The sequence below is a fragment of the Marinomonas foliarum genome (assembly GCF_003337275.1).
GTDB classification, from domain to species: Bacteria; Pseudomonadota; Gammaproteobacteria; order Pseudomonadales; family Marinomonadaceae; genus Marinomonas; species Marinomonas foliarum.
On record NZ_QPJQ01000011.1, the window covers coordinates 57,672 to 100,039 of the forward strand.

Annotated in this window: 43 protein-coding genes; 26 read left to right on the forward strand and 17 right to left on the reverse strand. The window is 44.2% G+C overall.

Going from position 1 to position 42,368, the window contains the following annotated elements; genetic code table 11:
• Nucleotides 1-121: 121 nt before the first annotated feature.
• The 7 genes from DFP77_RS07885 to DFP77_RS07915 all read left to right on the forward strand — a co-directional run bounded on the left by DFP77_RS07885 (nt 122) and on the right by DFP77_RS07915 (nt 5,456).
• Entirely contained in the window at nt 122-541 is a 420-nt protein-coding gene (locus DFP77_RS07885) for a rhodanese-like domain-containing protein (protein WP_114411740.1), read from the forward strand.
• An 11-nt stretch (nt 542-552) separates the two neighbouring features.
• Nucleotides 553-804: a glutaredoxin 3 gene (grxC, locus tag DFP77_RS07890; protein ID WP_114411741.1), complete on the forward strand. Its 252-nt coding sequence runs from the start codon at nt 553-555 to the stop codon at nt 802-804.
• A gap of 101 nt (nt 805-905) precedes the next feature.
• Entirely contained in the window at nt 906-1,391 is a 486-nt protein-coding gene (secB, locus tag DFP77_RS07895; protein WP_114411742.1) for a protein-export chaperone SecB, read from the forward strand.
• Between the two features lie 235 nt (nt 1,392-1,626).
• Nucleotides 1,627-3,294: a COG3014 family protein gene (locus DFP77_RS07900; RefSeq protein WP_114411743.1), complete on the forward strand. Its 1,668-nt coding sequence runs from the start codon at nt 1,627-1,629 to the stop codon at nt 3,292-3,294.
• Between the two features lie 64 nt (nt 3,295-3,358).
• Nucleotides 3,359-3,985, forward strand: coding sequence for a penicillin-binding protein activator LpoB (locus DFP77_RS07905; protein WP_205116078.1), 627 nt, complete (start codon nt 3,359-3,361; stop codon nt 3,983-3,985).
• 2 nt (nt 3,986-3,987) lie between these two features.
• A complete protein-coding gene (locus tag DFP77_RS07910; RefSeq protein ID WP_114411744.1) occupies nt 3,988-5,016 on the forward strand; it encodes an LPP20 family lipoprotein in 1,029 nt (342 codons plus the stop codon).
• Between the two features lie 107 nt (nt 5,017-5,123).
• The gene (locus DFP77_RS07915) at nt 5,124-5,456 is read left to right on the forward strand and encodes a PBPRA1643 family SWIM/SEC-C metal-binding motif protein (RefSeq protein ID WP_114411745.1); all 333 of its coding nucleotides are present in this window, start codon (nt 5,124-5,126) and stop codon (nt 5,454-5,456) included.
• 99 nt (nt 5,457-5,555) lie between these two features.
• On the opposite strand, the gene pobA is transcribed toward DFP77_RS07915, so the two are convergent.
• Nucleotides 5,556-6,758 carry a 4-hydroxybenzoate 3-monooxygenase gene (pobA, locus tag DFP77_RS07920; protein WP_114411746.1) on the reverse strand — a complete coding sequence of 401 codons (1,203 nt, stop codon included), beginning with the start codon at nt 6,756-6,758 and terminating at the stop codon, nt 5,556-5,558.
• A gap of 290 nt (nt 6,759-7,048) precedes the next feature.
• On the opposite strand from pobA, the gene DFP77_RS07925 reads away from it, so the two are divergent.
• The 4 genes from DFP77_RS07925 to DFP77_RS07940 all read left to right on the forward strand — a co-directional run bounded on the left by DFP77_RS07925 (nt 7,049) and on the right by DFP77_RS07940 (nt 11,194).
• Nucleotides 7,049-7,945, forward strand: coding sequence for a helix-turn-helix domain-containing protein (locus DFP77_RS07925; RefSeq protein ID WP_114411747.1), 897 nt, complete (start codon nt 7,049-7,051; stop codon nt 7,943-7,945).
• A 106-nt stretch (nt 7,946-8,051) separates the two neighbouring features.
• The gene (locus DFP77_RS07930; RefSeq protein ID WP_114411748.1) at nt 8,052-8,234 is read left to right on the forward strand and encodes an RSP_7527 family protein; all 183 of its coding nucleotides are present in this window, start codon (nt 8,052-8,054) and stop codon (nt 8,232-8,234) included.
• Nucleotides 8,235-8,535: 301 nt separating this feature from the next.
• Complete coding sequence (locus tag DFP77_RS07935; protein WP_114411749.1) at nt 8,536-10,308, forward strand: GGDEF domain-containing protein; 1,773 nt, start codon at nt 8,536-8,538, stop codon at nt 10,306-10,308.
• Nucleotides 10,309-10,390: 82 nt separating this feature from the next.
• Nucleotides 10,391-11,194: a UDP-2,3-diacylglucosamine diphosphatase gene (locus DFP77_RS07940; RefSeq protein WP_114411750.1), complete on the forward strand. Its 804-nt coding sequence runs from the start codon at nt 10,391-10,393 to the stop codon at nt 11,192-11,194.
• A 77-nt stretch (nt 11,195-11,271) separates the two neighbouring features.
• Here the strand turns inward: DFP77_RS07940 and DFP77_RS07945 are convergent, their stop codons facing one another.
• The gene (locus DFP77_RS07945) at nt 11,272-11,694 is read right to left on the reverse strand and encodes an RrF2 family transcriptional regulator (RefSeq protein WP_114411751.1); all 423 of its coding nucleotides are present in this window, start codon (nt 11,692-11,694) and stop codon (nt 11,272-11,274) included.
• 113 nt (nt 11,695-11,807) lie between these two features.
• Here DFP77_RS07945 and DFP77_RS07950 point away from each other — a divergent pair, with 113 nt between their 5' ends.
• Nucleotides 11,808-12,557 carry an SDR family NAD(P)-dependent oxidoreductase gene (locus DFP77_RS07950; RefSeq protein WP_114411752.1) on the forward strand — a complete coding sequence of 250 codons (750 nt, stop codon included), beginning with the start codon at nt 11,808-11,810 and terminating at the stop codon, nt 12,555-12,557.
• A gap of 43 nt (nt 12,558-12,600) precedes the next feature.
• Here DFP77_RS07950 and DFP77_RS07955 read toward each other — a convergent pair whose 3' ends face one another.
• Both DFP77_RS07955 and DFP77_RS07960 read right to left on the reverse strand, forming a co-directional pair.
• A complete protein-coding gene (locus DFP77_RS07955) occupies nt 12,601-13,263 on the reverse strand; it encodes a 3'-5' exonuclease (protein ID WP_114411753.1) in 663 nt (220 codons plus the stop codon).
• Nucleotides 13,264-15,141, reverse strand: a complete 1,878-nt coding sequence (locus DFP77_RS07960) for a putative nucleotidyltransferase substrate binding domain-containing protein (RefSeq protein ID WP_114411754.1) — start codon at nt 15,139-15,141, stop codon at nt 13,264-13,266.
• Between the two features lie 328 nt (nt 15,142-15,469).
• Here DFP77_RS07960 and DFP77_RS07965 point away from each other — a divergent pair, with 328 nt between their 5' ends.
• The 12 genes from DFP77_RS07965 to DFP77_RS08020 all read left to right on the forward strand — a co-directional run bounded on the left by DFP77_RS07965 (nt 15,470) and on the right by DFP77_RS08020 (nt 28,055).
• Complete coding sequence (locus DFP77_RS07965) at nt 15,470-16,486, forward strand: TRAP transporter substrate-binding protein (RefSeq protein WP_110576719.1); 1,017 nt, start codon at nt 15,470-15,472, stop codon at nt 16,484-16,486.
• Between the two features lie 88 nt (nt 16,487-16,574).
• Nucleotides 16,575-17,132, forward strand: coding sequence for a TRAP transporter small permease subunit (locus DFP77_RS07970; protein WP_239544416.1), 558 nt, complete (start codon nt 16,575-16,577; stop codon nt 17,130-17,132).
• The gene (locus DFP77_RS07975) at nt 17,125-18,441 is read left to right on the forward strand and encodes a TRAP transporter large permease (protein WP_114411756.1); all 1,317 of its coding nucleotides are present in this window, start codon (nt 17,125-17,127) and stop codon (nt 18,439-18,441) included. Before DFP77_RS07970 ends, DFP77_RS07975 begins: the two co-directional genes overlap by 8 nt.
• A gap of 83 nt (nt 18,442-18,524) precedes the next feature.
• The gene (locus DFP77_RS07980) at nt 18,525-19,016 is read left to right on the forward strand and encodes a gluconokinase (protein WP_114411757.1); all 492 of its coding nucleotides are present in this window, start codon (nt 18,525-18,527) and stop codon (nt 19,014-19,016) included.
• Between the two features lie 203 nt (nt 19,017-19,219).
• Nucleotides 19,220-20,215: a gluconate operon transcriptional repressor GntR gene (gntR, locus tag DFP77_RS07985; RefSeq protein WP_205116106.1), complete on the forward strand. Its 996-nt coding sequence runs from the start codon at nt 19,220-19,222 to the stop codon at nt 20,213-20,215.
• A gap of 88 nt (nt 20,216-20,303) precedes the next feature.
• Nucleotides 20,304-21,197 (forward strand): Fe(3+) dicitrate ABC transporter substrate-binding protein, encoded by an 894-nt coding sequence (locus tag DFP77_RS07990; RefSeq protein WP_114411758.1) that lies wholly within the window; start codon nt 20,304-20,306, stop codon nt 21,195-21,197.
• The gene (locus DFP77_RS07995) at nt 21,194-22,195 is read left to right on the forward strand and encodes an iron chelate uptake ABC transporter family permease subunit (RefSeq protein WP_114411759.1); all 1,002 of its coding nucleotides are present in this window, start codon (nt 21,194-21,196) and stop codon (nt 22,193-22,195) included. Before DFP77_RS07990 ends, DFP77_RS07995 begins: the two co-directional genes overlap by 4 nt.
• Nucleotides 22,195-23,151 carry a Fe(3+) dicitrate ABC transporter permease subunit FecD gene (gene fecD, locus DFP77_RS08000; protein ID WP_114411760.1) on the forward strand — a complete coding sequence of 319 codons (957 nt, stop codon included), beginning with the start codon at nt 22,195-22,197 and terminating at the stop codon, nt 23,149-23,151. The genes DFP77_RS07995 and fecD overlap by 1 nt, the downstream gene beginning before the upstream one ends.
• A gap of 3 nt (nt 23,152-23,154) precedes the next feature.
• On the forward strand, nt 23,155-23,922 hold the full coding sequence (gene fecE, locus DFP77_RS08005) for a Fe(3+) dicitrate ABC transporter ATP-binding protein FecE (RefSeq protein WP_114411761.1): 768 nt from the start codon (nt 23,155-23,157) through the stop codon (nt 23,920-23,922).
• Between the two features lie 95 nt (nt 23,923-24,017).
• Nucleotides 24,018-24,545, forward strand: a complete 528-nt coding sequence (locus tag DFP77_RS08010; protein ID WP_114411762.1) for a sigma-70 family RNA polymerase sigma factor — start codon at nt 24,018-24,020, stop codon at nt 24,543-24,545.
• Nucleotides 24,538-25,509, forward strand: a complete 972-nt coding sequence (locus DFP77_RS08015; protein WP_114411763.1) for a FecR domain-containing protein — start codon at nt 24,538-24,540, stop codon at nt 25,507-25,509. Before DFP77_RS08010 ends, DFP77_RS08015 begins: the two co-directional genes overlap by 8 nt.
• Before the next feature lie 122 nt (nt 25,510-25,631).
• Complete coding sequence (locus DFP77_RS08020) at nt 25,632-28,055, forward strand: TonB-dependent receptor (protein WP_114411764.1); 2,424 nt, start codon at nt 25,632-25,634, stop codon at nt 28,053-28,055.
• A gap of 101 nt (nt 28,056-28,156) precedes the next feature.
• Here DFP77_RS08020 and DFP77_RS08025 read toward each other — a convergent pair whose 3' ends face one another.
• The 4 genes from DFP77_RS08025 to DFP77_RS08040 all read right to left on the reverse strand — a co-directional run bounded on the left by DFP77_RS08025 (nt 28,157) and on the right by DFP77_RS08040 (nt 32,160).
• Complete coding sequence (locus DFP77_RS08025) at nt 28,157-28,735, reverse strand: cysteine hydrolase family protein (protein WP_114411765.1); 579 nt, start codon at nt 28,733-28,735, stop codon at nt 28,157-28,159.
• 46 nt (nt 28,736-28,781) lie between these two features.
• The gene (locus DFP77_RS08030) at nt 28,782-29,117 is read right to left on the reverse strand and encodes a hypothetical protein (protein WP_114411766.1); all 336 of its coding nucleotides are present in this window, start codon (nt 29,115-29,117) and stop codon (nt 28,782-28,784) included.
• A gap of 110 nt (nt 29,118-29,227) precedes the next feature.
• Complete coding sequence (locus tag DFP77_RS08035; protein ID WP_114411767.1) at nt 29,228-31,090, reverse strand: methyl-accepting chemotaxis protein; 1,863 nt, start codon at nt 31,088-31,090, stop codon at nt 29,228-29,230.
• A gap of 176 nt (nt 31,091-31,266) precedes the next feature.
• Nucleotides 31,267-32,160, reverse strand: a complete 894-nt coding sequence (locus DFP77_RS08040) for a LysR family transcriptional regulator (RefSeq protein ID WP_114411768.1) — start codon at nt 32,158-32,160, stop codon at nt 31,267-31,269.
• A gap of 158 nt (nt 32,161-32,318) precedes the next feature.
• Between DFP77_RS08040 and DFP77_RS08045 the strand changes: the two genes are divergently transcribed.
• Nucleotides 32,319-33,008 (forward strand): type 1 glutamine amidotransferase domain-containing protein, encoded by a 690-nt coding sequence (locus DFP77_RS08045; RefSeq protein WP_114411769.1) that lies wholly within the window; start codon nt 32,319-32,321, stop codon nt 33,006-33,008.
• Nucleotides 33,009-33,102: 94 nt separating this feature from the next.
• Here DFP77_RS08045 and DFP77_RS08050 read toward each other — a convergent pair whose 3' ends face one another.
• On the reverse strand, nt 33,103-33,399 hold the full coding sequence (locus tag DFP77_RS08050) for a Dabb family protein (RefSeq protein ID WP_114411770.1): 297 nt from the start codon (nt 33,397-33,399) through the stop codon (nt 33,103-33,105).
• A gap of 164 nt (nt 33,400-33,563) precedes the next feature.
• Between DFP77_RS08050 and DFP77_RS08055 the strand changes: the two genes are divergently transcribed.
• Entirely contained in the window at nt 33,564-34,154 is a 591-nt protein-coding gene (locus DFP77_RS08055) for a LysE family translocator (RefSeq protein WP_114411771.1), read from the forward strand.
• Nucleotides 34,155-34,164: 10 nt separating this feature from the next.
• Here the strand turns inward: DFP77_RS08055 and DFP77_RS08060 are convergent, their stop codons facing one another.
• The 8 genes from DFP77_RS08060 to DFP77_RS08095 form a co-directional block, all read right to left on the reverse strand.
• Nucleotides 34,165-34,998: an AraC family transcriptional regulator gene (locus DFP77_RS08060; RefSeq protein WP_114411772.1), complete on the reverse strand. Its 834-nt coding sequence runs from the start codon at nt 34,996-34,998 to the stop codon at nt 34,165-34,167.
• A gap of 39 nt (nt 34,999-35,037) precedes the next feature.
• Complete coding sequence (locus tag DFP77_RS08065; protein ID WP_114411773.1) at nt 35,038-35,844, reverse strand: endo alpha-1,4 polygalactosaminidase; 807 nt, start codon at nt 35,842-35,844, stop codon at nt 35,038-35,040.
• A 135-nt stretch (nt 35,845-35,979) separates the two neighbouring features.
• A complete protein-coding gene (locus tag DFP77_RS08070) occupies nt 35,980-36,612 on the reverse strand; it encodes a response regulator transcription factor (RefSeq protein WP_114411774.1) in 633 nt (210 codons plus the stop codon).
• A 23-nt stretch (nt 36,613-36,635) separates the two neighbouring features.
• Nucleotides 36,636-37,991, reverse strand: coding sequence for a cache domain-containing protein (locus DFP77_RS08075; RefSeq protein WP_114411775.1), 1,356 nt, complete (start codon nt 37,989-37,991; stop codon nt 36,636-36,638).
• Between the two features lie 121 nt (nt 37,992-38,112).
• A complete protein-coding gene (locus DFP77_RS08080) occupies nt 38,113-39,402 on the reverse strand; it encodes a TRAP transporter large permease (RefSeq protein WP_114411776.1) in 1,290 nt (429 codons plus the stop codon).
• A gap of 33 nt (nt 39,403-39,435) precedes the next feature.
• The gene (locus DFP77_RS08085) at nt 39,436-39,975 is read right to left on the reverse strand and encodes a TRAP transporter small permease subunit (RefSeq protein WP_114411777.1); all 540 of its coding nucleotides are present in this window, start codon (nt 39,973-39,975) and stop codon (nt 39,436-39,438) included.
• Nucleotides 39,976-40,031: 56 nt separating this feature from the next.
• Complete coding sequence (locus tag DFP77_RS08090; RefSeq protein WP_114411785.1) at nt 40,032-41,117, reverse strand: TRAP transporter substrate-binding protein; 1,086 nt, start codon at nt 41,115-41,117, stop codon at nt 40,032-40,034.
• Nucleotides 41,118-41,294: 177 nt separating this feature from the next.
• Entirely contained in the window at nt 41,295-41,975 is a 681-nt protein-coding gene (locus DFP77_RS08095; RefSeq protein ID WP_114411778.1) for a GDSL-type esterase/lipase family protein, read from the reverse strand.
• Nucleotides 41,976-42,368: the final 393 nt, after the last annotated feature.

Below are 42,368 nucleotides of genomic sequence, written 5' to 3' on the forward strand. Positions count from 1 at the left end.
TTGTCATCTTTGTGTGATAAAAACCTTTATGTAATGTGACAAGCAAAAGTAGTTCTTGAGAGCCTGTACCGATCCATCAGGCCGTGTATAATGCTCGCAGTTTAAATATGAGCCTACTATTATGATTAACCAACTTATCGAATTTTCTATGAACCACTGGGAAATGGTCGCAGTCTTTTTTGCGATTCTTGCCACTTTACTTTTTGTTGAAAGCAAAGGCGGCGCTCAGGGGCTAACACCTTCTGCTGCAACGAACCTAATGAACAATGAAGATGCTGTCATTGTTGACATTCGTCCGGCTAAAGAATTCAGCACAGGCTATATCACTGGCGCAATGAATATTCCAGCTACTAAGATGAAAGAGAACCTAAGCCGTCTTGAGAAACACAAAGATGCCCCCATCATCATAGTTTGCAAATCTGGTGTAACGTCCGGCGCAAGCGCAAAAGACCTTAAAAAATCAGGCTTTAGCAAAGTATATAAACTTCAAGGTGGCATTGCAGAATGGCAATCATCTAACCTGCCACTGGTTAAAGGGTAAGAGTAACTATTATGACCACCGTAACTATCTATTCGAGTGATTACTGCCCGTTTTGCGTTAGAGCAAAACAATTGTTATCAGCAAAGAATATTGCTTTTAACGAAATCCGCGTTGACGGAGAGCGTGAATTAAGACAAGAAATGATGGAAAAAAGTGGTCGTCACACCGTCCCACAAATTTGGATTGGTGAACAACACATTGGTGGATGTGACGATCTGTACGCTCTTGAGCGCGAGCAAAAGTTGGATGCCTTACTTGCATAAAAGTAAGAACGCCAATTATTCGCCTGCACAGAGTGAATAAACGTACTAACACTAACCATCGCAACACAAAAACATAAAAATCATAGAAAAAGGGAACCAATATGTCCGATACAGCGGAAACACCAGAAGCAACAACACAAGAAGCGCAAGCACCACAACTTTCCATGCAACGCGTATTTCTAAAAGACATTTCTTTTGAATCTCCACGCTCACCAATGATTTTCCAAGAAGAATGGAAACCAGAAGTAGGCTTGGAGTTAAATACTAAAAGCCGCCAAGTAGGCGAAAATGTCTACGAAGTCGTTTTGGAAATCACTGTAACCGTGAAAAACAGCGGCAACACTGGCTATTTAGTACAAATTCAGCAAGGCGGTTTGTTTGTTATTTCTGGTCTTGATGATCAGCAATTGCACCACGCATTGGGTGCTTTCTGTCCAGCAACTTTGTTCCCATACGCTCGTGAAAACATCGATGCTATTGTGGTTAAAGGCAGCTTCCCAGCCATCATGCTTGCACCAATTAATTTCGATGCGCTTTATGTTGAAAGCCTACAAAATCAACAAGCTGAAACTGAAACAACACAATAATCTGTATTGGTTGAAACACACAGTTTAAGGTTATAAAAAAGGAGGCTATTCGCTTCCTTTTTTTATTGCATAATAGAAGACATAAATATCCTCCGTAATATGGAAGCTGTGATGAAGAAGAAAAAAAAGCCTTGTCCAAATTGTCTCAGAGCTCGCTGGTTAATTCTCTATCTCGGTTGCTTTGCTTTGTTTGGCATTCTTGTCGTTAACCAGTTTTTTGAAAAGGGAATGTAAGGTGAGGTTGCTCCTTCTGTGGCTTAGTGTGAGCGTGTTGAGTGGCTGTGCTACCTACCAGCAAGATATTGAAGCAGGCTTAAGTTTGGCCAAAGCTGGCGAATGGAAAGAAGCGGAGGAGCAACTAGAAGACGTACTATCCAACAAGCAGGACTCACTACTGTATTACATGGAAATTGGTGCTCTTGCACAAAACCAGGGAAATTACGAACGCAGCAATACATTACTAGAAAAAGCAGAGCGATTAAGCGATACCTTCTTTCCTGATAATTTTTCGAATCGCTCCTGGGCTCTGCTCAGCAACCCAAGACAAAGCGACTATCGCGGCAGCGGGCTAGAACGCGTTTACATCAGCTATCTTAAATCTTTGAACTACCTAGCTCTGGCTGAGCAAGAAAAAAATAGCGCTAAAAAGCGCCAACTCAATGATGCAGCCTTAGTAGAAGTACGACGCATTGACATCAAACTTAATGAAATCCGCGCCCAAACCCCAAGTTATCAAGACCTTAATACCAAAGAAAACCAAGCCTTTTACATGAAGGCATTAAACTGGTTAGGTGATTTTTACACTGGCGGACGTGACACCGATAAATTCCTCTATCGTGATGATGCTTGGGCTCGTTACTTAGCTGGGCTGCAATACGAAATCGATGGCGCATTCGATGATGCACGTATCAGCTATGAAAAAGCCGCTAACCTGTATGAAGACGGTTATGCCATGCAATATGCTTTGCCTAGCACAACCGCAGATCGAGCTTGGCTAGATGCGATTCGTATGATGCAAAAAGGCGGTTTCAGTCAAAGTGAAGTTCAACAAAAAATAGACACCAAACTGTCTGCAGACATGCAAGAAACCCTCAAGCAATACAGCAAAGGCGACGCAGAATTAGTGGTTTTAGAGCATCAAGGCTTTATTCCCGATAAAAGCGAAATGACCCTATTGCTGTACGCAGACCCTCAAGCCTATTCATTGGTACTTGAACCACTTCACGGTGGCGGTAGCCAAACTGCAAATGACTCATTTCGTTGGTTTACCATGGTGTATGCTGACATTAACCCACTAAACCTAATCGCCAATTACAAAGCAGGAGGAGCATGGGGAACTTTTTCAGGTGTCTTTACCAAGCGAGTTATACTTGGTCGGCCTGTTTGGCGGCAACTGCAGGATATCAACGTAGACCGATTGCTCACGGAGCAAACCATTCGTGTCACAGTCCCCTATTATCAACGCTTTACACTGGATCAGCATCAGCCAACGCTACAAGTAAATACGTCATCCATCGCGCCTTTTAAAAGCGCATTACGAATGACATCGCTAGCCGACATAGCCTTTCAAGAGCAACTAGCTCAAGCTCAACGAGATATTTATGAAGGCCTAGTAAGAGAATTACTACGCAGTTGGTTAGCCTATCATGCGTCATCAAGTGTTCAGGACCAAAATGTCGCTTTGATTTTAAACCTAATTGGCCAAGTCGCCGTGTTTGCCTCATCAGCAGCAGACACACGGAATTGGCTCACACTGCCTGCGCAAGTCAGACTAACCCGTGAGCCTCTGCCACCCGGCAACTACAACCCAGAATACAAAGTGGATAAAAATACATTCTCTCTCGGTGGGGTCAGCTTAGAAGCCAATGAAATTAAACTTTGGAATCTTCGCAACCCCTATTAGACTCTATTAAATTGATTATACTAACGGCTTGGCATCAGGCTAAAACGGACGTAAGGAAAATATTATGCGCATCGGAACTCTTAAACAGCCGAATCTAATTTCTCTATCATGGAAAGCGCTTATCGCTCTCTCCATGACTGTATTACTGACAGCCTGTTCTGGCAGTGTAAAACGTCTTGATACCAATGAAGATGTGATGCTGTCTGACCGCTGGAATGACACAGACTCTCGCCTTGTCGCGGAAGAAATGATGAACGATATGCTGACATTCCCATGGTTCCGTAACTATAACTTCAGCAATAAAGGCAACCCAACAGTTATTGTTCAAACCATCCGTAACAAAACCTCTGAACACATTCCTGTTGATACCTTCATCAATGATATCAAACGCAGCTTGTTACGTGCCGGCAAAGTCGATTTTGTTGTATCCGGAGCTGAACGCGATGAGGTACGCAGCGAACGCGAAGAGCAAGAATTAAACGCAGCACCGGACACTGTCGCCAAGTTCGGTTTAGAACAAGGCGCTGGCTTTGCCCTATCAGGTACCATTAACTCCATTGTGGACTCTAATGGCGACCAACGTGTAAGCTTCTACCAAGTTGACCTTAAATTGATTGATATGACGACAAACCGAGAAGTTTGGAATGGTCAGAAGAAAATCAAAAAATTGGCAGACAAAGGCTTTTTCTAACTATGAAACTCTCCGCTTTACCAACATCGTATAACTGGATAATGGTAACGGGTCTATTATTCAGTCTAACTGGCTGTACAGGTTTAATGACCGAGCCCGAGCAAGCACCAGAGACCATACCAGACTGGGTGTTGTCGCCACCTCGTGATAATACCCATTTATACGGTGTTGGCAGCGCGCCACGTATTGAAAACATTGCTCTCGCTTTTAATCAGGCAGAGCAAAACGGCAATGCTCAAATCGCCCAGCAGCTGCGAACCCAAGTCAGTCAGATTAATACTCAAGACACGCAAGTTCGATCTGGACAAGGCGGAGAGCAAGTTTCAAAAACACAAACCGCCTATACTCAAGTCACCACATCCCCCATTGAGTTAGAACAAACCAAGAACGAGAAACGCTTTGCAGGTGAAAACTACGTCTATGCCATGCAATCCATTGACCGCAGACGCATTGTTGCCAAACTCATAATAGCTATCAACGACACAGACTCAACGATTCGCAAAGAAGCCGCATTGTTAAGCAAGGCCGACGACCAATATCCTGCACCGCAGGATTGGCAAACCTATATGCAGCTTATTCCGTATTTTGCCCAACGCAAATCCTACGTAGATGAGCTAACAATGTACTCCGTTGAGAATACAAGCGCCGGTAAAGCCGCCTCGGATATCCAAGCGATAGAAAAGCGGCTTAATCTCGCTCTAAGCCATTATGGATTTGATGTGTCTTCGACAAGACAAGCCGACCAATTAGCCAGTGCACTCTCGCATTTTGGCCTAACACCCAAAAGCGGCTCGCTTTTCAAACTAAATAGCAAAACCGTGCTACATACGGAAGAACAAGATGGACGCTTTTATGCTTTTGAAGACGGAACTCTAGAACTTATCGACCCATCGGGTTCACGCTTGGCATCTTGGACTGTCAGCTCTAGAGGCATCGCGAAAAATCAGGGCAAAGCCAAAGAGCAAGCGTCTTACAACTGGTCAAAGCAAGCTGTAGAGGCCATGTTTACTTGGTTAACTCGCTTGGATTAACGCCTTCCACCGTCATGAAAGATATACGCTATGTGCTCTAAATTCTGTTAGACTGCGCCGCATTAGCCACTCGCTGTGAGTGGCTGCACGTACCATTAGGAACACCAGTGTCAAAATTCTTTTATCGTGGTAGACCCGATATCATGGGTAAGCATAACCTAGGCAATTATCAGCCTAAGCCTAAAGTAAAACCTGGTAGCGAAGAGAACCCGCTCATTTTACAAGTTCAAACGCCTGAGCGTGAGAGCGAAATAAATGCCATCTTGATCGCTAACGACTTGATCGCAGAAATTACGATTAACAGCGAAGTGGCCGAAGATATTACGCCTTTGGATATGGTGCTTAATAAACCAACTCCACAAATCGCTGAAAAAGCACCACAACGCAATGACCCTTGCCCATGTGGAAGCAGCAAGAAATACAAAAAGTGCTGCGGCTAAAATGCTAAGCTCATTAGCATCACTAGGCTCTAACAAATGAAAATAGCGGTATCTAATTAGATTACCGCTATTTTTTTATCACAAACTCGCCGTTATCCGTTAAGCAAGATCTTCATAAGGCAAACCGACATATTGCATAGCAATAATACGGCGCCCTTCTTCATTGTCCGTGTAAAAACTCAGTTCAGAACTCATGAACTTTTCATGAGTTGCAGCATCAGTATCCTGTACATCACCCTGTCCAAAATCATGCAGCATGCTGGTCATCCACCATGAAAAACGCTCCCCATGCCAAACACGACGCAAACAAATATCGGAATATTGAGAAATGCATTCTTTGTCGCCTTCTTTATAAACACGCGTCATCACTTTATACAAGGTCGCCACGTCAGAAGCCGCTAGATTCAAACCTTTAGCGCCAGTTGGAGGAACAATATGGGCCGCATCACCAACTAGAAACAAATTGCCGTATTGCATTGGCTCACACACAAAAGAGCGCAACGGCGCAATGCTTTTCTCAATACTGGGTCCAGTCACTAACTTAGCGGCTACGTCGTCAGGCAGACGGCGCTTTAGCTCTGTCCAGAAATCATCATCGCTCCAGTTTTCTACTTTGTCAGTAAGAGGTACCTGAAGGTAATAACGAGAGCGAGTTGCTGAACGCATGCTGGTCATGGCAAAACCACGATCCGTTTTACAGTAGATCAATTCGTCGTTAACCGGTGGCGTATCAGACAACACACCTAGCCAACCGAACGGATAAACACGCTCGAACTCTTTTCGGGACGACTCAGGGATAGTTTGACGAGACACGCCGTGGAAGCCATCACAGCCAGCGATGTAATCACAGTCTAATCTGTGTTGTTCACCGTTCTGCTCAAAGGTCACATAAGGCGCGTCGCTTTTCACATCATGCAAAACCACATTGCTGGATTCGTAATAAGTGGTTAAACCCGTTTTTTCACGTGCGTCCATCAAGTCTCGGGTCACTTCGGTTTGCCCATAAACCATCACGGTGCTGCCACCAGTGAGTTTTTCCAATTCAATCTGCACGCGTTTGTTGTTAAACGCCAGTTCCACACCATGATGCACTTGGCCTTCACGATCCATACGTTCACCAACGCCGGCTTCACGGAGCAAATCCGTCATACCTTGTTCAAGTACACCGGCACGAATTCGACCTAAAATATATTCCCCAGAGACTCGCTCGATAATGACATTATCAATGCCCTGCTTTGCTAATAGTTGACCCAGTAGTAGACCAGATGGACCAGCACCAATAATGGCAACTTGCGTTTTCATGTCTCTCTCCAATTATTGTTATTTTCGATGTCGATTCAGTGATAAACCTCTTTATGACAACCATAATGGAAGATAAACACATAAGACGTTAGGTGATATTTATTCAAAAAATTGTACTTTTTGATCAAGATTATTTTTCTAGAAAGACATCATCAACTCAAATATAAGTGACTTTTTTAGCCTTTTACCCTATAAATATCGATAAATAGCTATTTTTTTGTACTTTTTGCAGAAAAGTAAAAACTCTCTCTGAAAGTACATTTATGTCACTTTTAAATAAGAAGAAAAAAATGCAAAAACAAAAAACCGACATTCCTCACTTTGGGCTTTATGGTGAGTCCAGTTGGATTGATGACTCTGAATTTTTCCATATAGAAGACATAGAATCCCGCAGCGGTGATTTAGGCTGGAAAATCAATCCGCATCGACATGCGCAACTATTTCAAATTCTGATTGTAAAATCGGGGGAAGTGAAAGTTCAGCTCGATGAGCAGCAGCAAAAGCTGCAAGGTGCATGGGCGATTATTGTTCCTGCCGGTGTTGTCCATGGTTTTCGCTTTGCACCAGATACAGATGGACGCGTCATCACCATTGCCGAACCGCTACTAGAAGACGCTTACAAAGAAAAAGCCGCCAAATATATCCAACCACTACTAAGCAAAGCCAGCTATATCGACTTCAATGGCCAACGCAGTATGTTTGCGGAGCTTTGGCCATTGATACAACAGTTGGAAAGCGAGTCCTCTTATATACGCGAAGGTCGCGCTCTTATGAGTGAGTATTTAATCAGAGCGATTCTACTAATGCTTCATCGACAACAAGTGAATAGCGAGCATAGCATTACCAACAAAACAGAAACCAGCCAGGCACATCAACTCAAAGAGTTAATAGAGAAACACTACCGAGAGCACTGGAATAGCCATCAATATGCCGACGTCTTGGGCACATCCACCAGCCGTTTGAATAGACTCAGCAAAACCGCCTTCAACCAAAGTGTACTCGACTTAATTCATGGACGAGTATTGTTAGAAGCCAAACGTAGCCTTATTTATACCGCTCGTTCAGTAGAAGAAATAAGCTACGACTTAGGTTTCAAAGACCCCGGTTACTTCTCTCGTTTTTTTAAGCGCTCCATAGGCATGCCTCCAGGTAAATTCAGAGCACTGACCAACCAGCCCGTCATATGATGAATTTATCTAATCTATTAGCTGAAAATTGATCGTTTGCTGAATGATTGGTCAGATCCTAAAATAACAAGTGTCGAAAATGACTTAACTTTTTAGGAGAATCTCTATGAATAACGATCTTAAATATGATGCTTTCGGTAACCTTGATGCTGATTACTATGTAGAAAAAGCGTATGAATTACGTCGCGCATACCTATCTTCAGCAATGAAAAGTGCCGTAGTAAACCTAAAAGCATTCTTTGCTAACCTAGCTTCTAGCCGTACATTGAAATCTGCACCACAGCACTAAGCACTATCCACTTTTTGGTCGAGCTTATTTGAACTATCTGTCACCGTTATTACTCATTAAACGAGAAAGTTAATAGCCGTAGCAGAAGCAAATAGATACCGACGTTAAAGAACCCAATGTTCCCGATGATCGAAAGGCAAGAATAATAAATCGATCCGGTAACGGGGTCCTCTCCCTAAGAAATTACCCAACATATCCCCACTCACAACGCTTCGCTAACTTTTCCAGTCATCAAAACGTCATAAATATGACATAAAATAATTCCTCATCCCTTGTCTGACTAAGATCTATTAGAGGAACAATGAGACAAACAGCCGACATGACTTTGCTTGAAAAAGTCCTAACCAATGGATTAATCACGCCCTATTTCCAGCCTATTTATAATTTAAGTAATGGCGAAATTTATGGGCACGAAGCTCTTTCTCGCGGTCCGATGAACTCTATCTTATTCTCTCCAGACCCTCTTTTTACGCTCGCTCAACAAGAAGGAAAGCTGCATAAATTAGAATTACTATGCCGTGAAAAAGCCCTATCGAAATTCGCCAAGCTAGATCTAAAAGGCCGTTTATTTCTCAATGTCAGTGCATCGTTATTAGGATCACCCGACCACCAATCTGGCATGACATTAGCGATTTTAAACGAACTGGGACTGGATCAAAAAGACATCGTCATCGAGCTTTCTGAACAGCATCCGTACGACCACAATGGCTTACCACGCAGCAGTGTTGATCACTACCGTGAAATGGGATTTCAAGTCGCCATTGATGACCTTGGAGTGGGCTATTCGGGCTTACAGCTTTGGTCTGAACTACAACCAGACATCGTCAAAGTCGACAAACATTTCATCCAAGGAATCGACAAAGACGAAATCAAACGCGAGTTTGTTCGCTCTATTCTAACCATTGCCCAGCGCCTCAACTGCACCCTCATTGCAGAAGGCATAGAAACACAGCAGGAACTTGATCAACTGATCGAAATAGGTGTCACCCTAGGACAAGGTTATTTTCTTGGTCGACCAGTAGAACACCCAGCGTTTTCGACTCACCCTTATTTGGCAAAGCAAGCTCAACGACGCTCCCAATTTCAAGTTGACCACTCAGAAACAGTACAAACACTGTGTCGTCCTACACCAAGCTTGCACGAAAACAGCTTATTAGAAGATGCGTCTCAGTATTTTAAAAAACAACAAGACCTAGTGGCGATCCCCGTAGTAAACAGCGACAACGAACCCGTCGGAGTAGTGCGCCGCCACCAGCTACACGAGCTTTTCTCTACACCTTATGGGCGCGCTTTATACGAACACAAACCCGTCACAAATTTACTCAGCAATGATGTATTGATTGTTGAAAGCAATGTCAGCTTATCCAGTGTTTCCACTTTGATGACCAACCAAGAAGCCGATACGCTGAATAATGAAATCATCGTAGTCAGAAAAGGCAAGTTTATCGGCACAGGCCACCTTCGAGATCTCTTAAAACGCATTACCGAACTAAAAATTCAAAATGCCACTTACTCAAACCCTCTGACGCTATTACCTGGCAACGTTCCGATTCATCGAGAAGTCAGTCGTCGTTTATTAGCAAATGAAGAATTTTATGTGGCCTATTTCGACTTAAATGACTTTAAACCTTTTAATGACTTCTTCGGCTATTCAATAGGTGATGAAGTGATTCAGCTGGTTGGCTCTTTAATCAAAAACCAAGTAAATCCTGATAACAACTTTATCGGGCACATTGGCGGCGATGATTTTGTGGTGATTTTTGGTGATCAAGATTGGCGCCAGCAATGTGACAACATATTAAACATCTTTGGGCAAAAAGTGCGCGAATTTTATACCGAAGACACCTTACAAGACGGCGGTGTCTGGACTAAAAACCGCCAAGGCGACACGCTCTTCCACCCCATTTTAAGCCTCGCTATTGGTGTGGTTCACCCCAATCCGAAACAATGCACCAATCATCACCAAGTAGCAGAGCTCGCGGCACAAGCGAAAAAGTTTGCCAAACAACAAGGTGGCAATCATATCTACCTGCAACCGTATCTAAACACTCATCTACTTGATACAGCGCATTAAGGTTTATTGAACTGTCACAAAGCCCTCACAAGTTTGTCACATAAGCGCTTTACCTTAAGAATAGACAGTCTAGGAGGCGCTTATGCAGACGACATTTCGTTCGGTATTTATTTCTGATGTACACCTCGGTACAAAATCTTGCCAAGCCATACACCTATTGGATTTTTTACAATCGATTAAAACCGATACCTTGTATTTAGTCGGTGACATTATCGACCTGCAAGAAATGCGTCATAAGGCCTACTTTGTCGATGCTCACCACCGTGTCGTAGAACACATACTGGAGATGGCAAAGTCAGGAACAAAAGTCATTTATATTCCCGGTAATCACGATGCCTTCTTTCGCCAGTTTGCAGGACAAACGCTTTCTGGAATCGAGATAAAACTCAACGCTCGCCATAAAACTGCCAACGGCCGAACCTTTTATGTCAGCCACGGCGATGAATTCGATCAAATGGTAAAAATCAGCCCACTCATGCTCGCCATAGGCGATAAAGCCCACGGCCTCATGTTGTCGCTGAATCAATGGATCAACGGCGTGAGACGCTTGATAGGCTTACCTTATTGGTCACTGGCAGGCTATTTAAAAAGCCATATTAGCAAGGCAAAAGAGTTTATTGAGCGCTTTGAAACAGCCGCCATCAAATCCGCAAAAAACCACAAAGTCGACGGCTACATCTGCGGCCACATTCACTTTGCCTCCTTTCAGCTTAAAGACGATGTTCTCTATTGCAACGATGGCGATTGGGTAGAACATTGCACAGCATTAACAGAATCTACTGCTGGGGAAATGAGCCTGATGCACTGGTCAGAAAACCCAAGAGTCTTAGCGACAGAGCCAAAAGAAGAAGATTGGGGATTATCGCCAGTACCTGCTCGGAGTTAGTGGTAAAGGAATAAAAGGAGCAGTCATTTTTGCTATTCCCGCGAAAGCGGGAAACCAGCGCTGTTTTCTAAAAGGACTCATTCGATAAACGATTCCAATAGATCGAGTAGGTTTTTTCCTTCCAAATGCTTCATAAGCACACCTTCCATCTCTCCCAAGACATGATCAAATACGCAATGAATGTTAGAGCCTATGGGGCAACCTTCATAACCCATTCCTCTACTAAGCATGAGCTTTGAACTGAAAGAAGCCTCGTATATCTCCCTCAGTGATACATCTCTCGCATCTTTTGCTAGAGCCACACCTCCACTCTTCCCCCTATAAGTTTTGATTAAGCCTGCTTCATTCAGCGGAACCAGTAGCTGGCGAATCAGTGTGGGGTTACTTTTCGTGCTAGTAGCCAAGTCACTTGATGACACCAACTTTTCTGGATTTCGACGAGACCTATATGCAAGCGCCAACATAATATGTAGCGACGTTGAAAACCTGTAATCAACCATTAGCCATGACACTCATAATTTATTTAAATGTTATTTTAATAATAGCATTTAAATAAAAACCACGCTATCATACTTTTAAATGCTATTCCTAAACTAACATTAATGGAGAACAGATGAAAAATTTAACTGGAAAAGTAGCTTTGGTAACAGGCGGGTCTAGAGGTCTAGGCGTTGCTATCGCATTAGAACTAGCAGAAGCTGGGGCCGATGTTGTAATCACATACAATCAATCAGCTCAAAAGGCACAAGAAGTAATTAGTAAGATTGAAAAACTTGGGCAACGTGGATTGGCTATACAAAGTGATCAAGGTGACACAAAAGCTGCGCCTCTTCTTGTTGAGCGAGTAATAGAAGAGTTCGGTAAGCTAGATATTCTCGTTAACAATGCTGGACTTGCTAATCAAGGCAGCAAAGTTGATGATCCAAACGCCGACACTCAAGCTTGGGATCGCATGTGGCAAGTTAACGTTCTAGGCGTTATTTCCACAATTCGAGCAGCGTCACAAAAAATGAGTAATGGTGGCCGCATCATTTCAATTGGTACCGGATTAGCGACACATGTTGGCGTCCCTGGTGTTACAGAGTATGCAGCGACAAAAGCAGCGATTGTAGGCTATTCAAAGGGAGCTGCGAGAGATCTGGGTGCTCGTAAAATCACCGTAAACGTTATACAGCCGGGCATCATGTTAACAGATATGCAAGCAGGGATAGAAGACGTACCTGATATCCTTCTAAACATGAAGGCCATTCCAGACACGATTGAAATTGAAGATGTCGCCGCTGCGGTTAGCTTCCTTTCAGGCCCTAGAGCAAGCAAAGTCACTGGCGCAGTCCTTGATATAAGCGGTGGTTGGACGGCCTAATTGTCATTACTAAAATACTATAAAATACCAAAGGGGACTATTGCTAACGCGTCGCCAGCCTAACTCTTCCGCCTCCCATTTGGTTTAGGTCGTGAAGTCGGCAGTCTTTGCCTTGGTAGGCAATTTGGGCGAGTAGTAGTTCTGCAGTGGCTAGGGCGTCGGTTAAGGCGTCATGGCCTTGGTATTCTGGTAGGCCGTAGCGTTCTCGGCAGGCGCCAAGGCGAAAGCCGCCGTCTTGAATGGGTTGCTGGGATCGGTTGGCTTTGGTGCGTTCGATGGCAAGCGTGTCTAGCCAGTTAGCAGAAAATGTCGCTAAGGCTTCGGTTTGCCACGCTTGTTTTAAAAAACCCAGTTCCATTGGTGCATGATGTATTACCAAGACGCGTTCCCGTAGAAGGTGTCTTAAGTAACGCAGCACGCTTTCTTGTTTTTTGCCCTGCTGCTGAACGTCCGAATCAGTAATCATGTGAATACCGACGTTGTCGCCAATTTGTGCGCTATCCAACACGATATGCCGCGCCGTATCCAGTTCTATCACGCCTTTATGAACGCACACCCAACCAAAGCTGACGATGTGATCTTGCTTCGGATCTAATCCTGAGGTTTCGATATCCAATACAAGAAAATCCCATTCAGACCAGGCTCGTTTAACCGATTGTCGAGACAAATTCCACGCGCTTAGCTTATGCAGAAAATCAAACGACATCTAGCTATATCCTTTTAAGAAGCGCTGCTGTGCCACATCTTGCACATCATTGATGATGCTAAAGGTGGTCTTCAGATGCTTACGCTCTAATGAGCTCAAATCTTTCGGATCCAGATACGCGCTGGCTTTACCAGTGGCTTGCCAGTGTCGTCCTTGAGCTTCAAGACGCAAGCCATTGAGTTCGTCCCAAGCGTCCATCAGGTTCCGTGCAGTATCGACACTGATGAGTTTTTCACGAATGGCTTGCTCGATTCTATCCAAGGTGCCAGCTCGATAGGTTTTGCAAGACAAGCCATACAAGCGCGCTAAATCGTTAATCAGCGCCAAACCTTGATGCTTAAGATCAAGCTGGTTTTTATGCTCACCAGAGGACTCCAAAACAAAATGACGGAAGAAGCCCAATGGTGGTTTGCTTGCCAACGCAGTGCGTGTCAACGTCGCTAAAAACACACTGTTTTTGCTTATCTCCAACTGCATGGCTTTGATTAGCTTATTCACCGCATCGCCTTGCTTGTCCCCTGAATCATACACACAACGAATATCGAAAAAGATGCTGGCGTGGAGTAATGCACTAGGCGCACTGCTTTTTATCCAAGTGGAAAAAGCTTGCTGCCAGCCGACTGCTGTTCTGCGCCATTCAGGGTTGCTCGCCATGATGTCTCCAGGACAAAGGCGAATCCCACAAAGCCCCAAGCCTTGGCAGATAAACTCGGATAAATCGGCAAAGTACTGACTTTCTTCAGCTGTTGGCTCGCGCTCTAACATCAGGCCGTTATCTTGATCGCTGCCCAAGGATTGATCGCGTCGCGCTTGTGATCCAAACACTAAAAACTGAAATGCCATGGGCGCTGGGCCAAATTTTCCCAAGGCCAATTCGCTCACTCGGCGTGTTAAATTATCGCTCACGGTTGCCAACACTTTGCCCACATCCGCGGGCTTCATATCCGTCACAATCAGATTCATGATCAAGGTCGGCAATTGTTTGCAAACACGGGCTAAATCGTCAATAGATTGCTGTCGGTGGATTTGGTTGATCAATAACAAAGGACTGAGTTCTTGATGTCGTAACAAATCCGCAGCGGTTAACATACCCACGGCTTTTTGCACTTCATCAACAATAGGCAAATGGTGAATATTGCTTTCGCTCATTAAAGTTTGCGCCTGCATCACCAAGGCGTCCGGTCTCAAGTTAACGGGGTCTCGCGTCATCACATCTTTTACCAATGAATCCGCCGAGCCACCGAGGGCCAAAATACGCGAGCGTAAATCTCGATCGGTGACGATGCCAGTGAGTTTGTCGTCTTCTACCACCAAGATAGAACTGACTCGCGCTTCAGTCATGCGCATGGCGATGGTTTGAATGCTTTCGTCTGGAGTCGCAAGAATCAGCTGCCTCGTCATAATGTATGAAATGGGTGTCGATAATTGCAAAGCGGGAGAGGCTAATTCATTGTTTTGACTACGAGAAAGTTTGCGTAGACGATTGTGCCGAGTGTGTTCAAAAAAGAGTTCGAAAGCTTCGCTCTTTTCTAGTGTTTCCATAAAGCGTTTTTTATCGAAGCGATAAACTAAGCTGTCTTCCATAGCGACCACTTGCAAACCATCCGGATTTTGCGCCATAAGGCTAGAAATACCAAAGCACTCACCGTCGGCAATTTGATCCACTAGCCCACCTTTAGGCGTACGAATTTCACAAGCTCCACGTCGAATCAAGTGCACGGTCGCTGCGTCACCTGTCAATGCCAACGTCTGCCCTTGGCGAACATATAGCATAGACACACCTGTCAGCAGTTGCTTGCGATCTAGCAGCTTGAGACTAGAAAACGGGGGAATCGCTTCAATAAATTTATGTACTTCAGGAATGTCGATCGCAGCCATTTTATTATTCTCTTTTTCAGACGAAGCTTTTTACAGAAGAAGACACCTATCAAGAGTGTGCGCTTTTATAATAGACAACAAAATGCTTCTTAGACCAATGTCTAAAGCAGACTATTCAATTATCTTCGCCCTTTAAAAGCACATAGGACACAAAAAAGATCCCTTTAAATATCAAGCATCTATAATTAACCAACAATTTTATCCAGAAATGGGCTTGACTAGATTTAAATGTTATCGGTAACATTGCCACCCTAGTTACCGGTAACATCAGCAAAAGCACTGTTCCTAAAAACTGTTATTAAAAAAATAATCAACGGGAAGCGATATCATGAGTAAATTCAGCACTACGCTAATGACCGCCACTATGGCTGGCATTCTATCTACGTCTGCAATCGCAGCGGATTACAATTTCAAGTTCCAATCCTCTGATCCAGCGGGCGACAAAAACTTCCAAGTTCAAAAAGAGTGGACGAAACGCGTCGAAACGATGACGGGCGGCCGTGTTCATATCGAGTTACTTCCTGTTGGCAGTATTTTCAAACACACTGAAACGCTAGACGGCATCAAAATGGGCATCCTAGATGGTCATATTACGGCTACCGAGTTTTTCTCTGGTAAAGATCCAGCATTCGGCCTAATTGGTAACACAGTAGGTGCTTGGTCTAATACTCAACAACTTCTGCAATACGTCAACTACGGTGGCGGTTACGAGCTAATGAATGAACTGTACGCTCCTTACGGTGTGAAGTTCATTGGTGGTTCTACAACAGGTGTTGAATCGTTGGTTTCTCGTGTTCCACTGGACAGCGTTGCCGATCTGAAAGGTCTAAAACTTCGCGCTCCTGAAGGCTTGGTTCAACGCGTATTTGCCGCAGCAGGTGCCGCGCCAGTTAACCTACCGGGTTCTGAAGTATTCACCGGTCTTAGTAAAGGCGTTATCGACGCAGCCGACTACACTGTTTTCTCGACAAACCAGAAAGCTGGCATGAACGACATTGCAACACACCCAGTTCAGCCTGGTTTCCACTCTTTGCCATTGATTGATATTTCAATGAACAAGAAAAAATGGGACAAGCTACCTGCGGATATCCAATCTATCCTAACGGTTTCTGTTCGTGACTTCGCTGAAGACATGACAACTCAGTTACGTATTGCAGACCAAGCAGCCGTAAAAGCAGCACAAGCCGATCCGAACATTACCATTCACGATTGGTCTGCGGAAGAACGTAAAAAATTCCGTGCGATTGCTCGTACACAGTGGGAAGAGTTTGCTAAAAGTTCAGACAATGCTCAGAAAGTATACGACTCTATTACGACGTACTTAGAAGCGAATGGCCTTCTTTAATTAAGCTCTCTTAAAAGCCTTTTAACCCTGCAAAACAGGCGCACTGCAACCTATTGCATCTGCGCCTGCTTTTCATTGGATCATGATCATGAAAGACGAAATTCATCCAGACAATCTCGATAGTTCAGAACAACCAAGAAACATCCTAGATCGTGCGATTTTCAAGTTTGGAAATCTCATCAGCTTGCTGTTTGTTTTTACGGTTGCCATTTCATTTTATGAAGTGCTGATGCGCTATGTATTTAATGCCCCAACTATTTGGGTACACGAAACTGCTTCGTTTTTAGGGGGCTGTTTGTTTGTCTATGGCGGCATTTACGCTTTATCCATCAATAAGCACGTTCGAGTGGTACTTATCTACGACATTGTTTCTGATAGAACACGTCGCTGGCTGAATGTTTTTCATCATGTTATGGGGCTGCTGTTTTCTAGTCTACTTAGCTGGGCGGCTTATCAAATGGTTCAAGACTCATGGTTCACCCCATTTGGTGATGTCCGATTAGAAACTTCTGGATCCGCATGGAACCCCGCTTTCCCAGCCTTGGTAAAAGGCATGATATTCATGACACTTTGTATCATGTTTGTGCAGTTCTCCTTGCACCTAATACAAGAATTAAATGGCTTAAGGAAACGCAAAGATGTTTGATCTATCCGCAATGGGCATAGGCTACGGCAGTCTACTAATGCTCGGTTCTATGATTTTATTGCTACTAACGGGCATGCAATTGGCCTTCGTTACCGCGTTAGTAGCGCTTGTTTTTGCTATTGGTTGGTTTGGCGTTGGCGCTTTGCCTTTGATCACTAGCCGTTTGTACAGTTTTGTTGGTAGCTATGTATTTCTAGCGGTTCCCATGTTTGTTCTCATGGCCGCATTGTTAGATCGATCTGGTATCGCCCGAGACCTGTTCGACGCTATGAAGGTCTTTGGCCGCAAGCTACGTGGCGGTGTTGCTGTACAGACTTTATTGGTTGCTATCGTACTAGCGTCAATGTCTGGTGTGATCGGCGGTGAAACGGTATTGCTTGGCATCTTGGCCTTGCCGCAAATGTTGCGCCTTGGATACAACCGCAAACTGGCCATTGGTGTAACCTGTGCCGGTGGTGCATTAGGCACTATGCTACCGCCCAGTATCGTGTTGATTATCTACGGTTTAACAGCCAGTGTTTCCATCGGTGATTTGTTTAAAGCGGCGTTCTTGCCTGCGTTTATTCTTGCCTTCGCTTACATGGCTTACGTGCTGATCATTTGTCGTCTTAATCCAGAATACGCTCCATTGCCAAGTGACGAAGAGCTGGCGACTGATAACGACGTTAATTACTTCAAGGCCCTACTCTTCCCATTGCTTACAGTAATGATGGTGCTAGGCAGCATTTATACTGGTGTGGCATCTGTGACTGAAGCCTCTGCACTCGGTGTGGTTGGTATCATCATCAGTGCAGCAATTCGTGGCGAGCTGAATTTCGCCATGCTAAAAGACAGCGCCAAAGCCACCATGAGCACCTGTGGCATGATCATCTGGATCGGTATCGGGGCAACTGCTCTGGTCGGTGTGTATAACCTGATGGGCGGTATCTCGTTTGTTGAAGAAACCATTCTTGCCCTAAGTGGCGGCAGCGTCATGGGTACCGTCATGATCATGATGATCATCTTACTGGTACTCGGTATGTTCTTAGATTGGGTAGGTGTTGCGTTATTAACCATGCCGATCTTTGTTCCTATTATCATAGGCCTTGGCTTAGATCCTATCTGGTTTGGTGTGGTGTTCTGTTTGAACATGCAGGTGTCTTTCTTATCACCTCCATTTGGCCCCGCGGCGTTTTATCTTAAATCTGTGGCGCCGAAAGACATTAGTCTGGGCGAGATCTTTAGCTCTCTCTTGCCTTTCATTGGCTTGCAGGTTTTGGTTCTTGCCTTGGTCATATTCTTCCCTGAGCTGGCCCTTTGGTGGAAATAACCCATTGAGACCATGCCGTTCAACACGGCTTTTTGAACGACACAGCCTTGCTGATAACAGCAAGGCGATAAGGACTTAAGAAGATGACAAAGAAAATTGTAGTATTAGGTGTATCAGGTTCTGGTAAATCTCTGATCGGCAGCAACATAGCAGAAAAACTAGGTTATCCATTTTTTGATGGTGATGACTTTCATAGTCAAGCAAACGTTGACAAAATGCGTAAAGGAACACCGCTAACCGATGACGATCGTAAAGACTGGTTAGCAACACTGAACACCATATTGACCGACAACCCAACAGCGGTGATTGCCTGTTCAGGGCTCAAACCAGAATATCGCGTTATGCTGCGCAACGGCCTAGATGATGTCACTATGATTTATCTAAAAGGCAGTATCGATACTATTTGGCAACGTCATCAAAAACGTGATGGCCATTATTTTAATGGTCGAGAAATGTTAGAAAGCCAGTTTGCCACCTTAATTGAGCCTACAGACGAAGAAGCTCTGATAATCGATATTTCTCAAGATGCCGACCAAGTATTAAGCGAAGCACTAACGCTTTTAGCCAATCAATAAAAACGTAAGAGACGCAGTGATTGGATTGCGTCTCTTTATTAAAAGTAAACACTCACTGTCAGTATAAAACCTAAATTAGTTAATATCTTACGCAAAAACGTCGACTTTTTCTTTCTCGCCATGAATGGCTTATGATAATGTTACCTGTAACAAAACATGGATACGTCACTGGTATGAAAAGCGCCGACAAGAAAAGCCCCACTATGAAAAACAAACGCCCAACACTACAAGACGTTGCTGACTTAGTTGGCGTGACAAAAATGACCGTGAGTCGCTTTCTTAGAAATCCAGATCAAGTTTCTGTGCCGCTACAAACTAAAATCGCCGATGCATTAGAAGATCTAGGTTATATACCTAATCGAGCACCTGATATTTTATCCAAATCAAAAAGCCACGCGATTGGCGTTCTACTGCCCTCTTTAACCAACCAAGTATTCGCTGAAGTCATTCGCGGCATAGAGTCCGTTGTTGAACCTGCTGGCTATCAAACCATGTTGGCTCACTACGGTTACAGCAAAGAAGCAGAAGAAGCGCGCATTGCCACGCTACTGTCTTACAACGTGGATGGTTTGATTATTTCTGAAAGCTATCACACAGAACGTGTGAGAAAAATGCTTGCTGTGGCTGGCATTCCCGTTATTGAAATCATGGACTCCGTTTCCCCTCCGATTGAACAAGCCATCGGCATAGACAACGAAGCCGCTGCGTATGCGATGACGGATTTCATGATCAAACGAGACCGCAAGAAAATCGTTTACTTCGCAGCGCGAATGGACCAACGGACTCTGTTTAAAATCAAAGGCTACGAAACCGCTATGCTCGACAATGGATTAACGCCTTTGTGCTTAAAAACCAACAGCGCGTCTTCCTTCACCCTTGGGGCCACTTTTCTACACGATGCCCTTCAGCAGCAACCCGACACCGACGGCATATTTTGCACCAACGATGACTTGGCAATTGGTGCGCTTTACGCCTGCCAAAAAGCCGGTATTAAAGTCCCGCAAGATATCAGCATTGCAGGCTTCCACGGTCATGATATTTCTCGCGCCATGGTGCCACTGCTTGCCACTGTCATTACGCCTCGTGAAGAAATGGGGCGTTTGGCTGCCGAGCACCTACTCTCTCGCCTTCAGGGCAACCCCGTCTCACAAAAAATCATTGATTTGCCATTTAAAATAGAAGCTGGCGAAAGTATTTAACCATTGCATGACGATGGACTAAAAGCCTTCAAATATTATTGAGAAGTGTTATCATTATTGATAGTTTTCCTCTTCTTAAAGGTCCGCTATGAAGCGCTTATTAGTCATTGCTTTATCTACTCTATTATTTGGTTTTTCTCTTATTGCTCAGGCCGTTTCCGTGGAGGACAGTAAAGGTACCTTTAGTATCAATTACGTTCCGCAGCGCATCGTTGTATTGGAGTTTTCCTTTGTCGATGCATTAGCTGCCGTTGGTGTCAGCCCTGTCGGTATTGCTGATGACAAAGATTCAAATCGCATACTCAAAGAAATTCGTGATGAAATTGGCGATTGGGCATCGGTTGGTACGCGCTCTCAGCCTAGCCTTGAAACCATTTCTTCGCTAAAACCAGATCTCATCATTGCCGATATTTCCCGCCATGAAGGCGTATATGCTGATCTACAAAAAATAGCCCCCACCTTGATTCTGCCTTCACGCCGAGCCACCTATGAAGAAAACCTTCAAGCCACGGCCATTATTGGTAAAGCCATAGGCAAAGACAAAGAAATGCAAGCGCGCCTGAAGAAACATGACGAAGTGATGGCGGAACTAGCGGCCCAATTACCAAAGGGCAAAGAAGTGCAATTTGGTGTTGCCCGTGATGACGCCTTATTTCTTCACACAGCAGATTCCTATGCTGGCGGCGTGATACGCGCATTGGGCTTAAAAAATGCCAATACTGGCCGCAGCGATGATGCTTACCGTCAAACCAGCTTAGAACAACTACTTACGGTCAACCCAGATTATTTTATCGTCGGTAATTACGTCACACCCAGCATCGTCGACAAATGGAAAAGTGAGCCGCTTTGGTCAATCTTAAAAGCCGCTAAAAATAACCACATTTATGCGGTTAATCCTAATACCTGGTCCCGTTGCCGCGGCATTATTTCAGCCGAAACCATGGGGCAAGATCTAATCAAGGTCTTCAACGCGAAAAAATGATCTCGTTACGTTTTTCTTTTTTTGCCCAGTGCCTATTGCTACTACTGCTTCTGTTTGCCTGTTCATGGATCAGCCTGTTTAGCTGGTCCGTTATTACCGTCACGCCAGCGGACGCTCTGCATGCCTTATACAATATGAATCAGGACAGCATTGCCCAGCATATTGTTCATGACTTAAGACTGCCTAGAGTACTCGTTGGCATCATGGTGGGCGCTAATCTCGCGGCGGCAGGTGTCATCATGCAGGGCCTGACACAAAACCCTCTTGCTTCTCCGTCTGTGCTTGGCATTAACGCTGGCGCAGCTCTGGGAATGGCAAGTGTTTCCACGATCGCCCCTTGGTTTGGTTTACTCGGCAGTTCAATCGCCGCCATTATTGGTGGCGGCATTGCCTGGGCTTTCGTTATGCTGCTTGGCAGCGCATGGCGCGGCGGCAATGAACACGGAAGATTAGTATTGGCTGGCGTCGCTATTTCCGCTTTATGTGCCGCCCTAACCAAGGCCGTAATTATCATTGCTGAAGATCAAGCTGCAGGCGTACTAACTTGGCTCGCGGGGAGTTTGACTGATGCTAGATGGCAAACCTTCGATTCCCTTTGGCCTGTCTGCCTTATTGGTTTGTTAGGTGCCATGCTGATTGCCCCCACACTGAATCTATTGCAGCTTGGTGATGACAATGCGCGAAACCTTGGCGTGTCGCTGATGTGGGTAAAACTAGGCGGCAGCTTTCTCGTCTTATTATTGGTCGGGAGCGCCATCAGCAGCGTCGGTGCAATTGGTTTTGTCGGCTTGCTGGTACCACATATGGCACGCATGCTCGCGGGGCAAGATCATCGTAAGTTTTTGCCTATCGCCATGATACTGGGCGCTTGTTTGGTCGTCTTATCCGATACAGTCAGCCGAGGCATTATCTATCCCGCAGAAACACCGGCTGGCGCTATTTTGGCCTTGATCGGTGCGCCGTTTTTCATCTACCTCGTCCGTAAGAGAACCTTATAATGGCCACGCGCTCGCTGCCTTTTTTAATACTTGCCATGATAGGGCTGCTGATCGCTAATCTCATGTTTGGTGCGGTTTCGATACCGTTCAAACAGATTTTAGCTGGTCTTCAAACCGGCAACGAACACTACTTCACCATCCACGAATATCGTTTGCCGCGCACTATTCTCGCCATGTTAGTCGGTGCCATGATGGCGCTGGCAGGTGCCTTGGTTCAAGGAGTAATTCGTAACCCTCTGGCATCCCCAGATGTACTGGGTGTAAGCCATGGTGCTGGATTGGCCGCTGTGTTCTATATGACCTTTTTCCCCAATGCCGATATTAGCTGGCTACCTGCGGTCGCCCTAGTCGGCAGTTTAGTGGCAGCGTTAATGTTGTGGTGGTTATGCGGCTCACACAGCAGCACCATAAAACTGGCCATTACGGGTGTGGCATTAGCGGCCTTATACGCCAGTTGTATCGACTTTTTGATGCTGGTTAAACCATTAGAAATCAACAACGCTCTATTGTGGCTAACAGGCAGTTTATGGGGACGCGGCTGGAATCAGCTTGCTATGTTATTGCCTTGGCTGCTGTTAATTCCTTTTGCCCTTTGGCTTGCGAAACCGCTCAATCTCATTCATCTCGGTGATGACAGCGCCATTAGCCTTGGTATCAAGGCGAACAAGCTGCGTTTGGCTTCTTTGGCTATTGCTGTTGGGCTGACTGCGTCTTGTGTGGCGATATGCGGCCCTATTGGCTTTCTCGGCTTAGTGGCTCCGCATTTAACCCGAAAATTGGTCGGCGGCCGTCATCAAATACTCTTGCCTGCCACCATGTTAGTTGGCGCCATTTTGTTGCTGCTTGCTGATCTCGTGGCTCGCACCATTGATCCACCGATTGAATTACCTGCCGGTATTATGACCGCCATTATTGGTGCACCGTATTTTCTTTGGCTACTCCTTAGGACGAAATGATTTATGTCTCTTAGCACTCATAATTTATCTGTTGGCTACCATGATACAGCCATTGTAAAACAGGTCGACCTAACCATTCCTGAAGGAAAGATCATTGCGTTACTTGGACCAAACGGTTGTGGCAAATCAACCTTGTTGAAAGCCATGGCGCGTATTCTTTCTCCTATGGATGGACAAGTTCACTGGCAAGGCCAGAACCTTCACGGCATAGCGTCTAAAAAGCTGGCACAACAATTAGCTTTGTTGCCACAAACCCAGCCGATTCCAGAAGGTATCAAAGTCAAAGATTTGGTCGCCTATGGACGCAGCCCATACACTGGGTTTTGGGGACGGATTAGCAAAGAAGACCACGACATTATTACTCAAGTCATGCAAGAAACCGGCATTACCGAGCTAGCTGAGCAACTGGTCAGTGAGCTGTCTGGCGGTCAACGTCAGCGTGTTTGGCTTGCCATGACCTTAGCGCAAGATACGCCGTATTTGTTACTGGATGAGCCAACCACCTACATGGATTTAAGCCATCAAGTCGAACTCATGCACTTGCTACGCAAGTTGAATTTGCAAGGCAAAACCATCATCACGGTGCTCCATGACATCAACCAAGCGGCACGTTATTGCGACCACTTGATCGTGATGAAAAAAGGCAAAATTGTCACCCAAGGTTCACCAGACTCAGTGCTTACCCAGCGATTATTAAAAGAGGTCTTCTCGTTGAGTGCGCAAATTCATCAAGACCCGATAGCCAAAACGCCAATGTGTGTGGTGGAGTAATTCAACCTAGCAACGACCTCTGTGATTGACAAAAAAGTAATCAAATAGTTTAATGCGAGTAATTATCATTAATATTTAATCTCGAGGGTTATTTCATGCCGCACAATGCGGATCCAAGAGCGCAACAAAGTGCCATACATGCGCTCTATTCAGATCATCACAGCTGGCTGTATACATGGATTCGTAAGCGCTTAGACAATCAATTCGATGCGGCAGATTTGGCTCAAGATACTTTCACGCGTATCCACATTCGCCAAGAAGCCAACAAAATAAAAGAGCCTCGGGCTTATCTCATTACCGTCGCCAAAGGCATTATTAGTCACTTTTATCGACGTAAATCGCTAGAAGATGCCTATTTGGAATACATCGCCTTACAACCAGAACTAATCACTTGCTCGCAAGAACACTTACACATTGTCTTACAAACCCTCGAACAAGTGGACACTCTCCTTAATGACTTGCCTCACAATGTGAAAAAGGTCTTTTTGATGTCTCAAATTGACGGCAAGAAATACCAAGAAATTGCCGATGAAATGGACCTATCTTTAATCACCATTAAGCGCTACATGAAACAGGCCTATGTGCAGTGTCTAACCTTAATGGAGGACGACTTTTTTGAATAAGACACACACAACAGTATCCAAGCAGAGTCTTGAAAAAGCCGCAGAATGGCTAATCCGATCACAAGAGGCGCCTCTGTCCACAGAAGAACAAGCACAACTAGAGCAGTGGCAAGCGGACAGTGCGGATAACAGACACGCTTGGTCACGCGCCCAAAAGCTTATGGGCCATATGAATATTTTGCCCAAGGAGATGGCAGCGGTCGTACTCAATCGTCCAGAGGACGAAAACCGCCGTTTTGCCATTGGTAAACTGGTGCTATTGCTGGCAGCAGGACCAACGGTGTGGGGCAGTTTTAAAACCATTGAAGCCCAACAATGGACTGCCGATTACCGTACTGCAAAAGGTGAGGTCCAAGAAGTCACGCTGCCAGATGGTTCGTTAGTCACACTGAATACGGCAACAGCCTTCGATATGGCGTTCGATCACAGCGCACGATTGCTCACCTTAAGAGAAGGGGAAATCCAATTACAAATAAACCAAATAGATTCTGCCCAATTTGGTCCTTTGCGGATCCAAACCCAAGAAGCGCTACTATCGCCACAAGGTAGCCAACTCACGGTACGACAATGTGAAAAAATGACTCAGCTCACTGCCATCAATGGCGATATTCATGCTGCGCCTCGACTTATTGAGACCACGAACGATGCAATCATCCAATCAGGTTATCAAGCGCAATTATCTAGTTATGCACTGCTATCGACTCAGTTAATCAAACCCGAAACAAACGCATGGATCGATCGAATGTTAGCGGCAGACAAGGTGCCCCTTAAAGCGTTTGCACAGGAAGTGTCGCGCTATCGTCAGGGTTATTTACGAGTGTCTCCTGACATTGAAAATGTCATGATTTCTGGCTCATTCCCTACGTCTAACACGGATACCATTTTAAAGATGCTCACACAGACCTACCCGATCAAAGTCAATACTCATTTAGGCGGTTATTGGGTCACGCTTGAGTCAGCTTAATGAAAAACCAGCCGACAAAAATTAATGACAATTATTTTCATTATCATTGATACCTTTTTTATTTTCACGTGGCTTATTAGATAGACAACAAATAACCCTATGATTAAAAAAAGGAGGTAGCTGTGGCTACCCAGAAAAAAAATTTCAGACAAACACGTTTGCACCGCGCCATCAGTGCCGCAATTTTTAGTACCAGCCTTATAGTTGGAACTGGAGCAAGTACGCTTGTACAGGCTGAACCCTCTCAGCAAGAATTGCGAGAGTCAGTCAACATTGCGGCAGGGGATCTCGGAAAAACGCTCACAGACATTGCAGTGCGCTATCGCATCGCCTTGTCTTTTGATCCAGCGTTAACCCAAGGGCTAAAAAATGATGCCGTCTCTGGTGATTTTTCACCGCTTGAATTGATTGATGCTCTGTTGGAAAGTACTAACCTCATCATGGCAGCCAATCCGGACGGTACCTATCGCCTAATGGATCAGAGTAATTACACTATGCCAGGCTTAGCGATTTCAGCGGATCAAATTGATAACAGCGTGCTGACGGAATACAAAGGCGGCCAAATAGAATCCGGTGGTCGATTGGGTGTATTAGGACAACAAGACAGCTCCAATGTGCCTTTTAGCGTGGTGTCTTACACTAACCGAGCTATTGAGGACCAACAGCTAGAAAGCATTGCTGAAGTGCTCGATAACGACGCCTCAGTTCAATCAGGCTATGGCTTCGGTAACTTCTCAGAAAGGTTCATGGTTCGAGGTTTTCAGCTCGACAGCGATGCTATTTCCTATGGTGGACTGTACGGCATACTGCCCCGTCAAGTGGTTTCTACTAATGCGGTAGAAAGCGTGCAACTCTTAAAAGGCTCAAGCGCTTTCTTAAACGGAGTGACACCCGGTGGATCAGGTATTGGTGGCGCCATAAATTTGGAGCCCAAACGCGCTGATGAAGACCTTACCGCTTTGACAATGGACGCAAGCGCCGAAGGTCAAGTTGGTATCAATACGGATGTTTCACGACGTTTTGGGAATAACGATCAATGGGGATTGCGCGTAAACGCATTACAACGTGATGGCGACAGCGCCATTGATAACGAAAGTCGCGAAGAAACATCCATTAATGTTGGCGTGGATTACAAAGCAGATAAATTCAATATCTCTTCTGACATAGGTTACCAAAAACAAACCATCGAAAGCGGCCGTTCTGTAGTTTACAAAGGTTCTATCACAAAAGTACCAAGAGCACCGGACGCCAATACTAATTATGCGCCCTCTTGGGCTGGTTCTGAGTTAGAAAACACCTTTGCAATAATAAAAGCCGACTACGAATTAAATGATCATTGGACACTGAATGCGGTAGTTGGAGCAAACAAAAACAAAGAGTCTGGCATCTACGGTTCGCCAACTGTTAATGCTGCGAATGGCGACGCAACGGTTTATCGTCTATCGGTTCCTTATGAATCAACGACTATTTCTTCTTCTGTTGGTTTATTAGGCGACCTTACAACGGGTGACATTACTCATCAATTAAATATAGCTTACTCAGGGTTTGAAAATAAAGCCTACACGGCTTATACCATGTCAGGAACAAGCAACACGAATATCTATAACCCTACTGCAATCGCCTACCCTGATACCATCTTTGCCGGTGGCGATATGGACAATCCAGACCTTAAATCTAGAACAGAAGCGAAAGGCTTTTCCTTTGCTGATACCTTAGGCTTTTTAGACGACAGCATTCTTGTCACCCTTGGTGCTCGTTATCAAGAAATTGATGTCACCAATTACAACTATGATACGTCAGTAGACACCGCCTACAGTGACTCGGCCATCTCTCCAATTTACGGTATTGTTTATAAAACATCAGAAAAACTATCTGTATACGCCAATCACATCGAAGCATTACAAGAAGGTAAAACGGTCCCTAACGACACCAACAATTATTCCAATGGTGGAGCAAGCCTGAAACCATACACATCGGAGCAAAATGAAATTGGTATCAAGTTTGAGGATGGCACATTAGGAGCAAGCGCGGCTCTGTTTGAAATTAGCAAACCAGAAGCCTATGGAGACGCCGGTGGTGTTTATGGCTACTACGGTGAACAGCGCAACCGTGGTCTGGAATTAAGCCTATTTGGTGAGCCTATGCAAGGTCTGCGCATTAATACTTCTGCAACTTGGCTAGACCCTAAACTAGAAAAAGCGCAAAACGGAACCAACGAAGGCAACGATGTTGTCGGTGTGGCTAAGTACCGTTTAGTACTGGGCGGTGAATACGATCTGCGCACATTTGAAGGACTAACTTTAGGCGGTAAAATCATTCGCAACGGCTCACAATATTTGGATGCGAGTAATTCGCTGGAAGTAGATCCTTGGACTCGAGTAGACATTAATGCTCGCTATGAAACCAGCATTGCTCAACAAGATGTCACATGGCGTTTGAATATCACCAACGTGACGAATGAAAGCTATTGGGCATCAGCAGCGGGCGGCTATTTAACACAGGGTCAGCCTCGTGAAATAAAATTGTCACTGTCTACTGAGTTTTAACTTTTCACTAAAAGGCATTAGATAAATCCTTTATATGCAGCGAACAATGTATCGCCAACGGATCACTTCCGTTGGCTTTTTTTATGACTTAAAAAATGATATTACTCTCGTAACGAGGCATGTTCTTTTGGTAGTAGAGCAAACGCCTCATCTTGCGTAATCACAGTCGCATATTCACCATGCAAGTTCGCCAATGACATGGCATGCACTTCATCGGCACTGCGTGACTGACCGAAAAAGTCTTCTTTCTCAAATGCGAAGCAAGCGCTACCGACAACATAGGTTTTAAAGCCAAGATTACCAGCGCTTCGTACCGTCGACTCAACAGAATTATTTGTGCTCACACCAACAACTAGCAAAGTTTGAACGTCTTGTTCTCGTAGCCACTTTTCTAGGTCCGAAAAAACAAACGCATCAGGCACCGACTTTTCGATAATTTTCTCGTCAATCAAGGGCTGAAAGGCATCCTGAAAAAGAACCCCTTCTTGATCCGGCCAAAACAAGGATTCAGGCTCAGTGGATAAATGACGGACATGTACAATAGGTGCGTGAAAGGATCGCCAATGCGCCAATAGCTCAGCAATTTCATGTTCTGCATTAGGATTATTTCGTTCTCCAGCTTGCGGCCAAGACATACCTTGCTGCATATCAATAATCATCAATACTGCTGAATTTTCCATCGTTAGCTCCCCTAAAACCATCTCGTTTATTTTTTAAATCGCTGCATTAGCTTTTGTCATCGGTGCGGCTTTCCAATGCAGATAAACGTTTATTTTGATGATGTAACTTAACGAAAAGTACCACCAGCGTCATAAACAATAAGAAGGTTAAATTCCCCAAGAAATTGACTCTATATTCCAGTGATTTCACATTGGTTATTTTGGTAGACAAGGATTGGTAATCGCCCAGCGAGGCGGTAGATAATTGTAGAATAGCAACACTTCGCTCAAGTTCAAAAACAGTCTGAGCAAGCTCTTTTGGATCTTCAGAGACACTCTTTTCAGCCATAGAAAAAGACGCAAAACCGCTCAAGAATATACAGAACAACACTCGATATAACATGGGGAACCTCTAAAATAGCAATCAGTAACCTGTTCTATCATAGCGGTATCAATCACCTAATAGCTAGATGGAGCCTGAGTTATTATCAGAAGCGCCATCTAGCTAATGATTTAAACTTTAAAAATTGAAATACTCCGATTCAATGATTCCGCTTGATTAGCAATGGCTTCACTTGCTTTGGAGTTTAACGCCACCGACTCCGAGGTATCTTCAGTAATATCTCTGATGGTATCGACATTTTTACTTATCTCATTCGCCGCGATGGTTTGCTGATCAATTGCTGTAGACACCGAGCCTGCCATCTCTGATATTTCAGTCACATCATGTATGATTTTTTCTAATACACTTCCTGTCATAACGGCTTCATCACGACTTAGGGCACCATCCTGACGGCAGTCTTCCATTAACGTAACAATACTCTTAGTACGCTCTTGTAACGTCACTATGATGTCTGAGATTTCTTCTGTGGCTGTGTGTGTTCTACTCGCTAACGCTCTAACTTCATCGGCAACAACGGCAAAGCCACGTCCTTGCTCTCCCGCTCTAGCAGCTTCAATCGCAGCATTCAGCGCCAGTAAATTCGTTTGTTCAGCAATTCCTTGGATGACATTCAATACCGTGCCAATGCTTTCGCTCTCTTTTGCTAAAGCACCAACAGTTTCTACAGAACCTTCCAAGCGATCGGACAGCTGGCGAATACGTTCGATAGCTGAATTTACTTTTGATTGACCTTCACGGGCATTGTTTTGTGTTGATACGGCTTTCGAAGCAGCCATTTCCATACTACGCGAAATATCTTCTACTGTGCCGACCATTTCAGTGACAGATACTGCGACCATATCCGTTTCTGCTCGCTGTCTCTGGGCATCATCGGATGTTCTAGCAGCATTCTGTGATAACTGCACAGTGGTACTGTTCATCTCTTTCACTATCAGATTAGCATTCGCAATGACATGACTGAAATCCGCCAACATATCGTTAATACTTGACGCCACAGTGCCAATTTCGTCCTTCGCAGATACCTCGACCCGCAAGGCGATATTATGAGTCGATTGTATCTCTCGCATCGTTAACTGAATTGTATTTAATGCTGTGTTGATCGTGCGGTTAATAATCCAAGCTACTAACACACCAATAATGATAATAACGCCACAAAGAATCGCTGTTAACATCATCGCAAACGAGGCTTTTTCCTGTATCACGTTGGATAACTGAGTCTCAACCGAGGTTAGCGCTGTTTCAGTTTTATGAATGGACTTACGCATTGCCAGTAATTTGCCTTCCTTACTAGTCAAACCTAAGTCTTTTTTTCCTTCTGCATATTGATTAAAGCCATTTCTGTATTGCTCAGAAAGTGACAGCAATAACTGAACTTTATCCGCAGGTAATGAGCCACTGCGTAAGTCGCTTTCTAATTTATCCAAAGTTGAATTAAAAGAAATAATGTATTTAAGGTTGCTGCGCAACATAAAATCTTTTTCATGCCGACGAAGCTGCAACATTGTAACAAGCAAAGCATCTTGGTTCAGTGCCGACAATTCACTCTCAATGTTATGCACAGCGCCGCGAAGTTGCCCTTGCAGCCCTGTTTCAGGTGTTAGCCCTAACTTTTTAGAAGCTGACACCACAGCAGCAAAATCGGTCTGATATTCTTTGAAATCTTCAGTCAATTCTAACAAGGTAGCAATGTCGATAGAAAACTCATTCATTGCATTTTCGAGCAAAACTTGATCAGTAAAAAGAGAAGCCATTGTCTCGTTGAATTTTGTTTCATAAGAAAGGTCTAGACGGGCGAGGAAATCTTTCTCATTGCGGCGCAATGTCAGCATATTAACTTGCTGATGCACTATAAGATTCTTGGCGTAGTTTAGCTTTTCAATATTACTCTGCGTATTATAAAAAAGTCCCAGCATGGCCACGAGTGCTACAACCAACAAAGCCGTATTCAAAATTAGTTTATGCTTAATAAGCACGGTTTTATCCTCTCATCCAAAAGAAATCACTCCCTTACTGACACCAAAAAAACTCCATCTCTACCTGCATGTTAATGTATTAAGCTCAGAATATCCTCGAGTCACACAATTCCATAATAAATGTCACAGTAAATAACAAAGCTAACCGAGATTTGTTACAGAACAACATCTACGTCTCAAAACCTAGCAAACGATTTTTTTAGAAAATCCAGCAACAAACGCAGTTTTTTAGACTCAGCCGTGCCCGGTGGAAAGACGGCGTAGACATCAATTCCCGTGCATTGATAATCCGACAAAATGCGCTCTAACGTGCCATTGGCGATACGAGGCTGTGCGTCGTACATGGGAATTCGACCGATGCCATTGCCCCCTTCTAAAAAAATGGTTCTAGCGGCGGCATTATTAGTGCTCACTGCACCACGCACAGACAAGCTAAACGACTTAGAGCCTTGGCTAAGATGCACGGTATTGGCTGCTGGCGTATACACCACCCAGTCATGGTCATACAACTCTTCTGGTTGAGTGGGTTTACCGCGTCGACGAAAATACTCTGGTGAGCCACACAAGCAGGTTTCGAATGTAGTCAACTTACTCGCTTGTAAGCCGGAATCTAATAACGGTGCTCCTCGAATCGCCAGATCAACACCATCTTTGATGATATTGACCACTTCATCGCTCAAGGAAACATTCAATTCAATTAACGGATAGAGTTGTCGAAACTCATTCAGCGCGGGCACAATCACCTGCAGACCTAAATTCACCGGACAGGTAATTTTCAGTTTACCAACAGGCTCTTGTTTGGCTTTTTCTATTTGCTGATTGGCTTCATGGGCCTGAAAGGCAATCGCACGACAACGCTGATAATAGGCTTTGCCCGTCTCGGTTAAGGACAAAGAACGCGTGGTGCGATTCAGCAGTTTTACACCAAGTTGCTCTTCTAGCTTTTTCAGGTGATAACTCACCACGCCACGGGAAATCCCCATGAATTTAGCTGCGGCCGTCAGACTGCCTTGCTCCACCACTTGGGCAAATACCACCATACTTTTTAACTGTTCAAACGAGACTTCCATCGTTACGGCTCTTTTTTTATAGATAAAGAAAACGATTCCAATTGTATCAATTATTAAACCAATGAAGTCAAAAAGCTTCCCATTATGTTGATTAGATTAATTAGATAGACTAATCACAAGTTATTTAAACAACACATCCAAACATTTAGGAGCCTCTTATGAGCAGCAAAAAAATTCTAGTCGTTCTAACATCCCATTCCGATTTGGGAGACACAGGCCACAAAACAGGTTTTTGGGTAGAAGAATTCGCCGCACCTTATTACGCATTTATTGATGCTGGCGCAGAAGTCACTGTCGCTACGCCAAAAGGCGGCCAAGCGCCAATTGATCCAAACAGTACTGCGCCAGATGCACAAACCGAAGCAACTGAACGCTTCTATAAAGATCAGGCTGCGCAAGATGTGATTACCAACACACTAAAACTGAGCGATATGAAACAAGACGATTTCGACGCTATTTTCTATCCTGGCGGCCACGGTCCACTTTGGGATTTGACTGAGAACAAAGAATCCATTGCCTTGATCGAAAGCTTTATTAAAGCCGACAAGCCAATCTCTTCTGTCTGTCACGCACCAAGCGCTTTCTTGAACATCAAAGACGCAGATGGTGAGTATTTCATTAAAGGTAAAACCGTGACTGGTTTTACTAACAGCGAAGAAGCGGCGGTTCAATTGACCGAAGTCGTGCCTTTTTTGTTAGAAGATGAAATGAAGAAACGCGGTGCGGATTACAAAAACACGGCGGACTGGGCACCTTTCGCAGTGCAAGATGGCTTGATGATCACAGGGCAAAACCCTGCAAGTTCTGAATTGGTCGCTGAAAAACTATTGGCTCAATTAGCTAAATAAGCGCCATTAACCAATCATACCAACGAAAAAAAACCCGCCTCAAGGAAACTTGAAGCGGGTTTTCTCGTTCTAGTTGCGCGATATTAAAAAGCGCCTATATGGCGTAATCGAAAACAATAATGTCTTCTAAAATCGGCCCTAATTGCGCTTTTAACACCTCGTGTTCAGGGTGAGGAATATAAGTATCACGAGCCACTTCATCCACAAAGGTCATAAAAACACAATGGGTATAGTCTTTGTTGCGGCCTTCAGGACTGTTGTTTAAGCCCCATTCAACCGATTCAATGCCATCGATCTTGCTCTTAATTTTCTCGAAGTTAGCCATAGACGTTGCGATATCCGCCGCGGTCGCTTGCTCTTTGTACTTAATAAACAATACATGCCGAATCATAAAGACTCCTGTTTAAATAAATGATTTAGCAAAATCATACTCCGCCTTTTCGGCTAAAAATACGCGAATCACAAACAATCCTTAAAAGGTCAATTTTGTTCAATACGTTAGATACCTAAAAAACGATAGTGAGCACCTGTTTATTATTTGTCTAGGAACACCTGATGACCCTTTCATTAATCACTTCTATGTCTTTGTTTGCTTTAGCGGCGTCTTTGTCACCTGGCCCGGTGAACCTTGTTTCGCTGAGTGGCAGTGCGCGTTATGGTATTAAAACAGGACTTGTTTTTGTAACGGGAGCAACCCTTGGCTTTATTGTGCTGTTTTTACTGATTGGCTTCGGGCTGCACTATTTGATTGATCAATTAAATTGGATTACCCAAGCGCTACAATGGTTCGGCATCGCCTTTCTGTTGTATTTGAGTTATCAGTTATTCACCGACAATGGCGAGCTAAATTCCGACAAACATAGCAAGGCGCCAACCTTTATGACCGGTGCCATTATGCAATGGCTCAACCCAAAAGCATGGCTAGCCTCGCTGTCTGGCATTGCAGCCTATACTCCCAATGCGGAAGCAGCAGAGGTGCTCATCTTTGCCAGCCTATATTTGCCAATTTGCTGGCTGTCTTTGGGAATTTGGGTGTGGATAGGAAAAATACTCGGGCGGTATTTTCAAAGCCCCGGAAAAATGCGCTTAATGAATAAAACCTTGGCGATATTACTAGCAGGAAGTTGTGTGTTGATTCTGGTCTAACCGACCTTCACTAAGAAGAAACCGAGCGCCGATACTGGTCTGGCGTTGCCGCAACGCGTTTTTTAAACACCCGCTGAAAATGCGCTTGATCACTAAAGCCAACGGTCTGTGCCACATCAACAATGGCTTGACCTTGCTTCAAGGCTTGCTGACCAAGTTGAATACGACGATTCAAACGATAAGCATGTGGTGTCATATTAAAGTGGCGCTTAAACGCACGAACTAAATAACCAGTACTGTATCCAAACTCGGCGCTAATTTGTTCAATCGAAGTATCGTGCAAACAGTAGTTATTCAAATAGTCCGCCACTTGATATAGGTTATTCACAGGCAAAGCTGTGGAAGATTCGATGTTATTCGCATCCAACTCCGTGAACAAGTCCACCAGCACCGCTTCTAGCTTTTGGCCTTTTTCTAAAGACGAAAAAGTTGCAGCCATTAGACATTCACATACTTCTACAAACGCTTGATACGCCTGAACTGACATTAAAGTATCACCCAGGGTATCTTGCCAGACCTGAGTTCTTCTAATGCCACGGGCAAACAACAAGGACGCAAGCCAGTCTTTATCTAGATGCATCATGTAATAGGCCCAAGGGGAGTCTTGACAAGGGTTACAGGCATGAACCACATCTGGATTCATCATTACCAAAGCGCCGCGTTCAACACCGTGTAAGCGGTCTGCACAGAGAAATTCACTCTGGCCTTGCACAATGGCACCAATCGACCACTCTTGATGGGAATGCGGTGCATAGCTGACTTGTCTGCCATCCAATACTTGGCGAAGTTCGACATAAGGCAAAGCCGGATCTCGCCAAAAAATCGGATGGGTAAAAGGTGTCATCTTATCTTCCTATCAATCAAACCGTTTAGGTCAAATCTTTTACGGTAAGCAACTGAAGCGAAACGTGTCATCCAGCGCCTTAGGCAGTACCAAAGTACTGAACTGTAAGCGTTCTGATTGTTTGCATACGCTATTTCGCTCTGATTCATCGTCCACATAAATGCGACGATATTCTGTATTAAAAACAGGCTTGCCGGCTTTAATAAAGTTCGAATAAGAACGGCATTCAGAGTATTCAAAGCATTGCTCTGTGACAGCAAAATCAAAATCGCTGCTCAGCGCTCGAGCCTGATCAGGATCGTTTTTCAAACCAATTGCCAAGCCTCTACTATGAGCCTCTGCCGCTAAAAAGCGATTATAATCTAACTGATCATTAGCTCGAAACGAAAAACCCGTATTCGTTCGATAACTGTCTACGTTATCCGGCTCAACGCCATCACACCCTTTTGTGACGGCTAAATCCAGACGGCGAATCATCACCTCACGCACTTGGCTAGAACGAATATCCAACCAACGCTCATTATCCCAACCACTCAGCGTTTTGCCCAAATCTTTGATGGCAAAATCCGCAGCGTCAGGACGCCAGTCTTCGTAAGAACCGGCCGAGAAATAACAAATCACTTTTTTATCGGAGGCTTGCAGACGTTGAATCAGTTCAACAGAAGAATCAAATAAATCAATGTCGTATAAATCCACGTCGTAACCTTCATTAACAACCCCATCCAGTTGCCAATGCCAAGTCGCAGACACCGGTGGACGATACCAATCATCCGCCGCATAAAGAGGAGAAAAGAAAGTCGACAGAAAAAGACACAACACAGGAATTGGAAAAAGTAGTACGCGCATAGTGGACCCCATATGCTCAAAAGGCTAAAAAGCCCACGACAGGTCTTGCCGTAATCTATCACTCTACTCTGTTATGACGGCAAAAGCTTACAATCTAAAAAATCATTCGCTCTCTACCAATTCTTTCGAAGACTCTTAATCAATCAACTGCTTAGCTAAAGCGTATTTTATCAAGCCTGCAGAAGTATGAATATCTAACTTGTTTTTTACATTTTGACGATGGGTTTCAACGGTTCTGACACTAATATCCAAAGTCTGAGCAATTTCTTTATTGGATAATCCTGCCGCTAGCGCTTTTAATACCGCGGTTTCACGCTTGGTCAATTCTTCACTTTCTTTTGCAGAAGACGCGAGAGAAAACAAAGAGTCTGAAGCGCCAGAACTAAAATACGTACCACCTTGGTGTACGGTATTGATGGCTTGCACCAACTCTTCAGACGATACATCTTTTAACACATAGCCATTCGCACCAGACTGAATCAAAGACAAAATATATTCTTTGTCATTATGCATACTCAGCATCAAAATCTTCACATTGGGCTGTTCTACTTTGAATCTCTTTGTGGCTTCTAAGCCATTTAACACTGGCATTGATACATCCATGAGAACCAAATCGGGCTGAGTTTCTTTGGCTCTTGCTAAGGCGTCCAAGCCATTCGACGCAGTGGCAATAATGTCGATATTGCCTTCCAATTCCAAGCGAGCTTGCAGGCCATCCAGTACCAGCATGTGATCATCGACTAAGAGAACACGAATTTTTTTTGTCATTATTATCACTCTTCACTTACTGGTTAAAGATGTTGCTCAAGGGGCAATAGCGCACGCACTGTAGTGCCTTTATCACGTTGCGACTCCAATATGAAATCACCACCAATCAATTCGATTCGCTCGCGCATATTGATCAAACCGATCCCTGAAAACAGCTCCGATTTTTTCGAGATACCTTTACCATCATCCAAACACTCAAACACAACTTGCCTATGTAACTGCGAAACCTGTAGCGAAATATTCTTAGCCTCGGCATGCTTTTCAATATTCGTTAGCGACTCTTGAGTAAGGCGATACACCGTAATTTCTATTTCATCAGGCAACTTAGCGGCCACATCAAAACGATACGCCACCTGGATTCCTGTTCGCTCCATGAACTGGTCAATCAAAGCTTGTAAGGCTGTATCCAAGCCTAAATCATCTAATAAAGTAGGTCGTAAGTTATGGGAAATCTGCCGCACTTCACTGATGGTTTGGTTTATTAAATCACCGGCTTTTTCCAACTCCTGATGAATCACTTCTTTTTCATGACCGCGATTTAACTTGTTTTCTGCTAACTCAATTCGAAACTTACAACTCACCAATAATTGATTAATGCCATCATGAAGTTCACGAGAAAAGCCTCGCCTTTCACTAACTTGCAAGCGCATAAAACGCTGCGCCAGTTCCTTTAGCCTTGAGTCCGCTAATTTGTGCTCATGGAGATTGATCGCCAACCCCAACAAGATAACCAACACCACAGTCACCACAACCACTTCAATGACTGTAAAAAAGCTGCGCTGAATATTGTCATTCATCGTCGCTTTGGTTTTCGCCAATTCTGCGTAGATGTCATCGAGATACAACCCGGTTCCCATCATCCAATCCCATCGATCGATAGCAACTACATAACCCAACTTATCCTCTTGCTTCATCAGTGGCGGCTTCTCCCATATATATCTATGATAGCCACCACCTGCTTGAGCAGCTCGGATTAACCCCTGAATCAGGAAATTCCCTGAACGATCCTGAAAATCCCATAAGTTTTTACCGACAAAATCCGGTTGGGTTGGATGGACTAAATTGACCCCAGACATTTCATAAGCGAAAAAGTACCCATCATCTTCATAACTTAATCCCTCCAGAATTTTCTTCACGCGGTCCTGCGCTTCTGCGTCGTCTAATTCGTCATTTTCCAATATAGGGCGAATCGCAGACATGGCGATATTAACGTGGTTTTTTAATGCCTGTTTCTTGGCATTAACCAAGTTAAATTCATAAATAGATAATTCTTGTGAAGCTAAATCACGGGCAGATTGAAAGCCTAGATACGTAATAATGGCAGTCGCTACAATGAGCGGTGCGACAGCAAGAAGAATAATTTTACTTTTTAATCCCACGGACAAAGACCTTTTTTATTATTTTTTAGGCTTTCAATATTTAATGATGGTCAGAAAACGCTATCAACAAAAAAGCGGGTAAAGACCCGCTTCCTTGCTCTATATTTTATCCCGTTATAAATCAGTCCATGCCATATAACTCTGGGAAAACCATAATACTGACCAGAACTAAGACTTGAATCAATATAAATGGCATGACGCCTTTATAAATGTCCGTTGTTCTAATCGAACTTGGAGCCACCCCTTTTAAATAGAATAGACTAAAACCAAACGGCGGGGTTAAGAAAGATGTCTGTAGATTCATCGCAATCAAGATCGCAAACCACACCATATTGATCCCTAACGCTTCGGCAACAGGCGCTAAAATCGGCACAATAATAAAGGCAATCTCAACAAAGTCGATAAAGAACCCCAAGATCAAGATCGCAATCATGGCTAAGATAATAAAGCCCCATTTTTCACCTGGAAGATTCAATAACACTTCTTCTACGATCGCATCGCCACCAGTGTAACTAAACGCCATAGAAAAGGCCGTTGCACCCATTAGAATAGCAAACACCATCGCCGTGACTTTTACCGTTTCTAAGCCACTGTCATAAAGCATTTTCCAACTAAACTGACGATAAATAAGTGCCAATATAATTGCTCCCACGCCGCCTAATGCAGAAGATTCTGTCGGTGTAGCAATGCCGGTAAAGATAGAACCCAATACAATCAATACCAAGGCCAACGGCGGAATAATCGCTTTTAACGCACTACGAATTTGCTGTGCGCGAGTTTCATCATCCAAATCCTGTGGCATCGCTGGCGCAAGCTCAGGTTTTAAGAAAGTAAGAATCAAGATATAAACAATATAACAAGCAATGAGAATCATGCCAGGAAACAAAGCCGCCTGGAAAAGGTCGCCCACAGGAATACCTAAAACATCCCCTAAGATGATCAGAATAATCGATGGTGGAATAATTTGGCCCAAGGTGCCAGACGCACAAATTGTGCCGCAAGCTAACGACTTACTGTAGTTGTACTTCAGCATAACTGGCAAAGAGATTAGACCCATTGCCACGACACTTGCACCAACAACACCAGTCGATGCCGCTAACAGCGCACCCACTAAAATAGTCGAAATAGCCAAACCACCGCGAACGCCACCAAACAGTTTGCCCATGGCCTCTAATAGCTGTTCTGCCAACTTAGTCTTTTGTAAAACGATACCCATGAATACAAATAATGGCACCGCCATCATCACCGTATTTTCCATGTAGCTTTGAATGCGGAACGGCATGAAAGCAAACATATCAAAACCTTCAGCAAATACGCCAAAGATCAAAGCAATGCCGCCAAAGGTAAAGGCAACAGGGAACCCCAGTAAAAGCATTACTAGGGCAACGAAAAACATGATTATTCCAATCATAAATAACCTACAAACTTAAAATGGAGACAAGACTCAATGTTGAATGGGAGGGTGCGAAAAACCTTCTTCGCTAACGCCTCGCAGCACATTAATGCAGCGAATAACCATTCCTAACCCACTGATCGTCATAGAGAAAAAAGCAAAAGGAATAACCGCTTTAATTATCCAACGGTAAGGAAGACCACCCGGATCGCCACTGGTTTCGCCCAAAGCATAAGCTTCATGAGCAAAGCCAACGCCGTAATATCCCACTAACAAAGTAAAAGGAATTAAGAAAAACACGCAGCCAAACAGATCAATCCATGCCTTTCCTCGAATAGACAAATTTTCATAGATCAAATCCACACGAACATGACCGCCGTGCTGAATGCCGTACGGAATACCTAATAAGAAAATCGCAGCATATAAATGCCATTCCAATTCCTGCATTCCAATAGACACATCGTTGAAGACATAACGCATCAAAACATCGTAGAAAACATTGAACAGTAAGACGATAAACAACAGCGTCGAAAGCATACCAAGGAAATTAGAAAAACGAGTGATGCCTCGTTCTAGGGTGGTTAACAACATGACAAACTCCTAGAAAAAGCACGGCGAATACATGCTGTTCGCCGTGCTTAGAGGTTTTATTCTGCTAAACTATCAACACTGTCCAAATAAGCTCGGTCAGAAATGTTGGTCCAAACGCGTACTTTCTTCATGTACTTAGCTTGAGAGTCCAAGATCTCTTTCGCCAAAGGATCTTCGGCCGCTTTTTCATCAAGTAGCTCTTGGTTAGCCTTTTTCATCGCTACAAGCACTTCTTTCGGGAAGGTTTTCACCTGAACATTCGGGTATTCTGTCTTCATTGTCGCCCAGTTTTCCGCGCTCTCGTGGTAAGACTGAATGTACATGTCGTAAGACGCTAACTTCATTGAAGTACGAAGAATTTCACGAAGATCCTCAGGAAGCTTTTTCCACGTGCGCTCGTTTACTAGGAACTGAAGTTCCGTTGCTGGCTCATGCCAGCCTGTGTAGTAGTAAGGCGCAATTTTGTGGAACCCCATACGTAAATCAAGAGACGGTCCAACCCACTCAAGTGCATCGATAGTACGACGCTCAAGCGCTGTGTAAAGTTCACCAGAAGCGATATTGGTAGGCTTAGCGCCCAGTTTCGCTAGGACTTCACCCGCAAAGCCTGGAATACGCATTTTCAGACCTTGTAGGTCGTCAAGAGAATTGATTTCTTTTTGGAACCAGCCACCCATTTGGTTGCCAGTATTACCACCTGGGAACGACAATAGACCAAACGGTTGATACACTTTCTGCATCAACTCCATGCCACCGCCGTGATAGAACCAGCCGTACTGCTCAGGCGTAATCATGCCAAAAGGCATAGTGGTAAAGTATAGCGTATTTGGCACCTTGCCTTTCCAGTAGTAAGACGCAGAATGCCCCATGTCGTACTGACCAGAACGCACCATATCAAACACACCCAAAGCGGCTTTGTGTTTGTTAGCTGAGTCGATAGTGATTTTTAAACGTCCATTAGACATTTCATCAGCAATGCGCGCCATATTTCGAGGGGCATCACCAAAGATAGGGAAATTAGATGACCAAGTTTCAGCCATCTTCAGTTTATAAACTTTATCCGCTGCGATAGCAGGTAAAGAGAAAGCACTAAGAGCCACTGCAGTTGCAGCAACAAGAGTTGTGAGTTTTAAGGATTTCATTGTTTTTATCATCCTGTGAGTCTTATTTTTTTATAATTTAAGATCGAGCAGGATAGATAATGACGCGTACAGAAAGTGCAAACAATTCGTACGAATACCGAGTACTAAACCGGAAACTACGCACATGACTCAGTATTACTACGTAGAAATAAATGAAAAGCAGTCCAAATTAAAGCGCTAACCTTCTGCCAACAATGAAACGAGTGTTGGCTCTATTGCCTCAGCAAAAAGTTGATATTGACTAGTATTCGGATGCAAAAAGTCATTCATCACATCACTGGTGATTCGGCCTTTTTCATCCAAAAAAACGTGATTAATATCGCGAAAAAAGACTTTTTCATCGTCAGCGTAAGTTCGAATAATCTGATTCACTTCGTTATTTAGCATACGCAGCTTTTGTGTTGGTTTGGCACTACGAGGAAAAATAGCCAACAGCAACACTTTAGTCTTCGGTAACTTTTCTGCCAATACAGACAGAATCTGCTTAATTCCTAACGCCGTGTCTTCGGCCTTATCCATGCGATGGCCAGCGTTATTGGTTCCAATCAATAAAACCAATAACTTAGGCTGAATATTATCAATTTCCCCATGAGCCAATCGCCATAAAACATTCTCTGTCTTATCGCCATTAAAGCCCAAATTCAGCGCATTCCTTGATTGATAAAAATCCTGCCAAACATCGGCGCCCTCTTTCTCCCAAGCTTGCGTGATGGAATCCCCAAGAAACACCAAATCCACTCGCGCCATAGCATTTTTTTCAGCCAGCTTTTCCTCATGGCGAGGTAACCACCAAACAGTATCCTGCTTCGTAGAAAAGATAGACAAAGGAGAATGTGAATCGACTGAAGTTGACGGCATAAAAGGAATAACTTGTTTAATGGGTATCGCACAGACTATCTGATTGCAGATAAACTTAACAGATTGAATCCCTTCGCCTGACAAGATTTTTTGTGAATAAAATGGTGCCTTACCCCCAGACTAGATTGAATACATGTTGTCACTCAACGTTAACAAAGCATCACGAAGATCAACAAAGGCCCCGCCATTGGCACATACAAATGGATTAAAGTTTTAATAACTAAACCAAGATAATAGAGAGACATGCTAAATGGCTAAATTGCTGCAAGCGAACACAATACTAAGATAGGATTCCTTGAGACGAAAAAAAGCCCTGACAGCATAGCTATCAGGGCCTTGTTAATATAAAGCTTGATGATACTTCCCCTATTGCGGGACGATCTACTCTTACAT

Bases quoted from the DNA above. Each gene is read 5' to 3' on its own strand.
- DFP77_RS08065 (WP_114411773.1), bottom strand. From the start codon at position 35,844: ATGCGCGTACTACTTTTTCCAATTCCTGTGTTGTGTCTTTTTCTGTCG.
- DFP77_RS07975 (WP_114411756.1), top strand. From the start codon at position 17,125: ATGTTTGATCTATCCGCAATGGGCATAGGCTACGGCAGTCTACTAATG.
- pobA (WP_114411746.1), bottom strand. From the start codon at position 6,758: ATGAAAACGCAAGTTGCCATTATTGGTGCTGGTCCATCTGGTCTACTA.
- DFP77_RS08060 (WP_114411772.1), bottom strand. From the start codon at position 34,998: ATGACACCTTTTACCCATCCGATTTTTTGGCGAGATCCGGCTTTGCCT.
- DFP77_RS07960 (WP_114411754.1), bottom strand. From the start codon at position 15,141: ATGGCTGCGATCGACATTCCTGAAGTACATAAATTTATTGAAGCGATT.
- DFP77_RS07910 (WP_114411744.1), top strand. From the start codon at position 3,988: ATGAAACTCTCCGCTTTACCAACATCGTATAACTGGATAATGGTAACG.
- fecE (WP_114411761.1), top strand. From the start codon at position 23,155: ATGTCTCTTAGCACTCATAATTTATCTGTTGGCTACCATGATACAGCC.
- DFP77_RS08055 (WP_114411771.1), top strand. From the start codon at position 33,564: ATGACCCTTTCATTAATCACTTCTATGTCTTTGTTTGCTTTAGCGGCG.
- fecD (WP_114411760.1), top strand. From the start codon at position 22,195: ATGGCCACGCGCTCGCTGCCTTTTTTAATACTTGCCATGATAGGGCTG.
- DFP77_RS07935 (WP_114411749.1), top strand. From the start codon at position 8,536: ATGAGACAAACAGCCGACATGACTTTGCTTGAAAAAGTCCTAACCAAT.
- DFP77_RS08080 (WP_114411776.1), bottom strand. From the start codon at position 39,402: ATGATTGGAATAATCATGTTTTTCGTTGCCCTAGTAATGCTTTTACTG.
- DFP77_RS07990 (WP_114411758.1), top strand. From the start codon at position 20,304: ATGAAGCGCTTATTAGTCATTGCTTTATCTACTCTATTATTTGGTTTT.
- DFP77_RS08090 (WP_114411785.1), bottom strand. From the start codon at position 41,117: ATGAAATCCTTAAAACTCACAACTCTTGTTGCTGCAACTGCAGTGGCT.
- DFP77_RS08045 (WP_114411769.1), top strand. From the start codon at position 32,319: ATGAGCAGCAAAAAAATTCTAGTCGTTCTAACATCCCATTCCGATTTG.
- DFP77_RS07995 (WP_114411759.1), top strand. From the start codon at position 21,194: ATGATCTCGTTACGTTTTTCTTTTTTTGCCCAGTGCCTATTGCTACTA.
- DFP77_RS07885 (WP_114411740.1), top strand. From the start codon at position 122: ATGATTAACCAACTTATCGAATTTTCTATGAACCACTGGGAAATGGTC.
- DFP77_RS08095 (WP_114411778.1), bottom strand. From the start codon at position 41,975: ATGCCGTCAACTTCAGTCGATTCACATTCTCCTTTGTCTATCTTTTCT.
- DFP77_RS07980 (WP_114411757.1), top strand. From the start codon at position 18,525: ATGACAAAGAAAATTGTAGTATTAGGTGTATCAGGTTCTGGTAAATCT.
- DFP77_RS07965 (WP_110576719.1), top strand. From the start codon at position 15,470: ATGAGTAAATTCAGCACTACGCTAATGACCGCCACTATGGCTGGCATT.
- DFP77_RS07940 (WP_114411750.1), top strand. From the start codon at position 10,391: ATGCAGACGACATTTCGTTCGGTATTTATTTCTGATGTACACCTCGGT.
- grxC (WP_114411741.1), top strand. From the start codon at position 553: ATGACCACCGTAACTATCTATTCGAGTGATTACTGCCCGTTTTGCGTT.
- DFP77_RS07905 (WP_205116078.1), top strand. From the start codon at position 3,359: ATGCGCATCGGAACTCTTAAACAGCCGAATCTAATTTCTCTATCATGG.
- DFP77_RS08010 (WP_114411762.1), top strand. From the start codon at position 24,018: ATGCCGCACAATGCGGATCCAAGAGCGCAACAAAGTGCCATACATGCG.
- DFP77_RS08085 (WP_114411777.1), bottom strand. From the start codon at position 39,975: ATGTTGTTAACCACCCTAGAACGAGGCATCACTCGTTTTTCTAATTTC.
- DFP77_RS07930 (WP_114411748.1), top strand. From the start codon at position 8,052: ATGAATAACGATCTTAAATATGATGCTTTCGGTAACCTTGATGCTGAT.
- gntR (WP_205116106.1), top strand. From the start codon at position 19,220: ATGAAAAACAAACGCCCAACACTACAAGACGTTGCTGACTTAGTTGGC.
- DFP77_RS07945 (WP_114411751.1), bottom strand. From the start codon at position 11,694: ATGGTTGATTACAGGTTTTCAACGTCGCTACATATTATGTTGGCGCTT.
- secB (WP_114411742.1), top strand. From the start codon at position 906: ATGTCCGATACAGCGGAAACACCAGAAGCAACAACACAAGAAGCGCAA.
- DFP77_RS08050 (WP_114411770.1), bottom strand. From the start codon at position 33,399: ATGATTCGGCATGTATTGTTTATTAAGTACAAAGAGCAAGCGACCGCG.
- DFP77_RS07955 (WP_114411753.1), bottom strand. From the start codon at position 13,263: ATGTCGTTTGATTTTCTGCATAAGCTAAGCGCGTGGAATTTGTCTCGA.
- DFP77_RS07950 (WP_114411752.1), top strand. From the start codon at position 11,808: ATGAAAAATTTAACTGGAAAAGTAGCTTTGGTAACAGGCGGGTCTAGA.
- DFP77_RS07925 (WP_114411747.1), top strand. From the start codon at position 7,049: ATGCAAAAACAAAAAACCGACATTCCTCACTTTGGGCTTTATGGTGAG.
- DFP77_RS07970 (WP_239544416.1), top strand. From the start codon at position 16,575: ATGAAAGACGAAATTCATCCAGACAATCTCGATAGTTCAGAACAACCA.
- DFP77_RS08030 (WP_114411766.1), bottom strand. From the start codon at position 29,117: ATGTTATATCGAGTGTTGTTCTGTATATTCTTGAGCGGTTTTGCGTCT.
- DFP77_RS08040 (WP_114411768.1), bottom strand. From the start codon at position 32,160: ATGGAAGTCTCGTTTGAACAGTTAAAAAGTATGGTGGTATTTGCCCAA.
- DFP77_RS08025 (WP_114411765.1), bottom strand. From the start codon at position 28,735: ATGGAAAATTCAGCAGTATTGATGATTATTGATATGCAGCAAGGTATG.
- DFP77_RS08070 (WP_114411774.1), bottom strand. From the start codon at position 36,612: ATGACAAAAAAAATTCGTGTTCTCTTAGTCGATGATCACATGCTGGTA.